General features: G+C 37.6%; 41 protein-coding genes and 2 tRNA genes (2 of these 43 running past the window's edge). 14 read left to right on the top strand and 29 right to left on the bottom strand.

Going from position 1 to position 57,671, the window contains the following annotated elements; translation table 11 throughout:
• Nucleotides 1–848: the 5' portion of a [FeFe] hydrogenase H-cluster radical SAM maturase HydE gene (hydE, locus tag B9O19_RS10290; protein ID WP_102366325.1), read on the bottom strand. 160 nt of this gene lie to the left of the window's left edge; 848 of the gene's 1,008 nt are visible here — the first part of the coding sequence; the start codon lies at nt 846–848; its stop codon lies beyond the left edge, outside the window.
• A gap of 6 nt (nt 849–854) precedes the next feature.
• Nucleotides 855–2,042, bottom strand: a complete 1,188-nt coding sequence (gene hydF / locus B9O19_RS10285; RefSeq protein WP_102366324.1) for a [FeFe] hydrogenase H-cluster maturation GTPase HydF — start codon at nt 2,040–2,042, stop codon at nt 855–857.
• Nucleotides 2,043–2,197: 155 nt separating this feature from the next.
• On the opposite strand from hydF, the gene B9O19_RS10280 reads away from it, so the two are divergent.
• The 5 genes from B9O19_RS10280 (at nt 2,198) to B9O19_RS12305 (ending at nt 5,039) form a co-directional block, all read left to right on the top strand.
• Nucleotides 2,198–2,431, top strand: a complete 234-nt coding sequence (locus B9O19_RS10280) for a hypothetical protein (protein WP_245862928.1) — start codon at nt 2,198–2,200, stop codon at nt 2,429–2,431.
• Nucleotides 2,428–2,694: a phage holin gene (locus B9O19_RS10275; protein ID WP_102366323.1), complete on the top strand. Its 267-nt coding sequence runs from the start codon at nt 2,428–2,430 to the stop codon at nt 2,692–2,694. The genes B9O19_RS10280 and B9O19_RS10275 overlap by 4 nt, the downstream gene beginning before the upstream one ends.
• On the top strand, nt 2,691–3,572 hold the full coding sequence (locus tag B9O19_RS10270) for an N-acetylmuramoyl-L-alanine amidase family protein (RefSeq protein ID WP_102366322.1): 882 nt from the start codon (nt 2,691–2,693) through the stop codon (nt 3,570–3,572). The genes B9O19_RS10275 and B9O19_RS10270 overlap by 4 nt, the downstream gene beginning before the upstream one ends.
• A gap of 935 nt (nt 3,573–4,507) precedes the next feature.
• Nucleotides 4,508–4,786 (top strand): helix-turn-helix domain-containing protein, encoded by a 279-nt coding sequence (locus B9O19_RS10265; protein ID WP_102366321.1) that lies wholly within the window; start codon nt 4,508–4,510, stop codon nt 4,784–4,786.
• Nucleotides 4,773–5,039 carry a helix-turn-helix domain-containing protein gene (locus B9O19_RS12305; protein WP_306559995.1) on the top strand — a complete coding sequence of 89 codons (267 nt, stop codon included), beginning with the start codon at nt 4,773–4,775 and terminating at the stop codon, nt 5,037–5,039. Before B9O19_RS10265 ends, B9O19_RS12305 begins: the two co-directional genes overlap by 14 nt.
• 385 nt (nt 5,040–5,424) lie before the next feature.
• On the opposite strand, the gene nth is transcribed toward B9O19_RS12305, so the two are convergent.
• Nucleotides 5,425–6,069: an endonuclease III gene (gene nth, locus B9O19_RS10255; protein WP_102366319.1), complete on the bottom strand. Its 645-nt coding sequence runs from the start codon at nt 6,067–6,069 to the stop codon at nt 5,425–5,427.
• Between the two features lie 111 nt (nt 6,070–6,180).
• Between nth and B9O19_RS10250 the strand changes: the two genes are divergently transcribed.
• From B9O19_RS10250 to B9O19_RS10235, 4 genes are all read left to right on the top strand, one after another.
• On the top strand, nt 6,181–7,419 hold the full coding sequence (locus B9O19_RS10250; RefSeq protein ID WP_102366318.1) for a serine hydroxymethyltransferase: 1,239 nt from the start codon (nt 6,181–6,183) through the stop codon (nt 7,417–7,419).
• Nucleotides 7,412–8,698 (top strand): replication-associated recombination protein A, encoded by a 1,287-nt coding sequence (locus B9O19_RS10245; RefSeq protein ID WP_102366666.1) that lies wholly within the window; start codon nt 7,412–7,414, stop codon nt 8,696–8,698. Before B9O19_RS10250 ends, B9O19_RS10245 begins: the two co-directional genes overlap by 8 nt.
• Before the next feature lie 1,194 nt (nt 8,699–9,892).
• Complete coding sequence (locus tag B9O19_RS10240) at nt 9,893–10,153, top strand: hypothetical protein (protein ID WP_102366317.1); 261 nt, start codon at nt 9,893–9,895, stop codon at nt 10,151–10,153.
• Nucleotides 10,154–10,389: 236 nt separating this feature from the next.
• A tRNA-Gly gene (locus tag B9O19_RS10235) sits at nt 10,390–10,464 on the top strand.
• Nucleotides 10,465–11,799: 1,335 nt separating this feature from the next.
• Here the strand turns inward: B9O19_RS10235 and B9O19_RS10230 are convergent.
• The 12 genes from B9O19_RS10230 to B9O19_RS11865 all read right to left on the bottom strand — a co-directional run bounded on the left by B9O19_RS10230 (nt 11,800) and on the right by B9O19_RS11865 (nt 22,583).
• Nucleotides 11,800–13,401, bottom strand: a complete 1,602-nt coding sequence (locus B9O19_RS10230; RefSeq protein ID WP_102366316.1) for a xylulokinase — start codon at nt 13,399–13,401, stop codon at nt 11,800–11,802.
• A 462-nt stretch (nt 13,402–13,863) separates the two neighbouring features.
• Complete coding sequence (locus B9O19_RS10225) at nt 13,864–14,049, bottom strand: hypothetical protein (protein WP_102366315.1); 186 nt, start codon at nt 14,047–14,049, stop codon at nt 13,864–13,866.
• 176 nt (nt 14,050–14,225) lie between these two features.
• Nucleotides 14,226–14,414 carry a hypothetical protein gene (locus B9O19_RS10220; RefSeq protein ID WP_102366314.1) on the bottom strand — a complete coding sequence of 63 codons (189 nt, stop codon included), beginning with the start codon at nt 14,412–14,414 and terminating at the stop codon, nt 14,226–14,228.
• 147 nt (nt 14,415–14,561) lie between these two features.
• Complete coding sequence (gene queF, locus B9O19_RS10215; protein WP_102366665.1) at nt 14,562–15,026, bottom strand: preQ(1) synthase; 465 nt, start codon at nt 15,024–15,026, stop codon at nt 14,562–14,564.
• A gap of 20 nt (nt 15,027–15,046) precedes the next feature.
• Entirely contained in the window at nt 15,047–15,730 is a 684-nt protein-coding gene (gene queC, locus B9O19_RS10210; RefSeq protein ID WP_102366313.1) for a 7-cyano-7-deazaguanine synthase QueC, read from the bottom strand.
• 16 nt (nt 15,731–15,746) lie between these two features.
• Nucleotides 15,747–16,340 carry a GTP cyclohydrolase I FolE gene (gene folE / locus B9O19_RS10205; RefSeq protein ID WP_102366312.1) on the bottom strand — a complete coding sequence of 198 codons (594 nt, stop codon included), beginning with the start codon at nt 16,338–16,340 and terminating at the stop codon, nt 15,747–15,749.
• A gap of 2 nt (nt 16,341–16,342) precedes the next feature.
• Nucleotides 16,343–17,023 (bottom strand): putative 7-carboxy-7-deazaguanine synthase QueE, encoded by a 681-nt coding sequence (gene queE / locus B9O19_RS10200; protein ID WP_102366311.1) that lies wholly within the window; start codon nt 17,021–17,023, stop codon nt 16,343–16,345.
• Between the two features lies 1 nt (nt 17,024).
• On the bottom strand, nt 17,025–17,447 hold the full coding sequence (locus tag B9O19_RS10195; protein ID WP_102366310.1) for a 6-pyruvoyl trahydropterin synthase family protein: 423 nt from the start codon (nt 17,445–17,447) through the stop codon (nt 17,025–17,027).
• A 271-nt stretch (nt 17,448–17,718) separates the two neighbouring features.
• Complete coding sequence (locus B9O19_RS10190) at nt 17,719–19,542, bottom strand: ribonuclease J (protein WP_102366664.1); 1,824 nt, start codon at nt 19,540–19,542, stop codon at nt 17,719–17,721.
• Nucleotides 19,543–20,170: 628 nt separating this feature from the next.
• Nucleotides 20,171–21,436, bottom strand: a complete 1,266-nt coding sequence (locus B9O19_RS10185) for a phosphohexomutase domain-containing protein (protein WP_102366309.1) — start codon at nt 21,434–21,436, stop codon at nt 20,171–20,173.
• 582 nt (nt 21,437–22,018) lie between these two features.
• A complete protein-coding gene (locus tag B9O19_RS10180; protein ID WP_102366308.1) occupies nt 22,019–22,198 on the bottom strand; it encodes a ribbon-helix-helix domain-containing protein in 180 nt (59 codons plus the stop codon).
• Between the two features lie 217 nt (nt 22,199–22,415).
• Complete coding sequence (locus B9O19_RS11865) at nt 22,416–22,583, bottom strand: hypothetical protein (protein WP_169925274.1); 168 nt, start codon at nt 22,581–22,583, stop codon at nt 22,416–22,418.
• A gap of 668 nt (nt 22,584–23,251) precedes the next feature.
• Here B9O19_RS11865 and B9O19_RS10175 point away from each other — a divergent pair.
• The 3 genes from B9O19_RS10175 (at nt 23,252) to B9O19_RS10165 (ending at nt 28,992) form a co-directional block, all read left to right on the top strand.
• The gene (locus B9O19_RS10175) at nt 23,252–24,670 is read left to right on the top strand and encodes a DHHW family protein (RefSeq protein WP_102366307.1); all 1,419 of its coding nucleotides are present in this window, start codon (nt 23,252–23,254) and stop codon (nt 24,668–24,670) included.
• A 132-nt stretch (nt 24,671–24,802) separates the two neighbouring features.
• On the top strand, nt 24,803–26,782 hold the full coding sequence (locus B9O19_RS10170; protein ID WP_102366306.1) for a DNA gyrase/topoisomerase IV subunit B: 1,980 nt from the start codon (nt 24,803–24,805) through the stop codon (nt 26,780–26,782).
• 20 nt (nt 26,783–26,802) lie between these two features.
• Nucleotides 26,803–28,992, top strand: coding sequence for a DNA gyrase/topoisomerase IV subunit A (locus B9O19_RS10165; RefSeq protein ID WP_102366305.1), 2,190 nt, complete (start codon nt 26,803–26,805; stop codon nt 28,990–28,992).
• A gap of 492 nt (nt 28,993–29,484) precedes the next feature.
• On the opposite strand, the gene B9O19_RS10160 is transcribed toward B9O19_RS10165, so the two are convergent.
• The 9 genes from B9O19_RS10160 to efp all read right to left on the bottom strand — a co-directional run bounded on the left by B9O19_RS10160 (nt 29,485) and on the right by efp (nt 43,600).
• Entirely contained in the window at nt 29,485–30,792 is a 1,308-nt protein-coding gene (locus tag B9O19_RS10160) for a copper amine oxidase N-terminal domain-containing protein (RefSeq protein ID WP_102366304.1), read from the bottom strand.
• Between the two features lie 67 nt (nt 30,793–30,859).
• Complete coding sequence (locus tag B9O19_RS10155) at nt 30,860–35,527, bottom strand: EAL domain-containing protein (protein WP_102366303.1); 4,668 nt, start codon at nt 35,525–35,527, stop codon at nt 30,860–30,862.
• A 265-nt stretch (nt 35,528–35,792) separates the two neighbouring features.
• A complete protein-coding gene (locus B9O19_RS10150) occupies nt 35,793–36,236 on the bottom strand; it encodes a hypothetical protein (protein ID WP_102366302.1) in 444 nt (147 codons plus the stop codon).
• Nucleotides 36,237–36,499: 263 nt separating this feature from the next.
• Entirely contained in the window at nt 36,500–37,981 is a 1,482-nt protein-coding gene (locus B9O19_RS10145; RefSeq protein ID WP_158648983.1) for a glycoside hydrolase family 3 N-terminal domain-containing protein, read from the bottom strand.
• Between the two features lie 349 nt (nt 37,982–38,330).
• Nucleotides 38,331–39,275, bottom strand: coding sequence for a peptidase G2 autoproteolytic cleavage domain-containing protein (locus tag B9O19_RS10140; RefSeq protein WP_102366300.1), 945 nt, complete (start codon nt 39,273–39,275; stop codon nt 38,331–38,333).
• A 16-nt stretch (nt 39,276–39,291) separates the two neighbouring features.
• Entirely contained in the window at nt 39,292–40,005 is a 714-nt protein-coding gene (locus B9O19_RS10135) for a hypothetical protein (protein ID WP_102366299.1), read from the bottom strand.
• 139 nt (nt 40,006–40,144) lie between these two features.
• Nucleotides 40,145–42,391, bottom strand: coding sequence for a hypothetical protein (locus B9O19_RS10130; RefSeq protein WP_102366298.1), 2,247 nt, complete (start codon nt 42,389–42,391; stop codon nt 40,145–40,147).
• 203 nt (nt 42,392–42,594) lie between these two features.
• On the bottom strand, nt 42,595–43,017 hold the full coding sequence (locus B9O19_RS10125) for a CD1247 N-terminal domain-containing protein (protein WP_102366297.1): 423 nt from the start codon (nt 43,015–43,017) through the stop codon (nt 42,595–42,597).
• Nucleotides 43,018–43,042: 25 nt separating this feature from the next.
• Nucleotides 43,043–43,600 (bottom strand): elongation factor P, encoded by a 558-nt coding sequence (efp, locus tag B9O19_RS10120; protein ID WP_102366296.1) that lies wholly within the window; start codon nt 43,598–43,600, stop codon nt 43,043–43,045.
• A 215-nt stretch (nt 43,601–43,815) separates the two neighbouring features.
• Between efp and B9O19_RS10115 the strand changes: the two genes are divergently transcribed.
• Nucleotides 43,816–43,892: transfer RNA gene (locus tag B9O19_RS10115), tRNA-Ile, on the top strand.
• A gap of 346 nt (nt 43,893–44,238) precedes the next feature.
• Here B9O19_RS10115 and B9O19_RS10110 read toward each other — a convergent pair.
• Both B9O19_RS10110 and B9O19_RS10105 read right to left on the bottom strand, forming a co-directional pair.
• Nucleotides 44,239–46,173 (bottom strand): pectinesterase family protein, encoded by a 1,935-nt coding sequence (locus B9O19_RS10110; RefSeq protein WP_102366663.1) that lies wholly within the window; start codon nt 46,171–46,173, stop codon nt 44,239–44,241.
• Nucleotides 46,155–50,312 (bottom strand): glycosyl hydrolase family 95 catalytic domain-containing protein, encoded by a 4,158-nt coding sequence (locus B9O19_RS10105; RefSeq protein WP_102366295.1) that lies wholly within the window; start codon nt 50,310–50,312, stop codon nt 46,155–46,157. Before B9O19_RS10105 ends, B9O19_RS10110 begins: the two co-directional genes overlap by 19 nt.
• A gap of 169 nt (nt 50,313–50,481) precedes the next feature.
• Here B9O19_RS10105 and pdxR point away from each other — a divergent pair, with 169 nt between their 5' ends.
• The gene (gene pdxR / locus B9O19_RS10100; protein WP_102366294.1) at nt 50,482–51,846 is read left to right on the top strand and encodes a MocR-like pyridoxine biosynthesis transcription factor PdxR; all 1,365 of its coding nucleotides are present in this window, start codon (nt 50,482–50,484) and stop codon (nt 51,844–51,846) included.
• Nucleotides 51,847–51,921: 75 nt separating this feature from the next.
• Here pdxR and B9O19_RS10095 read toward each other — a convergent pair whose 3' ends face one another.
• The 3 genes from B9O19_RS10095 to B9O19_RS10085 form a co-directional block, all read right to left on the bottom strand.
• Nucleotides 51,922–55,017 carry a glycosyl hydrolase gene (locus tag B9O19_RS10095; protein ID WP_102366293.1) on the bottom strand — a complete coding sequence of 1,032 codons (3,096 nt, stop codon included), beginning with the start codon at nt 55,015–55,017 and terminating at the stop codon, nt 51,922–51,924.
• A gap of 12 nt (nt 55,018–55,029) precedes the next feature.
• Nucleotides 55,030–56,073, bottom strand: coding sequence for a sialidase family protein (locus B9O19_RS10090; RefSeq protein ID WP_102366292.1), 1,044 nt, complete (start codon nt 56,071–56,073; stop codon nt 55,030–55,032).
• A gap of 678 nt (nt 56,074–56,751) precedes the next feature.
• On the bottom strand, nt 56,752–57,671 hold the 3' portion of the coding sequence (locus tag B9O19_RS10085; RefSeq protein ID WP_102366291.1) for an alpha-L-arabinofuranosidase C-terminal domain-containing protein. It continues 1,051 nt past the right edge of the window; the window shows 920 of its 1,971 coding nt (coding positions 1,052–1,971); its start codon lies off the right edge, out of view — the gene reads right to left on this strand; its stop codon occupies nt 56,752–56,754.

The following is a 57,671-nucleotide window of genomic DNA, read 5'->3' as shown; positions in this document are numbered from 1 at the left end:
GGCATAACAACGTTAGCGCCGCAGCGCAGACCGTCTTCTCTGCCGGTCGGAGAAATTGTCCCCAGCGCAGTAGTAGACGGCAGCAGCACTTTCGGCAGAGCTAATCTTGTAATACACAGCATTACTAAGGTCATATTTAATGTTCCCTGAGGGAAATCTTTAAATTCCGTATCCTTATGTGGTATAAACGGACCTATCCCCACCATATGCGGCTCAAGTTCCTGCAAAAACATAATATCCTCAGCCAAATATTCGTCTTTCTGAAACGGCGAGCCTACCATAAACCCTGCCCCAACCTGAAACCCTATATCTTTTAAATCATAAAGGCATCTTTTTCTGTTTTTTAAACTTAAATCAGACGGATGGAGCAGACTGTAATGCTCTTCAACCGAAGTTTCATGCCTCAGTAAAAACCTGTCCGCCCCGGCCTTAAAAAACTCCCTATATACATCTTTCGAACGCTCGCCAACTGATAGAGTAACCGCCGATTCAGGAAACTCCGTCTTGATTTCCGAAACAATTGAACAAAGCTCATTATCCGAAAATCCTGGATCCTCTCCTCCCTGAAGAACATATGTCTTAAACCCTAAACCTGCGCCGACACGGCAGCAATCCAAAATTTCCTCTCTTGTGAGCCTATAACGATGAACATTTCTGTTGCCGGCTCTAATGCCGCAATACTTGCAGTTATTCCTGCAATAATTAGTAAACTCTATAAGCCCTCTGACATATACCGAGTTACCGAAATTCTCCCTGCACACGGCGAGGGATTTTTCTCTGAGTTCCTCCGATAAGACTTCTTTATTCTGTTTTATAATCTCAAGAGCTTCGCTTTTTGTAAATTTCATAACACATTAATCTTCCTCTGCAAAAATTTCACATGCCCTATCCAAAATACCGCTTAGCTTAGCCAGCGCAATCCCATAGTTGGTCACCGGGACGCTTGCTTCCTCCGCCTCTTTTAATCGGCTGACAACTTCCTTTTTGTTTACCATACACATTCCGCACTGGATAATAAGGTCATAATCCGAAAAACTTCCCGGCAGGTTATAACCGGTGTAAAACTCATATTCGGGCGTTTCACCGCCTAGATAATTCTTTATCAGGGCAGGTATCTTAACCTTTCCTATATCCTCATGCGAAGTATTGTGAGTACAGCCCTCAAGCACCAGCACCTTTGAATCAGCGCTAAGTTTGTCAATCGCCGCCGCGCCGTCTAAAAGCTGCCTGAAATTACCTTTCTGATACGCCAAAAGCATAGAAAACGATGTTAGTTTTATTTCTTTAGGAACAATTTTATCAACCGTCTTAAACGCCTGTGAATCTGTGACAACCAAATCTACACGCTTTAAATCTTCAAGAGCGGCAGACAGCGTAACCTCATTGGTTACATATGCTTTCATATTGTGGTCAAGACAATCCCTGATAAGCTGAACCTGAGGCTGTATCAGCCTGCCCTTAGGAGCCTCGCTGTCTATAGGGCAGACCAAAACAAGACTGCTGTCCTTAGGCAGAAGCTTTCCGATAAGCGTCTCATCGTCCCTTTCCTGCTTTGTCAGTTCCTCAACCATCTTATTTCTCAAACTATCCATGCTCTTCTCGTTATAGTCAAAAATCAGCACTGAATCCGGATATTTAGCGCTGGCACTGTTCAGCGTCTTAGCATTTGCCAAGTCGCATTTTGTAAAAACAAATATAGTCGGAATATTTTTGTCAATCGGGCGTGGATTTAAAACGTTCTCACAACTGACGTCTTGAACATATAATATTAGGTCAGTACGTTTAATAATTTCCAGGGTTTTGGCTTCTCTCTGTTCTCCAAGAACCGACTTGTCCCCCAAACCTGCCGTGTCAATAAGTGCGATAGGTCCGTAAGGGATAAGCTCCATCGCCTTGGTCACAGGGTCGGTGGTTGTTCCGCTGACATCGGAAACAATAGCCGCCTCCTGTCCTAAAAGTTTATTAAACAATGTGGATTTTCCAACATTAGTATCGCCGAAAATAGCAACATGTTTACGCATTGCCATTGGTGTTTTTTCCATTATAATCACATCCTATGACAGAATTATTTGCAATTTACGATAATTCTACTCTACCGGAAGCCCTTTGTCAAGCGAAAACACATGGCACTTCATGGCAGGCGATATTTGCTATACTATAAATGTATTCGCCAATACATTTGTAAAGGAGCAAAATAATGAGCTTTATCACACCCGAAATAGTTGTTGCGGGCCTGGCTCTGTTTGGAACTATGTTTGGTTCTGTAACAGGAGTTCTTACAGCAAACAGGCTCACAAGCTACAGGATAAGTTTGCTTGAAAAAGAAGTAGAGAAGCACAACGACCTGGTGGAACGCATGACAGCAGTGGAGCAGTCCACAAAGTCTGCGCACAAACGGATTGATGAACTAAACGAGGAGGTGAAACAATGAGCAAAGTAACAGCTGGAGCGGTAGCGCGCACGATTGTTCTGCTGGTAGCGCTGCTGAACCAAATATTGGCCATGAGCGGCAAGCAGGCGGTTAGCATCGCTGATAATGATATCTATCAGACGGTCAGCCTATTATTCACAATTGGCGCGTCTGTTTGGGCTTGGTGGAAGAACAATAGTTTCACCCCAAACGCTGTAAAAGCGGACGAAGTTTTAAAACAGCTCAAAGAGCAGAACAAGAGTGAAGGAGGTGAAGTAATATGACAAAGATTTTTATTGACCCGGGACACAACCCAACCGGAAACGACACAGGAGCCGTAGGTTACGGGCTCAAAGAGCAGGATGTTACTGTAGAAATAGCATTAAAATTAAAACCTTTGCTTGAAAGAAACGGTTTTGAAGTTAAGATGAGCCGAAACAGCTTAAAGGACACGGTAGCGGAGGGCCTAAACGCCAGTCTTGCAGGCAGATACAACGCCGCCAACAGCTGGGACGCTGATATATTTGTTTCTATCCATTGCAACTCAGCAAACACAAAAGCATATGGGTGCGAGACTTACTATTACACCGGCAGCTCTAAGGGCAGAAGATTAGCTGACTGTGTACAGCCGGAGCTTGCAAAAGAGACAGGGCTTTGCAACAGGGGAGTAAAGTCAGCAAACTTTGCGGTTATAAAACACACAAACATGCCGGCGATACTGGTAGAGACTGCATTTATAGACAATTATGACGACAACAGGTTTTTAGCCAGCGACGACGGAAAATATAAATGTGCAGTGGGAATTTATAAAGGTATCTGCAACTATTTTGGAGTAGAATATAAATTAGAAAGCGGTGACGAACTTTTGAGCAGCGAATATGAAGAGTTAAAGAAAAAGGACGAAAGTCAGGATAAAGTTATTGACGCAATCGGCGCTGATATTTTGAACAACACCAAAGAGATAGATTATATCAAAGCACAGCTAGCGACCTATGATTATATTGATGAGAACATGCCTGAATGGGCAGTTCCTACAATAACTAAGCTGGTAGATAAGGGATTTTTAAAAGGTGATGAGGAAGGCAAGCTGGGGCTTACTGAGGATTTGATGAGGTTATTGGTAATCAATGACCGCGCCGGGTTGTATGATAAAAAGAAGTAATTTTTTATGGGAGCCGCTATGGCTCCCTTTTTTGTTTTTTATTTTGTCGTAAGGCTATTTATGACATATAAAAACTATAACATTTCCTTATTTGACATACATTCGTTAATTTACTCCTTTTCATGGAATAAAATTGCCTATTCAATATGATATAATATATTTGCAGTCAATGTATACTTACATTTGACTTTGGGTTCATAATACTCTTTTTTATAACTTAGCTTATAGCTCTTTAAAACTATACTTTGTAATGACCCATATAAAATTTTATTATTACATAATAAAGTGTTTGAACCATTTAATTATTACACTAAAAAAGCGGGTTTTTCAGTGAACATCGGTAGGCTTGCGTTAGCAAGCGCGTTAGGTGAGCTATCATCTGAACACGCAGTGTTCAATATATAAAGAAGATATTTATTATAATTAACTTTGTATATGACCCCATATAAAAAAATTTATTATTACATAATAGGGTGTTTGAACCATTTCTTTTTCTCGCAAGAAAAAGAAACGCTTCACCTGTGACCACACCTGAAAGGTGTGTGTAATAAAAAGTTACTTGTTTTGAATAACCTACGATGTCAATAATATGAATACTCAAATAAAAGAAAAAGTGCTTGCTCGCTTAGGTCGCCTACGGCTCCAATGGGCGCTCGCCCCCGCTAATTTCATCTTGAACCTGCGCTTCAAGATGAAAAAGCCCTGTAACTTTCCCGTTGACTTTGTGTACTACCGTGAATAAAGATTTACCGAGTTCCAATTGATTTAATTATCAAAAAAGCAAGGTTTTCCTTTTAAATTAATTCACAAAAAACTGGTTTTTAAGTGAACATCGGTAGGCTTGCGTTAGCAAGCGCGTTAGGTGAGCAACCATCTGAACACGCAGTGTTCAATATACAAAAACATATTTAATAATTTTTTAGGAGGATATAAAAATGCGTAAAGAAGTTGGTTTTGAAAACAGAGACCGATTCGTTGAATTAGGATTAATGATTTCTGCTTTGAGAAAAGCTAAGGGTTATACTCAACATGAACTTGCTGAGAAAGCACATATTAGCCGTTCACATCTTAGCTCTATTGAAGCTCCTAATATATCTTCTTCCTTCTCTTTAGAAGTTTTCTTTAATATTGCCGATATTTTAGAGGTTAAACCCGGCGACTTGCTTAATCTTAATTTGCCCTCGTCCTATTTTAATATTGATGAACAAGATTAAAACTCAGAAGTTTAATGGAGGATATGTTAAAATGTACTTGAAAAGATTAAAAATTCTGCGCATAAATGCTGGACTAAAACAAACAGATATTGCTGATATTTTAGGAATACAACAAACTGTATACTCTCGTTATGAGCGAGGTTTTCAAACTATACCTCTACATTTTCTAGTGAAACTTGCCGACTTTTACAATACCTCAACCGATTACTTATTAAATCGAACTAATAATATTAACTCATATCCGGATGAATGAGTTTATCGGTCAAAGTGAAGGATATATAAATAAAATTGAATCCGGATACTCTCTACCATCACTAAGTGGATTCTTCTATATTTGTGAATTTTTAGAAGTTACACCATATGAGTTCTTTAATTATTATATTAAAGATGATGATAAAATACAAAAGATATTGAATATATTATTTTCCTTGTCACCACGTCAATTAGATTATTTTTTTGAAATTCTAAATGATATTAAAAAAGACTAAAGCACCTATCATTTGTGTTCACATAATGACAAGTGCTTTTTTATTTTCTTTGTATATGACCCCATATAAAAAATTTTATTATTACATAATAAATTTTTTTATATGGGGTCATATACATAGTATATAAATAGTTTTTTTATAAATAAAAATTTATACACCAACTTTCGGGCACAATTCGCTTATAGGACATATATCACATTTAGGCCTTGCCGCAGGACAATACTCCCGTCCATGATACACTAGCTGGTGACAGAAAGACGTCTGATATTCTTCCGGCACTAGCTTTAATAAATCCATTTCAATCTTCTTCGGGTCCTTGTTTGTCGTCAGCCCTAACCTGTTCGAAAGCCTGGTCGCATGAGTGTCAACAACTATCCCCGGTATCCCGAAATAATCTCCTCTGACTAAGTTCGCCGTTTTTCGACCAACGCCGGGAAGCTTTAGCAAGTCTTCCATTTCACGTGGAACTTCTCCGTTATAATCAGATATCAGCATCTTGCAGCAGCCTATTATATTCTTCGCCTTGTTCCTGAAAAAGCCTGTAGACTTAATATCCTCTCTAAGCTCAAGCTCGTCAGCATTGGCAAAATCATATACATCCCTATACTTCTTATATAAATCCTTTGTTACTATATTGACCCTCTTGTCAGTGCACTGCGCCGCAAGCTGGGTGGATATGAGTAACTGAAGCGGATTGTCATATTCCAGGGTGCAGTCCGCGTCACTGTACACTTTTCCAAATATCTCAATTATTTTTAATATTCTCTCTTTTTTATCAGCAATTTTTTCCCTCATATTTAAAATACCCCTTGCAAAAATCTATTTTTAACATTATAATATGAATGTATGTTTTTTTCAACATTTATTTTGTAAATAATAAAAATTATATATTTGGAGGACTATTTGATGTTTGAATTTGAAAACCTAAAATCGGTTGACCCTGAAGTTACTGAGGCAATCGAAAAAGAAATCAACAGACAACGCAATAAAATCGAGCTTATTGCCTCGGAAAACTTCGTCAGCGAAGCTGTTATCGAAGCAATGGGCACGCCGCTTACAAACAAGTACGCTGAAGGCTATCCAGGCAAGCGTTACTACGGCGGCTGTGAATATGTGGATATAGTTGAAGACCTCGCCAGAGAGCGCGCAAAGGAACTGTTCGGCGCTGAATTTGCCAACGTTCAGCCGCACTCAGGAGCAACCGCAAACCTTGCTGTCTTTTTTGCAGCTATGGAACCCGGAGACACTTATCTCGGCATGAGCCTTGCGGAGGGCGGACACCTCAGCCACGGTTCACCGGTAAATATTTCAGGAAAATATTTTAACGTTGTGCCATACGGAGTTGACCCGGTAACGCACCGCATTGACTATGATAAGGTTCGTGAGCTTGCTTTGGAACACAAGCCCAAACTTATATTGGCAGGCGCAAGCGCATACGCAAGAGAAATAGATTTTAAACGCTTCCGTGAAATCGCCGACGAGGTTGGCGCTTATCTCATGGTTGATATGGCGCATATAGCAGGATTGGTTGCGGCAGGTTTACACCAAAGCCCGGTACCTTATGCGGACTTTGTTACCACCACAACTCACAAGACCCTTAGAGGTCCCAGAGGCGGCATGATTCTTTGCAAAGAAAAATATGGTCCGATGATAAACAAAGCTGTTTTCCCAGGAAATCAAGGCGGACCTCTTATGCACGTGATCGCTGCAAAAGCGGTATGCTTTAAAGAAGCTCTGTCAGACGACTTTAAAGAATATCAAAAGCAGGTTAAGAAAAACGCTTCCGCTCTCGCTGAAGCACTCCAGGAGAGAGGGCTTGAAATCGTTTCAGGCGGAACCGACAATCATCTCATGCTGGTTAGCCTGATAAAACAGGATTTGACCGGTAAAGAAGTTGAAAAGATGCTGGATGAGGTCGGAATAACCTGTAATAAGAACACCATACCAAACGACCCTAAGAGCCCGTTTGTTACAAGCGGAATCAGGCTCGGAACTCCGGCTGTTACTACCCGCGGTTTTAAAGAGGAAGACATGGTTGAAGTTGCAGAACTTATTTCATTGATTATCAAAGATTTTGAAGGAAACAAAGAGGACGTTAAAAAACGTGTTCAGGCTCTTTGTGACAAACACCCACTCTATGCTTAATAATAAACCGTTAGCGGACAGACTCAGACCCACAACCTTAGACGAGGTTGTGGGTCAGCAGCATATACTGGGAAAAAACCGCATACTCAGAAATATTATTGAGAGCGGAAATATCCCCAACATGATATTTTACGGACTGTCCGGCACAGGCAAGACTACAGTTGCCAATATAGCCGCTAAATCATCAAATAAGGCGCTGTATCGCCTTAACGCAACAAACGCGTCCGTGTCGGATATAAAAAATATTGTTAGAGAGAGCGACGGGCTGTTTGGACAGAACGGAATACTTTTGTATCTTGATGAGATACAGAACTTTAATAAAAAACAACAGCAATCTTTGCTTGAATACACCGAAAACGGAAAAATCACCTTGATAGCCAGCACAACCGAAAATCCTTATTTCTATATTTATAACGCGATACTCAGCCGCTCTACAGTGTTTGAGTTTAAGCCTTTGACCCCTGATGATATTTCTGTGGCTTTAGAACGCGGGCTTGAAAAAATTCAAACCGATGATTTCCCGGATACAAAAATAATATGCGAAGACGGCGTTATGCGTCACCTAGCCGAAAAAGCCGGCGGAGATGTTCGCAAAGCGCTGAACTCTCTGGAGCTGGCGGTTATGTATACGCCTCCCGACAGCGAGGGCAACCTGAAAATAACCATGGAGCTGGCTGAACAGTGCACTCAAAAAAAGTCATTTAAGTTTGACAAAAAAGGCGACAGTCAATATGATGTCATGAGCGCACTGCAAAAATCTATCAGAGGAAGCGACCCTGACGCAGCGGTACACTATCTCGCGCGGCTGGTTGAGGCCGATGATATCCAGTCGATTTGCCGCCGTCTTATGGTTATAGCCTGTGAAGACATAGGACTGGCCTATCCGCAGGCGATTACGATTGTAAAGGCTTGTGTAGACAGCGCGCTCATGCTGGGCTTTCCTGAGGCAAGAATTCCTTTGGCAGAAGCCGCTGTACTGCTGGCGACCGCCCCCAAATCCAACTCGGCCTATATGGCAATCAACAACGCTATTCGTGATATAGAAACAATAGACACCGGCTCAATACCAAGACAGCTGCAAAACAAGCATTATGACGGTGAGGGGAATGCTGAAAAGGGACAGAATTATCTGTATCCGCATGATTATCCAAACCATTATGTTGTTCAGCAGTATTTACCTGACAATATAAAAGATAAAAAGTATTATGAATACGCAAATAATAAAAACGAACAGGCCGCAAAAGAATATTGGGACAAAATTAAAAAGAATGCAAAATAAAATAATATTACAGAACAGGATTCAATTTGAAATGAACCCAAAAGTTTAGATAAATTTTTATTAGCTTTCCAGGGAATGAATTAGGTACAATACCTAATTCATTTCTTTTATTTATTATGTAGTTTTATCATTGTTATAAGAATTAATATCATGAAATCTTCAATGAAATTGCTTTTTAATCTTAATCAATAAATTTTCAATCTTTACTATATAAAAGGAATTTACCTCCTCAATGTAATCCATACAGGTTCACTTCATTTACATATTTTAAACCATGTTCCGCAATAATCAGTTAATATTATGCGAGTTAGAACTGCCGGTCATATTCTGAATAAACTGAAAAGTAAACAGAAAACTATACAGAAACGTTAAGTGTGTTTACAATATAAAGAAATTAAAAATTGAATAAAAATGCAGTATAGCAAGCTTCGGTAGGTGTGACTCCACCAGAAAAGGTGGATGTAATACAAAATAACTTGTTTTGATTTACCTACAATGTCAATAATATGAATACTCAATGCAGATGAAATCTGCCGCGTAAGGCGCGCAGCTGCGGAAAAGTTTGTAATCGAAAAAAGTATAACAAACTTTTCTAAGTATGTACAGCAGATGTAATGGAATTTTGTGTATTCAAGTATAATAATTTACTTATTAATTTTTATTATACGGCGACAGTATTTTTAGTGAATATCGGCAGGTGTACTATGCCCCTACCTGTGGGTAGGTGTGAGCCAACGTATCTCTGATCCTTAAGCCTTCAATGTCTGTGACTACACTTTTAAACAAAAATGTATATTATATAAACTATAAACGCCAATAATTAACTTAGTTGTCATATAATAAGACTTAGTTTGATGTATTGCGTGTTTACACAACCCGCTGAGTGACCGGTCATATTCCGCGCAGCGTGACATTTCATAATGTTTCAATTCATATATTCTATAATTTTTAAAAATCTTTAATATAACATATATTAAAAAAATACTGTATTAAAATCCAAATCTTTATATAAAGGCCATTTATACTATTAAAAATAAATCCTTATTTTTATCCTAATAAATCAATATCGCTGCAATAGTTTTTGAATATATTAAAAATATTTAATTAAATATACAATTTTATATTGACATTTTCATACATTTTATTTAAAATATATTTAAAAGCAGTTTATTTAAATTTTAAGGAGGTTTAATTATGGAAATCGCAGAAATTATGGACAAAGTCAAAGAAGCCGTTGAAAAACTTCAATCTGATGATGGATTGATGGACAACTTTAAATCCGACCCAATCAAAACAATAGAAGGTCTTATCGGAATTGATTTGCCGGACGAACAATTAAAAAATATAGCTGACATGGTGAAGGCAAAGCTTGACCCTAACGGAAGCGTTGTAGAAAATTTGGAAAATCAAGCTGAAGGCATAATTGATAAGGTAAAAGGATTGTTCGGCGGTTAAAATTACTATTCACATCCAACGGCTCTTTACGGAGCCGCTGATTTTTTACTGACTTGTTTTCAATAGACTTTTTAATAAAATTTTAATTAAAATATTTATAATCAGTTTCATCGTTAGAACTATAATTTTAGTATAAAATAATTTTACGTAAATAAAATATAATAAAAAATTGTAAAAGGTATTGACAGATAACTGACTTCATGTTATAATATTTAAGCATTAAAAAGTGTATATATGCGGGAGTGGCTCAGTGGTAGAGCGTCACCTTGCCAAGGTGAACGTCGCGAGTTCGAATCTCGTCTTCCGCTCCAAATTTTAAAAATAAGCTGTCCATTTAGGACAGCTTATTTTATTTAAATAAAATATAACAAAAACTACTTGAACGTAATTATTCAGCTTTTCCAAAAGGGTCTTCCATTTATAAAAAATGCAACAGAATAAGACTCTGTCTGCTAATATACAGTGACTTGTTTTGATTATCCTTCTATGTCTGTGACTCCTACCTTCAGTGGGGTCACAGATACACCTACCGAAGTTCACTGAAAAACGCGCTTTTTTAGTGTAATAATTAAATGATTCAAATACATTATTATATAATAAAAAATTTTTTTATATGGGGGCATATACAAAGTAAATTTTAATAAATATTTACTTTATATATTGAACACTGCGTGTTCAGATGGTAGCTCACCTAACGCGCTTGTTAACACACATCACAACTAAGTAATTTAATGACATTGTAGGTTAATCAAAACAAACTAATTTTGCTCACACGCACCCTACAGGTGCGGTCACAATAAGCCTACCGAAGCTCACTAAAACCCTGTTTTTTTGTGTTAAATTAAATTGAAAAACCAACTTTTTTAATTAATTAAAATAAGAACTCGGAATATCTTTTTTCACGGAAGTTCACAAAGTCAACGGGAAAGTAGTAGGGCTTTTTTCACCATGAAGCGTGGCTTCATGATGAAATGAGCGGGGGCGAGCGCCCTTTGGAGCCGTTAGGCGACCTAAGCGAGCAAGCACTTTTTCTTTTATTTGAGTATTCATATTATTGACATCGTAGGTTATTCAAAACAAGTAACTTTGTATTACACACACCTTTCAGGTGTGGTCACAGGTGAAGCGTCTCTTTTTCTTGCGAGTGTGACCACACTTTCAAAGAAAGTGTGTGTTATACATATGGTCATATTTTGCTATAACCTGCAATGTCATTATTATGAATACTCAAATAAAAAGAAATGGTTCAAACACCATTATTATGTAATAATAAATTTTTTATATGGGGTCATATACAAAGTAAATAGATAGTGTTTTTAATAAGTAAAAAAATATATAATATTTATATATTGAACACTGCGTGTTCAGATGGTAGCTCACCTAACGCGCTTGTTAACACAAGCCTACCGATGTTCACTAAAAACACCTTTAATTTTTCCGTCCGGTTTTCAGCTGACTTTCCGCTATTATTTACTTTATATATTAATAAAAATAAGCTGTCAAATATTAGCCGGCCTATCAATTATCAGACTTTTAATCTAACTTTTTGAGGTTGGTCCAATAATAGACAGCTTATTTCTATATTTATAAAACAAATCAAAATATTTAGTATATTATTTTTACTAAAAATGTATTTATATCAATATTTAATTTAAACTTTCAACTGCTGTTTTCTCAATAGATATACCTTTTTTATATCGGTCAATAAATTTATTAAACCCTAAAACATCTTCTTCTCGTGGTTCAATGGTAGTGCCGGCATCTGTCCCGAATACCTTTTCATCCAAGTACATATCAAGACTTTCGTTATCTTTTCTCTCTATTACATACGCTGCAAGCAAAGCTATCCCCCATGCTCCTCCTTCTCCCGCTGTCGACATTACTGTTACAGGCACATCAATCGCAGCACCCATAATTCTCTGTCCTACCTCAGGAGTTTTAAAGAATCCGCCATGACCAAGCATTTTTTCAAGCTTCACGCCCTCTCCGTTCAGCATTATATCCAATCCAATTTTTAATGTAGCTAACGCAGAATATAAACAAACCCGAGCAAAATTGTTAAAACTGAATTTACTTTCAGGAGTTCTGGCAAGAATAGGTCTACCCTCTTCAAATCCTGTTATATGCTCGCCCGAAAAATAGTTATACGCAAGCAGTCCGCCGCAATCCGGCTCTCCCTTTAAAGCCGCCTCAAAGAACGTTTTATAAAGCATGGACATATCTGCATTAAATCCCATAGCCGTCAAAAACTCTTTAAACATATTTACCCAGGCGTTTATATCAGAAGTGCAGTTATTGCAGTGAATCATACCGACCGTCTCGCCTGACGGGGTTGTAACAAGGTCAATTTCAGAATATACTTTAGACAATTCTTTCTCAAGAACAACCATCGCAAACACAGATGTTCCTGCGGAAACATTTCCGGTACGTTTCGCAACACTGTTTGTCGCAGTCATCCCGGTTCCTGCGTCACCCTCCGGCGGACAGAATCGAGCTCCGGGTTTCAGAGCACCTGTCGGGTCAAGCATTCCGGCTCCCTTTTCGGTCAATACTCCAGCCTCTTCACCGGCAACCAATACTTTAGGCAAAATATCTGACAGCTTCCAGCTAAAATTATATTCAGAAATCACTTTATCAAAACTATTAATCATGTCTGAATTATAATCCTTAGTTTCAGAATTAACAGGGAAAATTCCCGATGCGTCTCCGATACCAATAACACGTTCACCTGTCAGCGCAAAGTGAACATAACCGGCCAGGGTTGTGAGGTAGTTTATACTATTTACATGTTCCTCTCCATTAAGAATCGCCCGATACAAATGAGCAATACTCCATCTTTGGGGAATATTGAAATTAAACAGTTCTGTCAAACGGCTTGCCGCATCAGCGGTGATAGTGTTTCTCCAGGTACGGAATGGCACCAAAAGTTCATCATTTTTATCAAACGCCATATACCCGTGCATCATGGCGCTTATACCTATAGCAGAAAGATTTTCAACCTTCGCGCCATATTTTTTATAAACATCATCACACATATCAGCATAGCATTTCTGAACCCCGGACCAAATATCATCAAGAGTATACGTCCAAATTCCATTTTCCAATCTGTTTTCCCAGTCATGTGCGCCTGAAGCGATTGGTATATGATTACGGTTAATCAGAACTGCTTTTATTCTTGTCGAACCAAACTCAATTCCAAGAATCGCCTGCCCGGATTCAATAAAATTTTTTGTTTCTACAGTATCCATTTTTATCTCCTTATTAATAATTATTAGGATAATTATACCATTGATATAAAATTTAAACAATAGTGATGTTATGGTTTTTGACTTTAATTTTCAAAATTTTTGACTATAAGTTAAGCACAATAAAAACGGCTTTAAAAAGCCGTCATAATATTCATATATGCAATAATATAATCTATTCTTAAAAATCAAAAGTTCTGAAACTTGATTTTTTCATTGTTATACATATAACTGCCGATTTCAATACGTAAAGACTAAGTATAATTATATTTTATTAAAACGCACGCTAGTTAAGACATTTGACACTTCAATATTATTAGTATATTTTAACTCTTTTACTAATAATAAAAAATCCGGATTCGCTATCAAATAATAACGATATTATTCTTATATACCTATCATCAAACTAAAAAAGCTTGGAAAATTTTTTATTAACGGAAACTATGGCTCCGCTTTAAACTATAATTATACATTTGCATTTATTTCTCTTATAATTTCAATAACCTTAATATCACCATTTACTAATATTTCCTTTACTGAAGGAACACCATCCTCATTAGGACAGTTGTTCCAGTACCGTTTTGCAAGCAATAAATTTTTGTCTTTATATAAAGTTGCTTCAAAACAATTATTGGCATCGCCTACAAACATGTTTCCTATTATTTTCAGTTTAACAATAAAATAAGTTGGTATATTTAAGTCAATAAACAGCTCCGCTCATTTTTCAAATTCTTCTATACTGTTCGAAACATATTAACAGCTCAACCTGGATGGATAATCAGAATAAAGATCTTTACGCACTTTTTCTAATGCTAATTCTCTCATTGCTATTTTCTTATGATATTCAAGAATATCCGCATCATATTTTCAGGATGTAAATAAATATCATTCACAATTTGAATTTTATCATTTACTCTTTTATAAACGCCGCTATAATTAACATCATTGAAAATAATATGCTGACCTTTCTCCATAGGTCTATCTGTAACAATATGATAAGCATATATTTCATTCATATTGTAACCTCATAAACTTTTATTCTCATATCAAATATCCCGCATAACAAGAAAAAATCTTTTTAAAAACGGTATCTAATAAACTCTTATACTATTATACATTATAATACTGAATTCAATTTCCACAACAGAAAATTAAAAACTTTCTTATACTATTTCTCTGTGTGTAAGCCGTTCAAAAGCCACTTGTTCCCATTTTGTTCCGGGTCTACCGTAGTTTGCATATGGATGAATTGAGATTCCGCCTCTCGGCGTGAACCTGCCAAATACTTCTATATATTTAGGGTCCATCAGCTCAATCAAATCCTTCATTATTTTGTTAACGCAGTCCTCATGAAAATCACCGTGGTTACGAAAACTAAACAAATATAATTTAAGAGACTTGCTTTCAACCATTCTTACATCAGGAACATAGGAAATAATAATTTCCGCAAAATCCGGCTGACCTGTTATAGGGCAAAGCGAAGTAAACTCGGGGCAGTTGAATCTTACCCAATAATCATTATCTCTATGCTTGTTCTCGAATGTTTCAAGAACCTCAGGAGCATAATCTGCTTTATATACCGTTTTCTGATTTCCCAGCAAAGTCAAACCTTCCTGCTCTCTTTGAATATTCTCCAAATCTATCACCTCTATTTTATATCAAGACCGTTAGCCAAAAATGCTTCTCTTCTGTCACGGCAGGTTCCGCACTCACCGCACGGCTCATCTCCGCCCTCGTAACAGCTCCACGTCATTTCGTACGGCACTCCCAATTTCACGCCCTCAGCAACAACTTGCTTCTTATTCCATTCCACAAAAGGCGCCAATATCTTTATTTTATGTCCGCTGCCTTCATATATTGCAGTATTCATAGCGTCATTAAACACTTTACTGCAGTCCGGATAAGCGCTTCCCGCCGCGTCGTCGCTATGCGCTCCATAATAAATTATCTCAGCCTCCAGCGATAGCGCTATGCTTGCAGCAGACGCTAAAAAAAGACCGTTTCTAAACGGTACATATGTTGATACCGGCTCGCCGTCAGTATCTTTCAGCTGTTCTTCGTAACTTTCTTTAGGAATATCAGCATCCTCATTCTGCTTTAGAAGCGAACAGCTGCTGTATTCAAACATTTTTGAAAGGTCCAGCTCTAGTAATTCTGTACCATAATAATCGGCAATTTTACGCGCCGCTTCTATTTCTTTTGAATGCTTTTGCCCATACGAAATAGAAAGCGCCGCAGTCTTATCAGCGCCATACTTTTTCACAGCCATTGCAAGCGCTGTAGTGCTGTCAACCCCTCCGCTGAAAAGCACCAAAGCTTTTTTGTTATCCATTTTATCGTCTCCTACTCTACTCTCCCATAAGCTGAGTGACTAAACTCGTGTCACTCTCAAACTTTCCTCTCATAGTACGTGTTCTGGTTTTTGCCGAAGGCTTTTGAATTCCGCGCGCTGTCATACAGCTATGGCTGGCTTCAATTATTACAGCCACATCGTCACTGCCTGTAATCTCCTGCATAATTTCAGCGATATCAGAACCTATACGCTCCTGCAGCTGCAGTCTTTTTGCCACCATATCAGCTATCCTGGCTATTTTGCTCAGACCTATAACTCTGCCGTTTGGAATATACGCCACCGACACATTCATGTCATACATAAGCGCCATATGATGCTCGCAAAAACTAAAAACCTCAATATTTTTAACCACAACAATATCGTTTGAGTTATGATATGAATCCGGATCATCCTCAAATGTTTTATTAAACATCTGTGCTATCTCATGGTTAGTATAATTCATACCGTCAAAAACTTCGGCATACATTTTAGCCACACGCTTTGGAGTATCAGCAAGACCTTCACGGTTTGGGTCGTCTCCCAAAGCCGTCAAAATTCCTCTGATATGCTCCTCAATGGCTTTTGTGTCAATTTTCTTATTCTCAGCCAAATTTATACTCCCCTTTCTTCCGGATTCCAGATAACCTTATGCATCTGAATCTGCAAATTTACATTATTTAAAACATTTTCTATCATAAACTCAACAATCCTGACAGGTTCTATACTCCCAAATACAGGACTGATATAAACATGACAGCGGTTTGTCAAATCATATTCATGTATAATTTTGAGAGCTTTTTCTAAATCATTTTCAGAACCGGCCACAAACTTAACACAGTCACTGTCTTTCAAATAAAAAAAATTATCAGTCAGCATACTGTCTTCCATACCGCTCGAGGGGAGTTTATAATCCATTGTAAAACAATCGGGACGCGTTTCGTCAGAACAAAACGGCTTCAAGTTAACCGCGCCGTTTGTTTCAATCTCAACATTAAGATCGTTTTCCTTCAAGTTTTTTATCAGCCCGGATATACCGGGCTGTATAAGAGGCTCGCCGCCTGTCAATGTAACGTTCTGTACAGAGGTTTCAACAACATACTTAACTATCTCGTCTGTAGACATAGACTCAAAATCCGCGTCTTTTTCATTTGCCCACTTAGTATCACAATACGAACAGTCAAGATTGCAGCCCTTAAACCTTACAAAAACAGAAAGCTGTCCGGCTTTAATTCCCTCACCGTTTATACTTACAAACTTCTCGCATACTTTAAACGCCTGGCTGTCATGATTCATACTAGTCCTCACAGTATTCGGCATAAGATTCCGGAGTTTCATAAACTCTTACTTTGGATACAGGAACGCCGCGCTTTTTTAATTCATCATAAAAATACTTAGAAAAATTTTCAACCGTAGGTCTGAAATCAACCTCTGCAACCTCAAACTCTTCTTCCTCAAGCATAAGCATAGTCGTACTGCGAAGCGTATCTCTCTCAACAACAAGTCTGTGGTCAAAACATTCTACGAGTTCATTTAAAACAGGCTTTACTTCATTAAAGTCTATAACCATGCCTCGGTTTCCGCCTTCCTCTATCAGGGTTTCACTGCTGACAGACGCGCTGACAACCCATCTGTGGCCATGAATGTTTTTACACCCGCCTTTATAACCTAATAGAAAATGTGCTGAATCAAAATGCGTTTCACACGAAACTGTATACATATCCGAATCTCCTTTTTTATTTAAATAATTTATAATAATAAAAGACGCTCTGACAGAGCGTCTTTTGTTTATTGACGAAACAATGCAATTAAAATTTTATGTTAATATGCACAGATTTACGTAATATTCAAAACTCGCCCTAGTTTTATTTTTAGACAGGATGGTACTAATGAACTGTCTGACATATAGTTCTTATACATCAATTTTCATTGTACTATATGAGTCCAAATAAGTCAAGGGCTAATACGCAAAACTTTACATATCAAATATTCTATACTTCCATAATTATCGGAAGAATCATCGGTCTGCGTTTTGTTTTGACATATAGATAGTTGCCGACATCATTTTTTACTCTTGTTTTCAGAGTAGTCCAGTCAAAACTGTGGCCTGATAAACAATTTTCAACAACAGAAGTTGTCTGTTTCTTAATCTCTTCCATTAAGTCTTCAGATTCCCGAACATAAACAAAACCTCTTGATATTATATCAGGTCCTGAAACACACTCGCCGCTCTCTTTTTCTATTGTCATTACCACTATAATTATACCGTCTTCAGCCAAATGCTTTCTGTCACGAAGAACGATATTGCCAACGTCGCCCACACCCAATCCGTCAACCAAAACTTTGCCTGACGGCACAGAACCCACTATCTTTGCAGATGAGCGCGACAATTCTAAAACATTACCCAAGTCCATAACAAATATATTTTTAGGGTCTATACCCGTGTGAACAGCAAGACCTTTATGCTTGCAAAGATGACGGTACTCTCCGTGAACAGGAATAAAATATTTCGGCTTAACCAAAGACAATATCATTTTGAGCTCTTCCTGGCAAGCGTGCCCAGAAACATGGACGTCAGCCTGTTTTTCATATATAACCTCTGCTCCCTGCTTTAAAAGCTCGTTCACAACATTGGCTACAGACTTTTCATTTCCAGGTATAGGACTTGCAGAAATGATAACTAAATCATTCGGTTCAATATTAATCTTTTTGTGACTGGTAAACGCCATTCTTGTCAGAGCAGCCATTGACTCTCCCTGACTACCTGTCGTTATAACAACAAGCTGTTCTTTAGGATACTTGTTTATCTCGTCTAAACCAATCAGTGTATTTTCAGGCACGTGCATATATTCAAGCTCTATTGCCGCCGATATTACGTTTTCCATGCTCCGTCCTGACACAGCGACCTTACGGTTATACTTGACCGCGGAATTAATAATCTGCTGCACCCTATGTACATTGGATGCAAACGTGGCTACGATTATCCTCTGCTTGTTCTGCTCGCCTTTTTCAAACAGATTGTCAAAGGTTTTTCCGATTGACTTTTCACTAAATGTTACTCCGGGCCTGTCAGCATTTGTGCTGTCAGACAATAACGCTAACACACCTTCCTTACCCAGCTCGCCGAAACGTGCCAAGTCAATCATATCGCTGTCTATAGGAGTTGAATCTATTTTAAAATCGCCGGTGTGGAGTATTATACCTGTAGGCGTATGAAGCGCGATTGCTACCGCGTCGGCTATTGAGTGGTTTGTATGAATAAATTCAGCCGTAAATGCTCCAAGCTTCACTTTGTCTCCTGCATTAATCGTGTTAAGCTTTACCTGATTCAGTATACCATGTTCTTTGAGCTTATTTTTTAAAATACCGAGAGTAAGCCTGGTTCCGTAAACCGGAACTGAAAATTCTTTTAAAACATAAGGCAAAGCTCCGATATGGTCCTCATGACCATGCGTCAAAACTATGCCGCGAATCCTATCCGCGATTTTATGAAGATATGTTATGTCAGGAATAACAATATCAACACCAAGCATATCATCGTCAGGAAACGCCATACCGCAGTCCAGTATCAAAGCGTCGTCCTCATACTCAAAAACAGTTAAGTTTTTGCCGATTTCATTCAGTCCGCCGAGAGGTATAATACGGATTGGTTTATCTGTATGTTTCGGCGTATTATTCTTTCTGTTTCCTCCATTGCTGTTTCTGTTTCCGTTTTTACCGTTACTATTATTATTTTTATTTCGATTATTATTGTTGTTTGTTTTCTCATTAACACCGCTGATTTTAGCTATCTTATCCACGACCTTATGCGCCATCTTGTTAGCGACGTTCTGAGCTTGCTTATTGTTGTTCTGTCGTGTATCATTATTATTCTTCAAAATTTTCCTCCTGTAATAACTTTTATTCGATTCGTTCCGGATAATATAACAACAAATTCCTGCACAGACAAAGGTTTTAACACACATTACGCCCTACAGAAAATCTAAAGCCAAAACAGCTGTTACAAACTAAAATACAATACAAAAAATATACCCTATATATTTTATCAAAACTAAAAAATTCTCAGTATAAAATACTCAAGACATAAACCAAGTCCCTGAAACACTACTATTTCAGTCATTTGTATTCAAATCTGCAATCAAAACCATTCCGAATCAAAACTTTTCCGCTGCAATGCAACCATATCCGTTCCGCCTGCAGGCTTAATGAAAAGATTTTGACTTTTTAAAATTGACCCGATTCGGCGTAATCCAAGATACAAACGCCTTAAACTTATTCGCAGCCATTAAATATCGACCGTTGACAGCGAAACACAGACGCGGAATCTTAGGACATGCAAAAATCTGTCATATAATAAAGCGCCCGGCAATAACCGGGCAAGGTTCCGTACGGTGAAACAAGCAAGCGCCTGTCTCACAAATCGTGTTCATTATAACATACCGTTCAGCTCTTTGCAAGTGTTTTTATTTTATTTTTAAACAGCGTTGATATTTCTTCCGCCGTTTCCATAGATTCGGACTCGGAAATAATTTTTAATATATTATTTCCGCTTCCCGGGAAAACAATAGTTACAGTTCCATTGCTTTCAATCTTAATTCCTTCACTTTTTTTGTTATTATCACTTCCTTTTTCATCGTCTGTGTCACTATCGCCCAATATAGTTGCATTATTCTTAAACTGTCTTTTTAAAGATTTTATTATATTTTCCATTTGTTTTTCGTCGCCGCAGGCAACCTCTGCCTCGGCTTTAAAAATCTGCGGCAAATGCATTGTCAGACTGTCAAAACTAATATCGTATCTATTCAGAAAATCCAAAATTTTTACTGCCGCATATATTCCGTCAAACTGCATCAGCATTTGTTCGCTGCTGCCGCTGGAAATTATTTTTTCCATTATCTCCGAGTCGCCGCCCGACACCCTTATCACATTTCCGCCAAGCCTCAGAATCGCCGTTTCGGTATACTCTGATATACTGTCCGGCACCACAAAGGTTCTTATCGAACTGTCTCTGAGCAAAACATAAATCATTACAGATAGAATTTGCTCTCTGGAAAGTTCTGTGCCATCTGATTTATATAAATTAATCTGCTCCCCGTTTTCACTTATTATACCGCTGAACTCATACTTTTCCAGCGCCTCAGGCTCTATTTTTGAGTATAGGTCATCAAGAACGACCTTCAAAATTTCTGAAATAGTCTTTGATTTTGTTGAAAGACATATATTCATATTAAACGTACCACTTTTTATACTGTTGATAATATGTCTCATATAATGCGTTTTAAACTCAAATAAGGTTACCTCTTGCCCAACCGTTCCCATAGTAATATCAGAAGTGACAAGACTTTCAGCTTTGGCTAACTCTTCACGCTTAACTAAATTTTCGAGCGGCACTTTAATACCGCGGTTATCTAACAAATCCACGTTTAACACATTTCCGTTATCGCCCTTAATTGTATTGACAAAAATTCCTAAGCCGGTCTTATAAAACCTGACGGCATGGCGCATTATAGGCAAATTTTGTTCCCCAAAATTATACACTTTTGAGCCTGCGTATTTAACGCCTATTTTGATTGTGTCTGCGGCAAGTTTAGATAAATCCTCCTCGTCGCTGCTTATGCTTATTCTTCCGCCGTTTTCTGACGCGCCCAAAATATATCCAAGCCTGAGCCACCTCTCAGGAGATACTGTCCATTCGCTTAAATATTCCATGTATCTCATTCCTTCCTAAATTAATCACGCTTCATATTTGTTAATAATATTATTCTGCATAAATTAGGTAACTATACCATAAATATTTTTGTTTTAAACACAAAAACGCCGCGTCTTTTTATTCAGACGCGGCGAGTTATAATATTATTTCTAAATTCTAAAACATACCTAAAGCTGCCAATATTTTGAGGAAGTCTATATATTTTAAAGTAAATATCTGCGCCGCCCGGGCCCGGCGGGCGGAACCGGACCTGGCTCAGCAAACTAACTGCTAGAATTATAGTTGCCGGAATGTTTAATATACAAAATATTTACATTTTAAATTGTCTTCTTTTCCATATCAGTTGATACTTTCATTGGTATGCAGCCTAGCCCAATTGCGCTCGCCAGACCCGAGCGCTCAAACCATTTTTTTGACTTACTGTTTATAAACAGAATAACCAAAACATCAACTTTATATGGAATCAGCAGCCCTTGAAAAACCTTGACATAAATGTTATAATATTTTTGTGTAACTGTCTTTCAGACAGCTGCGCGCTTTGGGGGCGGTGTATGTTTTCACGATGCTGCGCCGCTTCCGATTTAATTTTTATCAAGGTCATCATACATTTTATCAATCCCTCTTCTAACTATATCAGACTTACTTGTATTCAATCTTTTACTGCACTCTTCAAGCTTTCTGATTGTTTCAGGATTAGCCCGAACTCTTATTTCCTTATCCTTTAGGCTGTCAGTAGGACGACCCAGTTTCTTAGCAGCCATAATTCACCTCCTCTTTATTAATGTAAAACTATTCTACATTATGTGGCTACAAAAATCAAGAAAAAACCTATCTACTTAATAAAAGTATCAACTAAACACCTTTTAATAATTTTCTTGAAAAACTTCAACATAAATGCTATAATTATTTATGTCTCTATTTTTGATAGCTGGCATTTTGGAAGCGGCAGTCTTTTTGAATTTGGGTGTCGCTTCCACCTTATTTTTCGTCATCTAACTTATAAATCCCTTGCCGAATTCCTTCCATACGAGTAATATTATTTTTTCTGCAATAGTTATCTAGAATCTCAAGACCTCTATCATCAAGACGCACGGTTAGTTTATGCGGCTTTGGATTATCAGTGGGACGACCCAGCTTTTTGGTCAAACAATTCACCTCCTTTTATGACCGTCAAATATATTATATATTATAGACCGTCAAAAGTCAAGTTATTTTTCTTATATTTCAAGAAATTTTCTTAACTGCTGAAATTTGGCTATAAAGCAGGCACAATTATATAATTCGGATTTTTCTAACCCCATACAAATAACTCTTCTTTATCTAATAAAATTGGATTTGACAGATTAATTTTAGCATAAAATTAAAATATTTATATTTTAAATTGTCTTCTTTTCCCTTTTAAATTGATACTTTCATTGGTATGCGGCCTAGCCCAGTTGCGCTCGCCAGACCCGAGCGCTAAAACCATTTTTTAACTTACTGTTTATAAACTGAATAACCAATAACATCAACTTTATATGGAATCAGCTGCTAAAGTAAATATCTGCGCCGCCCGGGCTCGGCGGGCGGAACCGGGTCTGGCTCAGCAAACTAACTCTTAAAATTATAGTTACCGGAATGTTTAATATACAAAATATTTATATTTTAATTTGTCTTCTTTTCCATATCAATTGATGCTTTCATTGGTATTCAGCCTAGCCCAATTGCGCTCGCCGGACCCGAGCGCTAAAACCAATTCTAATAATCTTAATCCGCCTTGTATTTTCAATTCAAATATGATAAAATATCTTCAATAATTAATTGGAGGACTACATATGAGATTTATAAAACATATCATAGGGGCTGTTTTAACCACCGCGTTAATAGGCGTACCTCTTACACTCACACAAATAGTTTACGCTGATATTTCTGATATCTCCGTATATGTAAACGGAATAAAAACCGAATTTGATGAGCCGCCGGCAAGCGAAAACGACCGTACATTGGTACCTATGAGAGGGATTTTTGAGGCTCTCGGCGCCGAAGTCTATTGGGATGAAAAGTCCGAAACAGCCAGTGCTTTTCTGAATGAGGATACAATGTCAATAACAATAGATAACAATATCATGTTAAAAAACAATGATGAAATTATTTTGGACGTGCCTGCGCGCATGTATGGTGACAGAACTTTGGTGCCGGTAAGAGCAATATCAGAAGCGTTCGGAAGCTATGTCGGCTGGGACGAAAATACTCAAACCGGTTTTGTTGACTCGAAGGAAAACCCAATGAATGAAACTATAATAAGCGATGAGTACAGATATCCTAATTATAATGGAAACTTTAACGATGTAGACATCTTTGACAAAAACAATGAGGACTATTTTGGTATGGAACTCTTACACATTTCCGATGAACAAGGGTCAGCGTACGCTAAAACAATAAATGCTTTTGCAAATTCTGCACCAAACGCCAATGTATACAATATTGTTGTACCAACCGCCGCTGAATTTTACGCAAGTGATGAGTACAAAACATCTTATACGCCGGCAATCAGAAAAATATATTCACAGCTGAATGATAATGTTAAAGGAATCAACGCAGTATCGCCTCTTATGAATCATGCCGACGAAAATATTTATTTCCATACCGACCACCACTGGACCCAGCTTGGAGCCTACTATGTATATGAAGCATTTATAAATGAGCTTGGTGACGACATAGACCCATATTATACGTTTGACAAACAAACAATAAGTAATTATTATGGTTCGCTCACCCGTTTTACAGCAGACACTGACGGTTATGATATGCTGATGTCAAGCCCGAACGCTCTCCAATTATTCAGTCCGAAAGTCAGCTATGAAGGTTATTCTTTCAATGATATGGAAATGAATGATTTTATTTCTAATGTTGAACCTATTGTTCCCGGATTTAAAAATTACAACTGTTTTCTGGGCGGCGACTATCCGCTTCAAGTGTATAACACTGATGTGAACAACGGACGTTCTCTAGTGATTATCAAGGAATCATACGGCAACGCATTTTCTACCTGGGCGCTCAATAATTTTGAAACTGTGTACATAGTAGATTACAGAAAATTCAACAATTACGGCGGAACAAACGAGTATGAAAATGTATTTAAAATCAATGAGTTTTATGAACTGACTAACTTTACCGACCTGCTTATAATAAGCTATCCCGTATCTGTAACAAATGCCCCTGAAGCAGCCGCTCTCAGAACTATGACTGAATAAAATAAACTGAATTTTATTAAATAGAACGCTCTGCCGGCGTTCTATTTTTGTGTCGGATTTTTGGATATTTGACCGCTTTACAATAATTTCGTTTTATGGTATAATAACTCGAATTGTTTGGAGGAATATAATATGTGCGCTAAAAAATATGACAACGAGAGCATCAGGGCCCTAAAAGGCGCTGCCAGAGTTAGAAAACGCCCGGCTGTAATATTCGGTTCAGACGGAATTGACGGCTGTGAACATTCAATGTTTGAGATTTTGTCTAACTCTATAGACGAAGCCCGTGAAGGCTTTGGTGATACAATAATAATTACCAGATTTTTAGATAACTCAATTGAAGTTGAGGATTTCGGCCGCGGAATCCCGGTCGACTACAATGAACATGAGAAAAAATATAACTGGGAACTTGTTTTCTGTGAACTTTATGCCGGCGGAAAATACAAAAACAATACCGGCGGCGACTATGAGTATAGTTTGGGTCTTAACGGGCTGGGCGCCTGTGCTACCCAATACAGCTCCGAATATATGGATGTGGAGGTTCTCAGAGACGGATATAAATATGAGCTTCATTTTGAAGCCGGAGAAAATATCGACGGAATGAAAAAGACAAAATTCAGACACCGCCACACAGGAACTACAATCCGCTGGAAGCCGGACATAAAGGTATTTACTGATATTGATATACCATTGGACTTTTATAAAGAAACGCTGAGACGTCAGGCGGTTGTAAATTCAGGCGTTAAATTTGTTTTAAAAAACGAGATTTCCAAAGAAGAATTTGAAGAGTTTGAGTTTCTATACGAAAACGGTATAGTGGATTATATAAAAGAGCTGACTGAAGAAAAAGAGTTCACCGGCGTTCATTATATAGAAACCGAACGCAGCGGAAGAGACAGGGAGGACCTCCCTGAGTATAAGTTAAAAATGAGCTTTGCATTCTGTTTTGACAACGAGTTCAGCACAACCGAATACTATCATAATTCCAGCTTTCTTGAATACGGCGGCTCGCCGGACAAGGCTGTTAGAAACGCTTTTGTATATGCTATTGACCAGTATCTCAAAGCCAACAACAAATACAATAAAAGCGAGGGCAAAATTCAATACAGCGATGTTCAGGACAGTTTGGTATTGGTATCTAACTCTTACTCCACTATGACTAGTTACGAAAACCAAACTAAAAAAGCTATAAACAACAAGTTTATTCAGGACGCAATGACAGAATTTTTGAGGGAACAGCTGGCTATTTATTTTATAGAGAATAAGATGGACGCTGACAAAATATGCAATCAGGTTCTTGTTAATAAACGAAGCCGTGAAACCGCAGAAAAAACAAGAATAAACGTAAAAAAGAAGCTAGGCGGCAATCTTGACGTAGCTAACCGCGTTAAAAAATTTGTTGACTGCAGGAGCAAAGATCCTGAAAAACGTGAAGTCTATATAGTTGAGGGAGACTCAGCTCTCGGCGCCTGTAAGCTTGGCAGAGACAGCGAATTTCAGGCAATAATTCCTCTTCGAGGAAAGATACTTAACTGTCTTAAAGCGGAGTATGACAGAATATTTAACAGCGATGTTATTGTTGACCTGCTCAGGGTATTGGGCTGCGGAGTGGAGATAAAATCAAAACATAATAAGGATTTAAGTTCTTTTGATTTAAACAATCTTAGATGGAACAAAGTAATAATCTGTACCGACGCCGACGTTGACGGCTATCAGATAAGAACATTGGTTCTGACCATGATTTACCGGTTAGTACCTACGCTTATTGAAAAAGGTTTCGTTTATATAGCTGAATCCCCTTTGTATGAGATAACTTCAAAAAAGAAAACATATTTTGCTTACAACGAGCAGGAAAAATCAGAGATTCTTTCAAAACTTGAAGGACAAAAATATTCTATTCAAAGAAGCAAAGGTCTTGGTGAAAACCAACCGGATATGATGTGGCTGACCACCATGAATCCTGAAACCCGCCGGTTAATCAAAGTCACCCCATGCGATGTTATAAAAACTCAGGAAACATTTGACCTTCTTCTCGGAGATAATCTTGCCGGCAGAAAAGAACACATTGCCGAAAACGGACACCAATACATCGAAATGGCTGATGTATCATAATACTGGAGTGAATATATTAAATGAAAAAACCCATAATCCAAGAACAGCAAATAATAGATACGCTGGAAGAAAACTATATGCCTTATGCAATGAGCGTAATAATTTCACGTGCTATTCCGGAAATTGACGGTCTTAAACCGTCTCACAGAAAACTCCTTTATACTATGTATAAAATGGGGCTTTTAAACGGCAATCTTACCAAGTCCGCAAACGTAGTCGGACAAACCATGAAGCTGAATCCGCATGGTGATTCGGCTATTTATGAAACCATGGTCCGTCTTACTGACGGCAACGGCGCTTTACTGCTGCCGCTTGTCAAATCAAAAGGAAACTTCGGACGTGTTTACTCGAGAGATATGGCCTACGCCGCTTCGAGATATACCGAGGTAAAGTTAAATCCTGTATGCAGTGAATTATTTGGCGATTTAGACAAAAATACCGTCGACTTTTTTGATAACTACGACGGCACTATGAAAGAACCTACCCTGCTTCCGGCCACATTTCCAAGCATTTTGGCAAATCCAAATCAGGGAATTGCAGTGGGCATGGCTTCAAATATTTGCAGTTTTAATCTGCGTGAGCTTTGCGAGGCTACTATTATGCTTATGCATGACCCGGACGCGGATATACTTGACACACTGCTGGCTCCCGACTTCCCGACAGGCGGAGAACTGATTTATAACCGCTCAGAACTCAAGGAAATTTACCGCACCGGTCGAGGTTCTTTTAAAGTCAGAGCAAAATATGAGTATGACAAGAGCCAAAATTGCATTGATATAAAAGAAATACCTTATACAACCACAGTTGAGGTAATCATAGACAAAATAGTTGATTTAGTTAAGTCAGGGAAAGTCAAAGAAATCTCTGATATCCGTGACGAAACCGACCTCAAAGGTCTGAAAATAACTATTGACTTAAAACGTGGAGTAGACCCTGACAAATTAATGCTGAAGCTCTTTAAAATGACGCCTTTACAGGATAGTTTTGGCTGTAACTTTAACATTCTTGTTGAAGGTTCTCCTATTGTTTTGGGTGTTAACGATATGATTTGCGAATGGCTTAGATTCAGAAGAAGCTGTATCAAAAGAGCCATAGCGTTTGATATTCAAAAGAAAAGTGAAAAACTGCACCTGCTTGAAGGTCTTTCGCTGATACTTTTGGATATAGACAAGGCAATAAAAATTGTCCGTGAGACAGAAGACGACAGCATGGTAATCCCTAACCTCATGAAGGGTTTTAAAATAACTGAGGTTCAGGCAGAATATGTGGCTGAAATCAAACTCAGGAATTTGAATAAAGATTATATTCTAAAAAGGATAGCAGAGATAGAAACCCTAAAAAAAGAACTTGAGGAACTGAAATCCACCCTTGAAAGTAAAACAAAAATAAACAAACTGATTGAAAAACAGCTGAAACAAATAGCGAAAAAATATGGAAGCGACAGAAAAACTGAAATTATAACTGCTGATGAGATTAAAGACATAGTCGAAGAAGAAATAATTGATAATTACAGCGTCAAACTTTTCAGAACACAGCACGGCTATTTAAAGAAAATCTCACTCGTATCACTCCGCACCAGCGGTGAACAGCGGCTCAAGGACGATGATACTATGATTCAGGAGATTGAAGCTCAGAACAGCAGTGAAATTATATTCTTTGCAAGATCAGGAGACGTTTATAAAATCAAAGCCTACGACGTCCCCGACAGCAAAGCAAGTTTGCTGGGAGAGTTTATACCCAATCTTGTCGGACTAACTGAAAAGGAAGAGATTGTGGGCATGTCCGCAACCGATGATTTTTCAGGAGATTTGGTATTCTTCTTTGAAAACGGAAAGGCGGCCAGAGTTCCGCTGAAGTCATATCAAACAAAAACTAACCGAAAAAAACTTGCCAACGGATTTTCTTCAAAATCGCCTCTTGTTGAGATGTTTTATCTTCCGGCCGAAACCGAAATGGACATTGTTTTATTTTCAGACAAAGACAGGGCGATTACCGTAAATACAGAAAGGATACCCTTAAAAACTACGCGAACAACTCAAGGCGTTAACATAATGAGTTCCAGAAAGGGCAGTATAGTGTCAAAGGCCGTTCCCGCTTCAGATTCAGGACTGAAAAATATAGAAAGATTCAGAACCAAGACAGTTCCGGCTGTAGGAGCAACTGTCCGTGAGCAAGACCGGGGAATTGAACAAATCAGTTTTGATGTATAGCTTTGAAATATAAAGTCACAAAAAACCTCTTATAATATGGATACTAAGATTATAAAAAACTTAGCAGTTCATACTATAAGAGGTTTTATTTTTGTCAATTATATTATTTATTTTAATCAAAATGATTTAAAATAAATCTTATTTCTTATCTGGTTTGTCTTCAATAAATATATTATCTAAATTAATGAAAGATTTAGCCATCAGATGCTTATTTCATACTTAAACCCTTAATTTAATAATTTTACCGCTCATTTACTTATAGCTGTATATTATTAAAGTATAAAAACAAACTAAATACTTAACATTCTATCTATTTATCAAATTCATTATAATGAACGTGATTATTCAATGCAGTAATTAATATATTTATCAAAAATATATAATAGTTTCTCATAAAATCATGGTATATAAGTAAATTACCAAACAGCTTTATCTCTTTATTGTCTGATTTTTTATTTGATATCATAAAATTAAAATATACTTATTTTTACTTTATTCAGGAAATTTTTCTTTTACCAAATTTTCAAAATATTTTTCAATGTAAAAAGCTGAATCGTTTTCCATTGGGCACCACCTGTTTACTATATGATATACACCGTTCTTTACTCCTTCAATTACTACATCATACCCGTCACAGCCTAATCTCTCAACTTCTTTTGGCATATTCCAATAATCCTTATCATTTAATAAATCAAGAAACTCTTTAGTTTCTTCTCTGCTTAATTTGGCACTCTCTGATTTTAAAATCCCGCCGCTGTGAGGACCCGCAACGCCGTTGCCGGACTTATAGCACACATCTGCTGTTCCATCATCGTTTATTTCTATCCGAACAACAAACGGATTCCAAAATGAAGGAATATATGAAAAACGATATATTTGACCGATTGAATCATACAGCGCCGGTTCTCCTAAAGCGGAAAGCTCCTCTGAATACCATTCATTTGTAAAATCACCCAAACTATTAATAATCGGTGGAATCTCATCGAGACAATATGTACTATATCCGCCCTTATAGCCTCCATTAAACACAGCATTTGTTATTCCATTATATATATCATATGGGACTTTATATCCATCAAGCCCATAAATCGCTGTAGTTAAAACTGTTGCTCCTTGAGGAAGTCTTTTAATAACAGCAAATACATCTTCAAAATCTGACGTAGCATTTGCCTTGATTTCAGACATATCATCAGACCGTTCGCCAATTGTATATGAATACCTTAATCCGTTTGGTGAAGAATCCTTATCCTCATTCCAGACATAAACAAAGATGGATGTCAATTGTCCAAATTCAACCATTCCTCCAGGCCACCATTTACTTTGATAATCCCTCCATAAAACGCCATATCCAAGAGAATCAGCAACCCACCACAGCGGAATATAAATCGTTTCTCCTATTCTGATTGGCACGGTATCCATAACGATTTCTTCACCGTTTCTAATTAAAACATTACTATCTATAGTAACACTGACAGTCGTTATAACATCAAGAATATTTCTTGTTATCGTTATAGTATTATCATTAATATCATAACTTAAACCATCCCTAAAAATCTCATCAAAATAAAGAATAGGAAACATCGTTCTGCCGTTTTCATTAACAAACGGCTGGGGATACTGTTGAAGCCTGCTAAAATTAAACTGCCCGCCGGAGTATCCGTCAACCATGCTCACCCATCCATCCCTGTCACAAAAAGACACCTCCGCAGAGGAACTTTCTTCAGCAAAAACAGGAATAAAAATATTTATGACATTAGTGAATAAAAATAATATCAAAATTATGTACAATAATTTTTTCATATACTAATCCCCACTCGACAACTCTTAATCAATTATTTAATCAAAATCACTAAAAATTTCAGCTCATTTAAACTTCACTATAAATTGTATAAGAATTGCCTCCTGATTTTTTAGCTTTGCACAAAGCCATATTAGCTTTTTTATAAAGAGTCATAAAGTCCACGCCATTATCCGGAGAAAATGCTATTCCTGCGCTTACTGTGCCCATTTTGCCAAATCCAAACTCCTCAGAAACTAAGCAAATTTTTGCCATTGTTTTGCCGACCTTATTATAGACTCCATCCTTTGCTTTAACATCAGTTAAAAATGCTACAAACACATCCGAATCCATTCTGCCGATAATATCTCCATGTCTAAAACTGTCCTCAAACACTGAAGCAACTTTTTTCAAATAATCTTCTGCTTTTATATGTCCCAGGTCTGCGTTTATATCTTCGTAGTTATCTATATCATAAACCACAAACGCACTCTCAGATTTTATTTTGGACAATTTATTTTCAATACACTCCTCTGTAGTTAATCTGTTGAGAAGTCCCGTAACACTGTCTATCTCGGCTTTTTCCAACAATTTTTCTCTTTCGTTTAAAGCGTTGCTCAAGGCAAGTTCTCTCTCTTTTTTAATTTGTATATCAGAAATTCTGCCGATAACTCTAACTATTTTATTCTCACTGTCAGGAACATAATGAAAAACAGCTTGGTGCCATCTGTATCCGCATCCTCCTATATTCGCTAAAAGTTCTATGCTGTCATCCTTTTTGTCTTCAGAATAATTTTCCCTAAACAGCAATTCATCAATTGATTCCAAATATTCAGGATACACCCACCCTACCGAACTGAGAGAGTTAATATCTTTGTATTCGTATTCTTTTCTTTTTCCATCACGCACCGGCATGGATATAGTAAGACTTTTAGTTACAGCATTATAATCTAATATTATATACTCAGACGTCTCAACCAAAATTGAGTTTACATATCCTTGCTCTTTAAATTTGTTTTCCGCCTCAATTCTATTTGTTATATCATCTATAACACAATAAACTACCATTTTATTTTTGCTGAAACTAATTATAGTTATACTAAGATTTGCATAAGCTTTTGAACCGTCTCTACATTTATATTCATGTTCCTCTGACAAATTTATATTAACACCATTTTTATCATTAACATATTTGCCGCATACATTAGAAATATAAACCAGTAAATCATTAACATAAGGAGACGACGTATAAACACTGCCGTCAAAAATTTCAAGCAATTCTCTCAGACGGTTATTATAAAATTTCGGTACCAAACTATCAGAATCATACTCAAAAATTCCAACTCCAAACTGCATAGAATTCAGCATACTTACAAGCTGTTCTTTTTCTCTTATGATTCCTATATCGTCTGTCAGACTTTCATCTACCTTTTGTATCGTGCCGATAATCTTTTTAACTTCGCCTTTTTCGGTTTGGCGCACAGTATCTAATTTAAACCAGCCATATTCACCTGAGTTCATTAAAATTCTCACAGTTATTCCTGAATCAAATATGCCGTTTTTAACTTTTGACAAATAGCTATCAAAAGCATTTTTGTCTTCTCCAAAAGTCTTATTAACAAATCCGCTTATACTGCAAATATCACCGAAAAAGTTATTAAATTCATATTCCGTCTGTTCATCCATAATAAAAACGTCATTTTTCAAATCTAACTCGAAAACACATATATTAAGCCTGCTCAAAACCGCAAACAAACGCTTCTTTTCCTCATTTACATGCTCGGCTATTCTCATATTTTCTTTTGATAAAGCAATATTTTTCTCTTCAGTAATATCTGCTGAACAACAAAGGTATATGCCTAAATCTGAACCGTTAACCTTCAGCACCCTGCATTCATACCATCTAGCATTACCATCAATATCTAAAACCTTATATGTATCGACAAAAACAGGTGCATTTTCAAAAGACTGCTTTATATTTTTATCAAGTGAACTATAATCTTTAGGATCAGCCAAATTAGACCTGCAGAAATTCATAAATGTATCAATATCAAACTTCATACCTGTCTCAAAACCAATTCTGCCATCAGTATACATAACCGTTACGGTTTTATTAATTGTATTTATTTCAAAAATTTCATTAAAAAATGATTTAAACATATCCGCATAAACAGAAATTTGCCGTGAAGTATCACGCATCTTTTGTTCTGTTATATCATTTATCAATATATAAAACAAGTCTCTGTTGTCGCTTTTTCCAATATGTTTTACCCTGCATGACAGCCACATTAAATGACCGTCTTCATGATACTTTTTAAGCTCAACATTTATTATTTGGTTTTCATATTTTGCTCTGCTGCAAGCGTTCAGCAACAAGTCTTTGCTTTCATCCTCAAGTCTGCTGAAACTTAGACCCAAATCAGAATACACACTGCCTGGCGACGAGCCAAACAAATCATAATATCCGTCATTAACCCGTATTATTTCAAGAACTCCATTTGGATTAAGTTCATACATTCCCATAGCGCCGATGAGTCCGCCAAACAAAGCGTCCACTTCTTTATTTCCGCTCCAAATACTCTCAACATTCAAATCATTGGCTCTAATATCAGATACACATTTATCAATTGGCAGCTTACTATATTTATCTATAACCTCATTAAATTCATTCTCAAACAAAGGCTTAGAATAAAAATATCCCTGTATGGTATCACATCCGATACCTCTAAGAAAGTCTTTCTGATACTGAGTCTCCACACCCTCTGCAATAATATCCATGCCAATCAATCTTGCCATTCGAACAACACTCGAAACAATAGCACCGGCCTTATCTGAATCTTCAATATCATCAATAAATCTTTTATCAATTTTCAAAATATCTATGTTAACATCTTTTAAAGTGTTAAGCGATGAATACCCACTTCCAAAATCGTCCATAAGGACTTGAAACCCATAACTCCTAAACTTATTGGTAACATCTATTATCTGTTCCTTATCCATTGTATAGGCGGTTTCTGTAATCTCTATCTTTATCATATCGGGACTTAGTCCATATTGTTCAATTAACCCCAAAACATTTTCACATATCATAGGTTTGTAACAATCAAGCCTGGAAAAGTTAACCGAAATAGGCAGCATAACTTTTCCGGCGTCGAGACGCTTTTTTTGAAATTTGCAAACCTCTTCAAGAACACACCAGTCCAATTTTGTAATGAACTTATTATTTTCAAAAACTGTTATAAACTTCTGCGGTGATATAACGCCCCTATCAGGATGCATCCACCTAACCAAAGCTTCCGCAGCTATTGGCTTTCCGCTGGTGACGCTGAAAATCGGCTGATAGCATACCTTAAACTGTTGATTTTGAAGAGCAGTATCCATATCGTTCAATATCAGTTCTTCTTCCATAACCATTTTACGCATTTCAGAATCATAATAAGAATATCTGTTCACGTAATCACGCTTAGCGCTTTTAAGCGCCATATTGGCACGGTCGCACATCTGGTCTATTGGTATTTTCTCATCATTGATGATATTATATATCCCAGCAAAAATTTTCAAATTATAATCAACAATATTGGCGCTATTGAGCGTCATATCCATTTTATTAATTATTGAATTTATATCACATAGGCTTGCAGGAATACAAACAACAAATTTATCAGACTCCATTCTTCCGTAAATTCCATTGTTTCCTACCAAACTTTTTAAAGTATCAGCTATTAATATAAGAATTTTATCGCCCTTATCGCTGCCAAACAACTCATTAATTACTTTAAAGTTTTTTATATCCCACATAATAATTGAGTATTTTACAGAAGGATTGACACTGAGCAGCTTATCTGTGGAAGCGCAGAAAGTTTCTCTATTATAAATCTGAGTTAATTTATCGTGTCTCGTTACATATCTAAGCTTATTAAGCGCGTCGGTTATCTGTTCTTCTCTATCCTTTTCAGAAGAAATATCAGAGAATAAAACATGACAGCGGCAAACTCCATTACTACCCAAAAATGTAATCATAGACATACGAACCCAGCTAAACGCTCCATTCCTTTTAATTCTAAACTGACATGTAAGAGTTCCGCTATCATCAATACATTTTTTAACCTTTTCTTCAAGATGACTCCTGTCGCCCGGATAAATTAAGTCCAATTCAAATAATTGATTTAAACTTTCAAAAGATATTTTCTCCGTATCAGCTATACTGCGCGTAATATTAAATATATTTGCAAAATATTCATTATAATATCCTAAATCCACCCTGCCCGACTCATAGTAATCAAATATAGCTATGCCGTCAGGTATAAGATCTACCATTGCAGCCAAACGCTCATTGGCTAAATCAAGCTTTTCTTCAAGAATTTCGCTTTCCAAAACTATACGAGTCACGATATTATCCACTCTGCATTTTACTATATCAGAATTATAAGGCTTTTCAAGAAAATCCACAGCTCCATCACGCAAGGCTCTTATTTCAGCATCTATGGCCCTGTCTGCCGTTGTAATAATTACGGATTTGTGCTGTAGTTCTTTATCTTTAGACATCTCTCTTAAAACCTGAAATCCGTCCATTTTTGGCATTACAATATCAAGCAACACTAAGATTATATCTTTATCTTCACGCAATTTTTTAAGGCAAACATCACCGTCATCAGCCTCAATAACAGTATAGTCATCTTTTAAAATTTCAGATAATATCATACGGTTCTGCTCAACGTCATCAACTACAAGAATCTTTCGTTTTTTATTACTTGTCACCTTTAAGTCACCTTCTTAGTTCATATCAATATAGAACTGTAACTCTTTCTATTTTAGTAATTATATCATAAAACAAAACAACTGCACAAGACTTTTTTAGAATTTGTTGGGTTATTTTGTTAATTTTCATCTGACTAACGAATAAAAACCCTCAAAATTCTTTTATAAAAAGAAATAATGAGGGTTTTATAAAATTTTGTTTTGATTATTTGGTTTGGAGTTTTATTTTCAATTTTATACTTTGATAAATATAACCAGATACAGATTATCCGACAGCTTCAGCACTTTCCGTACGTGGTTTCAAAAGTCTGACTATATTATTAAAACTTTCAATACTCTTTTGAATATTTCTCATATCAAGTTTATCTTTTTCAGGTATCTGGCTAGTCACAAAATCAACTTTCCAAATGATATCAAAATGAATTTGTGACAAACCGGAGTTTTGCTTAATAATGCTATCATTAAATCTATCAATAAGGGCAGCGAGTTCGTCAATATCAGATTGGCAAACAACTTCAGAATTCTCATTTTTATCCATAATCATATTAAGATTTTCATCTATTTTAACAACTGTCTCAAACGTAGATTGGTCAATATCATCCGGTTTGTCTGAACCGGCATCTGATAAAGCAAAACAACTTAATCCGCTGCATGATACAAACATAACCGCAAGAGTAACCGCTCCGACTATCACCTTTCTGAATTTCATTTTTGCTCCCCCTTTCAGAATTTTTATAAATTAACTTTCTTATAGTTAAATTATAACCTTATCTAAATACTTTTACAAGAGGGAATAAACACTAAATTATCATACATTTTTTGTGCAACATGTATAAATTATTTTTTATTTTAGTCAATTAGCTTGTCTTATTTCAACAATATTACAAATGTGTTACAACCGTGTTACAAACACCGTTTTGATATTTATTAATACTCAATTCTATAGCAATAAACTCTTATTAAAAAACATATTTAATAATTAATTAACCCCCTAGACATTTTTTTATCTAAGATTCTCATAACACTGGAATTAATCCTGTCTTCTGTTAAAATACCTTCCTTAGCAGCATTCGCTAAGGCAAAATGAGCTTCATCTATATCAGAGGGCATAAGCAAAATATCGTCTCCTGCATTTACTGCTGCTATACACGCTTCCGACGTCGTATAAGTCTTAATTATTGCTCCCATGTCTAAGGCGTCAGTTATTACAACGCCGCTGAAACCAATATCGTTTCTAAGCATAGCTATCACTCTTGAAGACATAGATGACGGAACATCACTTTCAGTAATCTTTCGGGCTGATATATGACCTACCATAACAAAATCACAGTCTGCTGCGGCTCCGTATGAAAACGGTACAAACTCACATAAATTCATTTCTTCTAAAGACCTGTCAGTTGCAACAAAACCGTTATGAGTATCTCCTTCAGCCGCACCAAGCCCGGGAAAATGCTTCATACAGGAACTAACCCCTTTTGACTGCATGGCTCTGATTTCGGCTGACGCCATTTGTCCAACAAGCTGAGGGTCACTGCCAAACGAACGGTCGCCTATTGAGGAATTAGAATTGATTTCAACATCCGCGTCCGGAGCAAAATTAAGATTAAAACCATATTCTTTCAGCGCTGTTCCAAGCGTTTCACCTGCCTCTGAAGCTTTTCCAACATCCTTAGAATCGCCAATCTCTTTCATAGGTGGAATTTTAGGAAAACCAATACCGGCATTCCCGAGCCTTGCTACTCTTCCACCCTCCTCATCAACAGATATAAATAAGGGGATTTTAGAATAGGACTGAGAATTATTAATCATATTTTTTATTTGATTCTCGCTGACAATATTTTTAGAAAAATATACCAAACCTCCAACGGGATATTTTTCTATTGCCGCCTTTGTTGCCTCACCGGCTTTAGTAGCTTTTTCAACCCCGGTTATTGATTCAGGAGTTACAATCATCATTTGATATATCTTATCATCAATACCCATTTCTGAAACCTTCTGCTTTAAACTGTCAAGCCTGTTATGGCTTCCTATATAAGCAGATTTAGTTGGTTCGTCCCAGTTCACTTCAAATCCAAAAGCTTCTGAAACAGCTCTGACCGGCATTAATGTTCTATCAGAAACTATCAAAGGCGGACTATCTAATTTTTTAACGCTGTCACCGACATACATTGTTCTGCTTCCTATTGTCAGACTTATTGTAACGCCATCTTTTGTGCCGACTGCAGTTTGATTTTCCTCATTCCAGTTTACCTCAGCTCCTAGAGCTTCAAAAATAGCGCGCATTGGAACCATTGTTATGCTGTTAATTATTTGCGCATTAACATCAGCGTCCAATATTGAATCATTTACATAAACAGTAATGTGGTTGTTATCAGCTGCTAGTACATTTACCGTTCCTATAAATATAACTACCGCAATTAAAACCATGGTTTTTTCTAATATTTTCTTTATCATAACGCTCATCCCTTTCTGTATTAATACAATATTACAACATTGTTTATCCTATGTCAAATTATTCTATGGAACAATTTAGTAATATTTGGTCTAATAAACCGCTTGAGATTGTTGACAATGGTGTATAAATTAGTTCAGTTGACTGCTCTAAGCGTCTTGTACAGCTAGTAATCGTCCCACTGAGATAATTTTCATTACATCACAGTGTAATTGCTGAAATATTTGTAACACCGTTAAAAGTCTTCTTTAACTTTATATTTTTATTTTGCTATTATCATATAAAAAAGGTCAGCAAACGCTGACCTTTTTAAAATTTTAACCGAACTAATTTTGACAGAATATAACCGTTTTATCTCATAAATATTTTAATATGCTTATCATCTATCCTTTCAAGCACATAAAATCCATCTTCTGCCGCCGTTGCTTTTGCCTCGTTATTCGGCTTGCATCGGCCTTGTGCTTCACATGTGCCGTCGTCTATAACAACCAATTCTCCGTGCGTTCCCATATATCCCCATTCCGGGCGGTCTTTTCTCGGTATGTAACTTTGTGAAGGGTCATAATCTTCAGATAAAATATATACATCTCCCTCACCTGCAGGTGTTATAATATTGCCTTCATTATCTGTTTCTTCTTTCCACGTTATATGTTCGGTAAGCAACCGGCCAAATACATCCTTCTTATATTTACCGCTCCACTGGTCGTCATAGTTGTTTCCAACTATACATGGATTTCCTGAAATTACTCCAAGTAAGTCTTTTGGGTCTTCTGAATTTGCAAGCCGTATCTTCTCACCGTCAAAGCATACAAATAGTCCGCACCTGTCCTCATTATTGGGATTTCCGTCTGACCATTCTCTAAGTTCCGCATAGTCGGCTCCGGTTCCGTTTATTGACTTCATAGCATACACATCACCGCTGTACGCCGCACGGAAGGCGTTGGAACGGGAACTTAAAGTCCCGTTTCCAACTATAAATCCGTCGCCGTTATTATGAGAATAATATCCGGCTGTTGGTTCTAAATTATTTTTACCGCACACAGTATTATAACCGTTGCAGAGCAAAGACCAGCCGCCTATTGCTACTGCCCTTTCTCCATTCACAGCATTAGAATAACCGCCCAATGAAACCGAACAAACTCCGGGCACCGTCCCCTGCCCTCCTAAAACAACAGAGTAGTTTCCACTTGCACTTGAATCATTCATTACATTTATCATCTTTTTATCGTTTACATATTTTTTCGTCTTATCAACTAACTTTGTCAATGCTGTCATTCCTAAAATTTTTGTTGCCATCTATATCCCTCCAGGTTTATTTAAATAAAGCTTCTACCTCTGTCGCTGTAATTTCCTGCAGTGCGTCATTCTTCATATATCCGCTTAAGTCTATAGTCTCACCAAGAGCGTCCCACGCTGAGCCTGTCCACGCAAAATTCTGTCCGTTCTTATCAACAACGTTCCATACATCTCCAACTGCATTTCCTGTTGTCGGCAAGGACCCATATGTATCCTTACTGCCCTTATACTTGTATACGCTTGACACTTTGTTGTTTACATATGTTTCTGTTGCTAGTCCTGCTTTAGACTCTGCTATTTTTGTATCCACTGTAGCCTTTGTATAATATCCTGTCATCATAGTTTCCTGTAAATTATCTACATTGCTGTCTACCTCATTTATAGCTGATACAAGGTCTGTTTTAGCAGTCGTTGTTAAATTTGCTCTTGTTCCTATATTGTCCCTTATTTCCTCACAATTTGTCCATGCGTCATTGATTCCATTAACTATACTCGTATTGTCTGTATCCAAATCAGCTAAATCTCCGATTTTATTGTCTACAGCTGTTACCTCAGTCTTTAAAGCTAAAGTTTTTGTCGCATTCGTAACTGTAGTAGATACCTGTGAACTTGTCTGATAACCGCTGTCGTTTGTAAGCTGACTTAACTTTATCGGTATTGCTGTTGATACCGCCTTAATCTTTTCTACTAATTTTGTTAATGCCGCCGTTCCTAAAAATTTTGTTGCCATAATATTTCCTCCTTAATTAATATGCAAGCATTGCCTGCTAATTTTATAAAACTCTCACTCTAAAAACATGAGCCGAACTAATAATTATATTAACATGACTTATTTTCACTGCTATTTTTCAAAATATAATTTTTTATAATTAAAATAATGCACTTACCTCATCTGCTGTAATTTCTACTAACTCTCCTGATACATCGGTTGACTCTGTAAATATTCTGAATAAATCAATAGTCATTTCCGTATTTGTTGTTTCACTGCCTGAATATATAGTACTCGAGGTTCCATCAGGCGTCATGTAATCTTCTGCATTTAATATAATAGTTCCGAGATATATATTTATAGTTGCTAACTTCGTTTCATCTTCTATCTCTATATAGCTGTTTGGTTTTCCCTTTGCCTCTTTTAATCCGCATGTCACCGTCATATCAGAACCGCTTATTTCACCTGATAAGTTATCAGTGTCAAGCACGTAAGAAGCATAACAATATTTTTTCTCTTCGCCTGCTTCCTCTTTAACTCCCGCCGCTTCCAACATTTGAGACGGCAGTGTAAAGCTTCCGTATGTCTCGTCTGTAATTTTTATGGGCGGTATATTATATCCCACTATCCAATTACCGTTTTGCCAAATGTTAAATTCCTCCGTCTTATCAAGTTTCTGTAATAATACAGCTGTATTCTTTTTGGCCGTATCTCTTTGCAGTTCATAACATTTATAATCCAGTCTTGACAGATAGTTTCCTATCATCGGTATAAGATTTACAGAAATTTTCTCCTGCTCATCGTAATAATCAACTGTTTTATCATCCACTATAGTAAACGTACCTATATAAAACTGCAAACATTCAGTATTAAGGTTAGTTCCAAAATTATCGGCTGTACTAAACATTGTAAATTCATCCAGAATCAAATCCCATTCAAGATATAAATAATATGGTTTATTAAACTCTGGCGCATCTAACATATTTATTTCAAACGTGTTATTAATCTGACTTTTAAAATCATTATCAAATAATCTGTTTGACGTAATATACGCATTATTGAAAGTAAAAGAAAATTTGTACTTTCCGTCAGAATCTTTTGTCATTATAACGCTCTGTGAAATGGCGTTAGGAACTATCAGACTAAATTCAAGATTCTTATAAATCTCATTGACCGCTCCCACAATGCTGTTTTTATCTTTTGTCTCAAGATTTATTATCCTTCCTATATCTTTTAAATAATGCGCATTAGAGTTACTCTCGCATTCAACTATTTTATAATCCCGAAATTTCAATGTTTCTTTATCAGAATTACTTCCGTCCCCGATTTGTACGGCATTATCTGCCAAACATTCCGCACCGTATCCTATCGCGACAGCATTAGCCGCTGCCGCCGTAGACGCACTTCCGACTGCAACGCAGCGACCGGCTCCCTCTGCTCCCGCTCCAATTACTACTCCGCGTTCGCCGGTAGAAGCTATACCGTCGCCTATTGATATATTTTGAGCTCCGCCTGCTTGTGCTCCGCCGGCTATAAAGCCCCCGTTTGTAACCTTATCTGCCTTTTGAGCTAAGCCGTCAGTAATATTTTTTATCTCCTCAGAGCTTTCAATCAAATTATTTACGGCATTCTTAACCATAAGCGGTGTAACATAGCTGCTGTTATCTGTAGTCTCTGACGTTATGTTCTCTATTGTTTTGACCGGTATTTCCTTTTTAATATTTTTATCCGCCTCAATTCGGGCGCTGACTTCATTGGTTATTAAATTTACAGTATCTTCATCTGTATCAATTAAAGTATTGATAGCGTCAGCAACATTAACTATATTTAAATTAATATCTGCCAGTCTTCCAATATCTTTTATATATGATTGTCCGGTTTCAGAATCAATATCTGTTATCTGATAGTCATATACTTTTAATGTTTTTTCTTTTATATTTTCTCCTGCGCCAAGCTGTACGCCATTACTTGAAGACACTTTAGCATCTCTTCCAATAGCTATACCACCTTTGCTTAAGGCTCCGCCGCCTATAGATATACCATTGGACGACTCGGCCTTGTTTCCAATAACAACCGCTCCTTCTTCTTCGCTTACTACTCCTCCGCCTGCCACAAAACCGCCGTTTGTTATACTGTCAGCTTTTTTATTAATTTTGCTCTCAAGCTCAGTCTTTAATCTGTTATCTGCCGCATTGCTTTCATCTTCAATTATTTTCAGCTTGTCTTCAACTGTCATATTGCTGTCAAAATCCAAATCACATGCCATATGGCGATTAGACTGCCCCTTAAAATGTGCTGACATTAAATTATTAAATTCAGACAAAGCTTTATCACAATACGATTTTATCCAGCCTTTTTTGCCATCTGAAGCATACTCATTATTCTTAGAATCATACCATAAAGCCATTAACTAACCTTCTTTCTATAATATTTTCTGTGGTATCCTATTTCATTTTAGGTTATTTAGAATGACAGCGCGTGCCACTTTACCAATAAGCTAAAACTATAACCGAGAGAAAACAAAATTATAGAAATAAATTTCATATCAAATTAAACATAACAAAAAAACAGACTGAAATTTCAGTCTGTTTTAAATATTATTCAAAAATACTATTCTTCGCTGTGGTCATGACTGCATCCGCAGTCACATCCGTCTTCCATACCGCTCAAGTCCAACTGTACAGTTTCACCGCAATATGGACAGTCGAAATTACCTTCAACCAAATCATCAATGTCGTCGCCGGTAAAATGAACATTGTTTCCACAATTGTCACACTTAATTTGATATTCATCAGCGTCATCGTCATACTCATCGCTGATTTCCTCTGCTAAAACATCAATAACTTCTTCAACATCGTCAATTTGGTCTGCAAGAAATCCCTGCTCTTGGTCAAGCATATCTATCTCATCAGCAGTTTTCTCTAAAAAACTAATTATAGATGATAAAATTTTCGTTTCATCCTTCTGTGAATCCAGCTTCATACCATCGAACAAACCTTTGATATATGCCGCTTCTTTTGTCAAATCAGACATAATAATGCCTCCTATTATATTATAATTATACTCTTTCCATATACTCTCCGGTACGCGTATCCACTCTTATCATATCCCCGTCATTAATAAACATCGGGACAGTCACAGTAGCACCTGTTTCAAGAGTAGCCGGCTTTGTTACGTTTGTAGCGGTATTGCCTTTAACTCCGGGTTCAGTATGCGTAACAGCAAGCTCAACAAATGTCGGAGGCTCAACTGAAAAAACTTTCCCTTTGAAAGAACAAAACTTAACCTGCATATTCTCTTTAACAAATTTAAGAGCGTCGCCTAACTGGTCAGCGCTGAGAGGAGCCTGTTCATATGTTTCAGGATCCATAAAATAATATAAATCTCCATCCTGATAAAGATATTCCATATCTTTTCTTTCAACCATAGCCTTTTCAAACTTCTCAGTCGGGTTAAAAGATTTTTCAACAACCGCGCCAGTTATTACATTTTTAAATTTAGTTCTGACAAAAGCAGCGCCTTTTCCAGGTTTAACATGTTGGAATTCAACAACCTGACATACGCTTCCGTCATATTCAAATGTCATTCCATTTCTAAAATCACCAGCAGTTATCATTGGTGTGTACCTCCTAAAAAATAATATCAGTTTTTTTACATTCTATACTAAAACTCTATATTTTGCAAGTACTTTTTGCAATTTTAACAATTTTTTAGAGAATTTTTTCTTATAAGTTTAAAAATTTTTTATAAAAATAGTATTGACAAATAGAATAATATGGATTATAATATAAAAGTTCTTGTTCGAGACTATAAATTAGTCAGAACAAATGAGGATCTTTAGCTCAGTTGGTTAGAGCAACCGGCTCATAACCGGTAGGTCCGGGGTTCGAGTCCCTGAAGATCCACCAAGCATTTTTACAAAAGTGGTCAAATTCTTTTTTCTAAAGGATTTGTCCGCTTTTATTTTTTCTTTAAATTGTTAATCAAAGAATACAGTGTGCTGTGAACTATGCCTATGTCCGCAGTTATAGATTCAATCAATACGCCTGATAAATAACGGTTAATGAATATCTGCTTTTCTTTCTTATTAAATTTTATATTCATTATAGGTATTCCAAATAATAATACTATTTTATAGAATTTAAAATAAACACATAAGAAAGACCTTAATCTTAAAAAAGAATCATCTTTTTGATAGATTAAGATCTTAATATTAATTGGGAAGAAATTATTGTTTTTTCAATTTATTATTTTCTACTTTCCGTCTGTCTCGGAAACCGGAAGGAATCTCAAAGCAAAGAAATCTGAAGCGACTTTTGTGCCTCCGTCTGCCGTTCTCACCGGATACCACTTGAATTCATATGTGCCCGCTTTAAACTCAGGAAGCTCAATTACATGTACTCCTGTGCCGTCGGTATCTGTTGACATATTTACAAAATCAGCCGAAAGATTTTCAACAAATCCAACTTTCGGCGTCTCAATAGATATGCGTGAATCATTACGCTTTCTGTTGGTAAGCACATAAACCTTGTACGGTCCCTTTGCAGCCTGCTCCTCTGATACTGAGAAGTAAACCGAAATATATGTATCAATTGAAGGGGTGCTTTCCTCACTTTCGGCGCAGAAGTTTATATAGCCCAGCTTCTTGGTGAAATTCGTACGCAAACTATCTGCAGGGCCAAACGCTTTTTCATACTCCGCTGTATAGTTTTCAGGAGTTTTTACCAAAAGGTTGGTTGCGCTTGCGCTTGAAGCCGTTTTAAGAGGCTTTGTGCTGTCAGACGAAGTTGTGACATCTACGCCGTTGCTCCAGCGCATCATATCTTCTGTTTTGATTAAATCGTCAACAGTGAATTTTGCAGGGTAAGGCGTAGCCATTGACTCGCTCAGTGAGATATTTAATTCCTTTGTCTCGCCAGATCTACCTGAAAGCTCAACGCTTGAATCTGTCATCAAAGTATATTCACGCGTATCGGTCGATATTTGAGCTGTATAACTGCCCTCGGGAAGATTATTTATCGCATAGTCTGCACTCTCCTGACCGGCAGGAACTGTTACATCCAGAGTTTTAACTGGGCAGCCGCCCTGCATAAGTGTAACTGTAACCTTCACTTCCTCCTTGGAAGCAGAAGACAAGCTCACGGTTCCGTTTACACTGAATGTATTTTCCGCACTGCTGTGCGGCTGAATTGTAAGCGGAATAACTTTTTTCGCGCCATACTGCGTTCCGTTTTTGCGTATATATACCGAAATATTGGTTTCTACCGGCTCGTCTCCATATAATGGCCGAATAATAGAAATTGTGTTCTTATCTTTGTCAACACTTGCGTATGTGCTGTCTGATTCCCACTGATAACCATAACCATCTGCCGCTTCAGGTAGAATAATATCGCCTTCACCTGAAGTGTCAATGTTAATTGAAGAGGCATTCTCATCAAACTCCGAATAATACCGGTTCATACCGGATGGATCCCAGTTATCGCTGCCTCTGAGATAATTATATGGGTTATACTCAAGCATTGACCATTCGTTCAGCATAAACTTTTTACGTATTGACACACTGCTTGTAATGGCCTTACCGGTTTCAGCGTCCACAGAACCATATTCACCAAAGCGGGCGTCTTCCGCTTTATTATCGCCCATATCTGTCCAGCCCTTATCTGAAATCAAATACTTATTCGTATATCCGCTGCGCTTACATTTATTAATTTTTGTATTTATATATGTGACCTCCGCATTTGCATTCCATGGTCTTCCTAACTCGCTCGGTGTGGCCCAATCTGTTCCGGTAACCTCGCAGTTATAGAATAAATATCCATTGCCTGACGACTGCCCTGCCGCTGTTATGCAGGCAGAATCGGTTGCGCCTGTATTTGAATCCATAGGCTTGGCCGAACCGACATTGAGGGTGCAGTTGTTCATAACGGCTACTGCACCTCCGCAAATATAATCGGTTGTTCCTTCTAAGAAGCAATTTTCAAAATATATACGGTTTTTATTTATTCCAATTGTGTCCTGCTTTGAAACCACTCTGCAATCGCGTATTATAACTCTGTCAGAAGCGGTATACAATGCGCAGGCACGCTCTCTTGGTGAATCTTTTCTCCCATTCTTCTCCGGGTCGAGGTTATATTCATTTCCTATATACGTTCTAGACTGAAGCCAGCTATTTATCTCATTATCAGACATTCCTTTGGCAGACTTTTTTCTGCCGCTGAGGCAAGCGCCTCGCGAATAGTCTTGTATTGATTCTTTGAAATATCCGTCTCACCGCTTTTGTCAACAGTAAATACTGTTCCGCTCTCTTGAGCAGGAGTAGATGTAGGCTCAGTTGTCACTTCCGGCAATGCAGGCGTTGCTGTAGGCGACGGAGTTACGGTAACAATAGGGGTTACAGAAGGCTCAGGATCCTTTGTGGGAGCAGGAGGGTCAGTTGGTTCAGGTGTTGGAACGTCCGGCACCGAAGTGCCGGACGTTTCTAATATACGCATCATTGACAGCGGCTGCATACCGTCCGTGCTGTCCCAATACATTACTTTCATCGTTATTCCGCTTTCTACATCTGAAATATTCATTTCAGCGCTTCTGTTTTCGGAATTTATCTCTTGTGTTACTGTGTCTATAAGTTCGTCACCGCGATATTTTGCAATAATCAAAGTGCCGTCCGGTGCATCGTTTGAAATAGTAGCCGTATAGGTTCCGTTGAGAAGAAGAGTTGTATAATAATCGTCTCCATTATGCTTTAAGTTTATATACTGCTTCTCTCCGGTCTCTACCAATACGGTACCCGAAACACCCTCAACATTGGCAATATACTTATTATTTGTACCATCATTTTTTAAATCAGTCTTAAATAAGAAGCACAACGTTTTTTTGCCTTCAAGCAGAGAACGGTCAACATCCTCATTGAGCGGTATGTCTATCCATGCAAAGCTCTTATTTCCTCCGGTCGCAGTGTCAAAAACCTTGTGCGCAATTTCAGTACCGCTTGAAGAGCCAACTCTAACTGAAACCTCTGAATTGTCAATCATTGAGGAATAAAGCGCTATCTTAACACCTAATGTTTTTAAATTTTGCACATCACAGTCTTTAACAGCAAAACCGATATAAGAATTATCATTGGCCAAATTTCCAATATACAAGTTGTCTGAATAATATTTCGGAGCGCTGCCGGACTTGTTTTTAATTGCCCAGCTGGAATTTGATGAAATTTCCGCACCATACTTTTCCCATGTGCTCTCGCCTGTGGTCTGTACATAATCAGCAGGATAAATTGAATATGTCTCTCCTGCCGCAGCGTCAAATGCTATAACAGTTCCGTCCTCTTCAGTTGTGAACGGCACCTTGTTATACTTGCTGTCAACAACAACCGCATTTTTATCAAGCGAGCTGTTGCGTGCTTTTAATATTCCGCTGTTTGCGGCCTTTAATGTTGCCTTAGTAAGGCTTCCTTCTTTCCAGTCTGCTCCGGCTTCAATATTACCAATTATTTTAAATCCGCTGAAGCTTCCGCTCTGCCATTTGTCAGAAATTGCCGGCAGGAACTCAACCGAATCTCCCTGCTTCTGTACAAGCATTTCGGTTATGCCTGCTGTAAGACCATAGTTTCCGTCAATTTGGAAGTTAGGATGCTGGTCAAATAGATTTGGCGAAACTCTTGTTCTGATAAGCTGTTCAATACGCGTATCAGCTGTCGCCGGGTCATGCGCTCTTGCGCTCAGCGCAACTCTCCACGCAACTCCCCAGCCCTGTCCGCTGCCGGCGCCTCTTGCAAGAACGCTCTGACGGAACGCTTTGTAAATTTCCTGTTCATGCTTGTCGGTGCTGTAAGCGTTTATATGTGTTCCCGGGAACAGTTCCCAAAGATGAGATGTGTGCCTGTGCCCGCACTCTGAGCCATTCGCAGCAGTATGCTTTCTATACATACCGGACTTATATTTAGCCCTGCTCTCCTTTGCCGTGTCTTCAGCAGCGTTGCCCGTTACAAATGGGTATGTATAAGTCCATAACTTATTGCTTGAATCTGCTGTTGAGAAGTCAAATTTAACGTCTCCTCTGGCCCATTCTCTGATAAGCCCATAGCCGCTATGGCTCTTATCGGTTTCGATAATATCCGGTGCAAGTTTACCCTGCTCATATGAGAAATAACCGTTTTCAGGCATTTGCTCTTTGATTTTTGCAATAAGCTCAGCTTCCTCGGTCTCCTTGCCAAGTATCTGTGCGGATTTCAGAACCATATCATATAGGTTTCTTATAAGCTGTGTATCTATTGCTGAACCCGGCTGAACACTTCCCTGCTCAGGTGATGATGAAGCAGCAGTTATAAGATAACCGGTCTTGGGGTCAACAACCAGGAACTGAGTATAAAAATCTGCAAGGCCGCGCATAATCGGGAATAATTCCGCAAGATACTGCTCATCAAGATTATACTGATAATACTTCCAAACGCAGTCCATAAGCCATGCTCCGCCCATAGGCCAAAGCACGTCAGAATTATCAACAAACTGTGTGCCGCGCCAAAGGTCTGTATTATTGTGCATTACCCACGGATCGCCCGGAATATATTTATCGTCATTTCTGTGATTCTTTATACCATACTGATAATCTGCTGTTATGCTTCCATTTTCAGCCAACTGCTGCAGCATTTCTGTAAGCGGAAATACGCATTCAGAAAGGTTAAGAGGCTGTGACGGCCAATAATTCATTTCAGTATTAATATTAATTGTATATTTTCCTGCCCATGACGGATTGTTTGTTCCATTCCACTTACCGGTCAGATTAAGCGGCTGGCTTATAGGAATATCGTTCTCAGTATCTCCGGGACGTGAGCCGGAAATCATAAGATACTTTCCGTAGTTAAACATCATTGTAACCAGCTTATTATCACCGTCATTATAAGTTGAATCAACAGGGGTTTTAGCTTCAAGCTTATTACCTGCCCCGATTTCATAACCGGATTTGCCTTTAACATCCTTACGCACACGTTTCTCTGTCGGAGTGCCGCTTTCGTCCGTGCCGTCATTGTTTCCAAGAGTAAGCTCAGAACGCTCGTAAAGTTCTTTGTAATCAGCAATATGCGCCTCTTTAATTTCCTCATATGACTTGTTTTTTATCTTTGAAATATATTTATCACAGTCACGAGCAGGCTTACTGTCATCAAGAGTTAAGTAATCAACATAGTTAGAAGCGCTTACTATGTAGATAACGGCCTCATTGCCGCCGCTGATGTTTATGGTTGAACAATCATCAGAAACGCTGAGTTTCGCCCCGTTTCCTGCGTCAATATACATTCTTGCCTCGCCCACAATTTTCGACATATTCCCCAAACCATTACTCTCTGATAAGTTTGCAGGTCTGGCAATTATCTTAATCTCATTATCGGAAATTTTCTCAAATTGCTGTCCTCCTTTCAGCCAAGTGTGAAGCTGTGCGGAAAAGTCTAAAATTCCGCCTTCCGACTTCACTTTTGTCACAATTGCCTGATCCGGATAACTCGCAAAACTCTCTCTCGTGTAGTGAGTTCCCTCATAATCATACTCAACAGTCGCAACCGCATTGCTCATATCAAGACGTTTAGTATAATTTGACGCTTTTCCGCTCTCCTGATTAAAGTCCAAGAAAAGCTCAACAAATTCTGAATATGCTCTCTGTTTTATTGGATTTCCGAGGAAGTTGTCATTTGTAAGATTTGCAAGGTCAAGTCTGTTTGAAACAGCTTCCTGTGTATCGCTGTTATCTATATTAAGCGCCATATTTGTAATAGTCTTATGTGCAAATGCAGGGAATTTCTGACGGAACTCCTCATCGCCCGTGAGAACCTGGTCGCCCTCCTCACCGAAGGCGGCAGGCGTGCCGTCCGCTTTGGCGCCTCTGTAATACTTCCATGTATCCTTTACACTTCCGGCGGTTGATTTGCCGTCCTCGCCAACATATGGCGAACCATTCCAAATGGTATCCTCATTAATCTGGATAACCTCTTTGTCAATCGCACCCATAACCATAGCCGCCATACGTCCGTTTCCTATTGGATAACCGTGCGTCCACAAAAATTCATAATACGCATGTGCGTCATACATGTCGCCGATGTTACCATACGGATTTTGAATATCTGTTTTAGTTTTGTTACTTACATCTGGATCCATTTCCCAAAATCCATCAATTATTTTTTGGTCTGTCCACATAACGTTTTCTGAATCAAACAGATTGCTTGTCTCCGCTGTGCTGACGGTTTCCGATTTTGCGTTTACTGTAATACCGGTAAACATCCCGGCAAAAACAGTCACAGCCGCAGCAAGACTTGCCAGTCTTTTAAACTGTTTTTTCATCATAATTAACCCTCCTTAAAGTTGTTTTTTCTCTTTGTTTAAATATAACAAAAAACAATAACAAATTACAGTACCAGAGTTTATATTTTTTACAGTACCAAAGTATTGTCAAAAATCAATTGTAATGATATAATAAATTTAAGTATAAATATATTTTATTGGGGGATTCTGAATGAAAAATATTTCTTTGGACAAATCATTGTCAAAGCCCCTGTATATCCAGCTTTATGACGCTATAGTAAGAGATATTTCCGATGGTTTTCTGCCTGACAAATTTAAACTTCCGGCAAGACGTATATTAGCCAAGCAGCTCTCTGTATCACAAAACACCGTCAATGAAGCATATAATATGCTGGCAGACACAGGATATATAATTTCAATACCAAAAAAAGGGCATTTTGTCTCATTTAACTCCGGTGAGTTTGAGGATATTCCATGGGATATTGACGCAGGCGAAACCTATGTTTTTACGCCTAACGCTGTTGATATTACTTATTTCAAACGCAGCAGTTATGCTAAAATTGTCCGCAATATTGTCTATAATGACGGAATTGACATTTTTAATCATCCCGAAAAGAACGGCGAACATTCTCTGCGCGCCGCTGTCGCAAAATACTTATATTCCTTCCGCGATATTAAATGTTCTCCGCGTCAGATAATCATAGGTGCAGGCTCGGAGTATCTGTTGACGCAGCTTGCCGATGTTCTGATAGATTTTGGGAAAATTGGAATGGAGGTCCCGGGATTTTCACGCTCGTACTGCGCCTTCACTGACAGCGGCACGGACGTTATTAATATACCTATATCTATGTCAGGATTAAATATAGACGATTTATATAAATCAAATTGCAGTATATTTTATTGTATGCCCCACTGCCATTATCCGACCTGTTATAAAATGAGCGAAGAGCTTAAAATGGATTTGCTTAAATGGGCGTCTGAATCTCCCGGCAGATATATAATAGAGGATAGCTATGATTCCGAACTCACGTGGGATTCATCTGACACTCTCTACAGCATGGATAAAAACGGAAAGGTGATTTTTTTAAACACATTTTCCAGAGCGCTGTGTCCCGGTTTGAAAACCGCATATATGATACTGCCGGACGAACTGCTTTCAAAATGGAGAAAAAAACACAAGTTTTATTCTTCTTTTGCGTCAAAAACAGACCAATACGCTTTGGCTGAATTTATTGAAAAGGGATACTATACTAAGCATTATAAAACCATGCGACGGGTATACCGAGACAAGCGCGAACTATTAAAACGTGAACTTATCGAATCGTTAGGCAAAAAAATAACAATATCCCCAAAATCAGACAGCACAAACGTAATCGTAACCTTTAATCTTGACATGTCATCCTCTGAAATAAAAAGCAAAATCAGTGCGGCCGGAGTAAAAATCATGTCTATTAAAGAATACAGCATTCTGCCGTCGCCTCTGATTCCAAAACGCACATTTTTACTTGGTACCGGAAGATTATCCACAGCTCAAATAAAGGAAGCCTGTCAAAGAATTGCACAGGCACTAAGCTAAAGCAGCATAAAAAACGCAGCAGTCATCAAACTGCTGCGCTATATAGTCTAACTTTTTGGGATCACATCAAAGAAACTAATCTTTAAAATAAATCAATCTCGGCGGTTTCATTAATCCTACGCTTACCACATTATAATCTTGTGAATAGTTATCACCCATAGGACAGAAACAGCTGTCCTTTGTAACCAGCGGTTTATTTGTTATATGCAATGGTCCCAGCATATTCCTAGGACTTCCGTACACGTTTATAACTATCTCATTTTCTCCCTCATGTAAAAACTTTCCGACAGCCACAATCCCGGCTTCTTTCCACGGAATTTTAATCTCCCTGCCGTTTATCACAGCTGACGAAGATACTCCGTCAAAATCCTTTGAGATTAAATATATTTCTTTATTGGGCAATTCGGGCAAACAGCATTTAAACTTATACGCTATACCTCCGCAATAATGAAAATATCCCTGCCCCGTTATATCGCCCAAACTAATAGATTCCGGTTTTTTAATGATTTCACGATTTGCGCATACCCCAAAATCACCTAATATATAACAGCATTCAAGCTCCATATCGTTTGTGTAATTACATTGCAGTCTCAGTTTATGAACGCCTTCAGTTATTTTCGGAAGCTGAATACATTTAAAAGATTTATCCAAAAAACAGCCGACCGAATTATTATCAATTATTTTTCCGTCCAGTTCAATTTTAAAGCATTCCGATCTTTCAATAACCAACTCTGCATCATCCACGCCGGTTAAAGATTTAAACTCAAATTCCAGCCAAACATCTTTTCCATCGTTTTTATGACGCGTGTTTACCCAGCGGTATCTTTGTTCAAGTCCATTATGATAAATTTGGCGCATTTCAAGATTCTCTCTGATTTCTTTTTGTGCTTTCCAAACATCTATGTTTTCCGACCACTTTTCATCCATACAATATCTGCACATATCAAGAGCTAAAATATTTTTTGTATCGGCTTCATATGCGATATATTCGACTGGAATTTCTTCAGTTTTAATCCGGTTGTCTTCTGCATTCCATATCTGAACATCTCTGCTGCCGCATTCAACATATTTATTGGTAATATAAAACATTGAGCTTTGGCAGCCTTGCATATATTCATCAAAACATACCCTGCCTTTTGCATATTTGAAATCACAGGACGTTAAAGTTCCTGTTAAAAGATTTAAAGAATATACATATAAATTATTCTGTTCCAAGTTCTCTAAAACATCTAACTTTATATTGACCTCATGAGCGCTTTCCCTGTCATTATTAGATAAAAAGAGGATATATCCGTTTCCGTCATATCTCAGCTGATATAAAATATTTTCTTCCTCTTTATCATTCTCATAAATTATTGAAACTTCGCGTTTAACATTTTTATCCAAATAATTAATAAGCTCATTTTCTGAAAACAGTTTCACAAAATTATGATGATTTATAAGCAAAGATAATTTTTCAGATACTTCTCCCTCAATTAATCTCGGAAACGGAGCAAGTCCAAGCACAGTTCCGCCGTTTTCCATAAACTCCATAACTTTTGTGTAAGTTTCTGAAAGCAAGTTTTCACAAAACGGCATTATCACAGTATTGTACTCACATTTCCCAATAACAAATTTATCATCGCTGCAGCTTCCGTATTCGCTTATTATAACCTCATCACCGAGGTCACAGTCATAATGCTTATTACAAAGATTTTTTACGAGTGAATTAAAGGTATCTCCGAGTTCATTAAGCTTAGGTATATCACGCTCCTGATTCCTCTTTGGATTGCCATAAGGACTGCATCCCAGCCGGCTCCACACCGTTGTCATTGGATGAACAACCAGAACCGTTCTTATCGGCTCTCCGCATCTTAACATATATGACAGACGAGCAAAATAATCCTCTACCGTTTTATATTCCTTCCACCAGCTGGTGTTACAGTTTATACTCGGCGGATAATCCCGCTTGCGGCAGCCTCTAAGCGAATAAAGCGCCAAGTGCTGACACCTCTGATTAACTCCAAGCGCATACTGCCAGTCTCCTACCCATTTCTGTCCCTCAAAACTAAAGTCCCAGCCGGTACAGCCATACATTTCCGATAACACTATCCCATGTCCCAACTGATTAGAGACGCTCGAACACTGCTTAACCGTTATATATTCCTCTGCACGTTCAGTGAGCATATCAATCGCCTGAATATCCTCAGCGGCATAATGGGGCATGACAGAACCGTTCACACGGCAGGACAAACCCAGCTTATCTTCCTGCAAAAAATGACCGGTGAATAATAGATTATTTTCTCTGCACCAATCTCCAATCTGAACCGAATAGGCTTCCTTAAACCGTTCCGAGACCGTTCGCCAGTAATCATGTCTTATTTTTTCACTCTTTTCACCATTAAAATAAAAATATGGTATCATATCTAAAACATCATAACCGCGTTTTTCAAAAAAGTATTTCTCAAATTCCTCAGTCCACGGTATCCAGCTTCGATTTGGATTAAACGATGCGTGCCTGTCCGCAAGGCTGGGCTCATCTGTAAATATTCCGGGAATCGTAACGCCAAACTCACTGCCTACCGCCTTTTTATATTTCTTATGTGTATTGTTTATAAAATCACTTACTGTATCAAAACTCAAGTTATCAGGAGGAGCGGAGTTGTTGAACCATTCAGACTTTCCGCTGACTTCAAGTCTCGCAATCAGCAAAGCCTCTTCATCACTAAGTATTAAACCTTCAGCATAACGTATTCTTTCAAGACTGTAAATTTCCATTTCATAAACTTTTGTTTTATATAATGCAAGTACATTTCCTTCTATTTTCTCAGGAACAGAAAAATATACTTCAAGAGTAAGCCCCTTACAGCTGTTTTTATCAGTTGCAGTTATACTTCCGCCGCAGGTTCCTGACGGCCATCTGTCTTCATCATAAAGCCATGAAAACATACCATTCTTTTTTGCCTCATCAACAGCCGCAGACACACATTCAAACCACTTATCACTTAAATATTCAGTCTCCAAACCGTCCCGCGAATGAATAAAAAATCCGCCTATACCGCAGGACTTCATTTCACGTATCTGTCTTCTGATTTCATCAGTATCAAGCTCATCATTCCAAGCCCAGAATGGAATTGAACGATACTCTGAACCGGGATTTTTAAATTCATTATCAAAATCAACCTTTTTCATAGCTGCCTCCGATTAGTTGACTGTCTCTTCGTATTCAATATTCCAAAAAATAATCTTCTCCCGGTTTTCACTATATACAACATAGATTTTATCATTTCCATCGCAAACAATTGACGGATACGCAAATGCACCGTCGCAATTTTCAAGAATATAAAGTTCTTTCCAGCTGCTTCCGTTATCGTCTGAATATGATAATATAATAGGCGTTCTTGCGCCTTTTGTCATTCCCGGTATATTTTCCCTAGGGTTATATGCAAGAACTAAAGTTCCATTCGGAAGTTTAACAGCGTCAATACCGCTATTGTTGTTAGGAAGCCCCGTGTCATAAGCTAAGTTCCATGTTCTCCCCATATCATACGAATCGCTTTTAAAAATCCTTGAACTTGTGCTCCTAAAGAGCATATGTACAATATTTTCGTCATCTTCCCAAATGGTTGGCTGAATAATACCTTTTCCAAAACAAAAAGTCTTGTTATATACCCTGTCACGAATTCTCCGCTCATTTGGATTTATTCTGCGGATAGGAACAAACTCGCTCATTTCCCATGTTTCACCATTATCATCCGAAATGTCTGCAAACGAGTTCCAAGAATCCCCCTCAAGCGAAGCAGGCGCAAGAATAGTCTTGTTATCTGACAAATATATAGGCTTATTTTTAACAGGACCTCGTCCGCCTATATCTCCTTTTACGAGTTCTTTCGGGCTGCTCCAAGTCTTGCCCTCATCATCTGAATATACGTATTCAGTGTGCCATTTTGGGATTTCAGGACCTAATTTAAAATATAAAATAATTCTATCATTATTGAGTCTAAAAAGCACAGGATTCCAAGCAGCAATATTCATAACATCCACAGTCTTTTTAGGTTTCTGCCACACGCCGTTTAATCTCTTTGCAGTCCAAATAGCAGTATCCGGGTCCTTTTCAAACCTGCCTCCAAACCATGCCGCAAGCACGTCGTTATTTTTAAGCGGCAGTACCGTCGGCGCATGCGGGCTGTCAAACTCACGGTCATCACCGAAAATCTCTTCTCTAACAGCTTTTTTAACTTTAAACATTTTATTTTCTCCTTATTTTATATATACTCAATAATTTATTAAACCTATTATATATGGCTTTCAAATTAAATTGCTATAACTTTATGATTGAATTAATTAATGTCATTATTTTAGAAACTTTGACTAAGCTGTAACTATTCTCCAACCTATAAGATGGGTATTATACAGATCAGCTCATTTTATCATTACTAATAATGTCATTATTTGGGATGCTCATAATGCGGTCAAACTTTATAAATACATATTACAATTTTATACTAGTTATATATAATGCAATATACATAACCGGTACATATTTCAGTTAAAAGTCACAGAATCAAATCATTATTTGTACAACAAATTTAAATTAGTATAAAAAATATTTTTAATTATAAACCTGTGACTTTATTTACTATTTAAATATTGCATCAGTGAACTTCGGCAGGGCGCGTAAAACGCGCCGCGTTAGGTGAGCTCTCGTCTGAACACGCACTGATTAAATCTAATATACATATTAATCAGAAATCAAATAAATTATTTTATTAAAAGTTATAGAATATTCAGATTTTTCATAATCCAATTCTCTATACGTTGATAAAACACCTGTAGAATATTTTAATCTTAAAACATCCATATTTTTTCAGTCTAAAATTTTTATTATCTTTTCAGCATAAAACGAAACAGTTAAAAAACTTTTTATTATAAATATTGATTTAAAATATGTATTCGTATTACTGCAAATGACAAAGATGGAATTTTTATATTATCATTCAATATTATTTCTGAACGCTTTGGAGCTATATTTTGGGGATTATCAATTGAGTTTTCGGAACCGACGCTTTCTCCGGTGAGAATTTCAATATGAGCGTAGTTTTCAAATTCTGTAGTTTCGGTGAAAGAACTTAAATCCAAAACCACACTAATATCCCTTTCAGCCGGATTTGCAATTTTTACTATTATATCATTACTATTTTTATCATAACATACAGATAAATAATTTTTATCATTACTGCCGGTTATACTGTATTTCAAAGTATAATCTCCGCTGTTGTTCATATACATGCTTTGAACATAATAATTGGGGGTTCCATAACAAGTCATGTCATTAAACCAAATCATATTTGTTTCCCACTGCATATAATTTATGCGGCAAAACAGCGGCGCATAGCTTGCCATATATACAACGTCTGCATTTCTCTCCAGACCTGTCATAAACGCCGCTTCCGTCACAGCAGAATATAGTGTGTTCCCATCTTGCTTTGCCGCATACTCTCCGGCAAAAACTTTTATTGACCTATCATAACCATCGTATCTTAAATCATTATTTAAAAACCATTCCCCGGGTTTGTAAAAGTGTTCGTCAACCGCATATGTGAATCCGGTATTTTCAGCCATATTCATTTTTATACGTTTCCATGCGCTGTCAAAATTATCTCCATCCGGGCTTGGTCCTGCACTTGATATAATTTTTATATCCGGATACACGGAATGTATAACTTTCTCAAACTCCTCATATCTCTCATACCACTGATTCCCGTCAGCTTCCCACTGTTCATTTCCCACACCCAGCAATGTAAGGTTAAACGGTTTAATGTGTCCCATTGAACTTCGCAATCCGC

This window comes from Monoglobus pectinilyticus, assembly GCF_002874775.1.
Taxonomy (GTDB): Bacteria; Bacillota; Clostridia; order Monoglobales; family Monoglobaceae; genus Monoglobus; species Monoglobus pectinilyticus.
The sequence above is the reverse complement of the archived record's forward strand: the minus strand, read 5'-3'. Positions and strand labels throughout refer to the sequence as shown.

Coding starts and splice junctions, on each gene's coding strand:
- hydF (WP_102366324.1), bottom strand. CDS start 2,042: ATGGAAAAAACACCAATGGCAATGCGTAAACATGTTGCTATTTTCGGC.
- B9O19_RS10280 (WP_245862928.1), top strand. CDS start 2,198: ATGAGCTTTATCACACCCGAAATAGTTGTTGCGGGCCTGGCTCTGTTT.
- B9O19_RS10275 (WP_102366323.1), top strand. CDS start 2,428: ATGAGCAAAGTAACAGCTGGAGCGGTAGCGCGCACGATTGTTCTGCTG.
- B9O19_RS10270 (WP_102366322.1), top strand. CDS start 2,691: ATGACAAAGATTTTTATTGACCCGGGACACAACCCAACCGGAAACGAC.
- B9O19_RS10265 (WP_102366321.1), top strand. CDS start 4,508: ATGCGTAAAGAAGTTGGTTTTGAAAACAGAGACCGATTCGTTGAATTA.
- B9O19_RS12305 (WP_306559995.1), top strand. CDS start 4,773: ATGAACAAGATTAAAACTCAGAAGTTTAATGGAGGATATGTTAAAATG.
- nth (WP_102366319.1), bottom strand. CDS start 6,069: ATGAGGGAAAAAATTGCTGATAAAAAAGAGAGAATATTAAAAATAATT.
- B9O19_RS10250 (WP_102366318.1), top strand. CDS start 6,181: ATGTTTGAATTTGAAAACCTAAAATCGGTTGACCCTGAAGTTACTGAG.
- B9O19_RS10245 (WP_102366666.1), top strand. CDS start 7,412: ATGCTTAATAATAAACCGTTAGCGGACAGACTCAGACCCACAACCTTA.
- B9O19_RS10240 (WP_102366317.1), top strand. CDS start 9,893: ATGGAAATCGCAGAAATTATGGACAAAGTCAAAGAAGCCGTTGAAAAA.
- B9O19_RS10230 (WP_102366316.1), bottom strand. CDS start 13,401: ATGGATACTGTAGAAACAAAAAATTTTATTGAATCCGGGCAGGCGATT.
- B9O19_RS10225 (WP_102366315.1), bottom strand. CDS start 14,049: ATGTTTGTAGGCGATGCCAATAATTGTTTTGAAGCAACTTTATATAAA.
- B9O19_RS10220 (WP_102366314.1), bottom strand. CDS start 14,414: ATGAATGAAATATATGCTTATCATATTGTTACAGATAGACCTATGGAG.
- queC (WP_102366313.1), bottom strand. CDS start 15,730: ATGGATAACAAAAAAGCTTTGGTGCTTTTCAGCGGAGGGGTTGACAGC.
- queE (WP_102366311.1), bottom strand. CDS start 17,023: ATGAATCATGACAGCCAGGCGTTTAAAGTATGCGAGAAGTTTGTAAGT.
- B9O19_RS10195 (WP_102366310.1), bottom strand. CDS start 17,447: ATGTATACAGTTTCGTGTGAAACGCATTTTGATTCAGCACATTTTCTA.
- B9O19_RS10190 (WP_102366664.1), bottom strand. CDS start 19,542: ATGGCGCATAAGGTCGTGGATAAGATAGCTAAAATCAGCGGTGTTAAT.
- B9O19_RS10185 (WP_102366309.1), bottom strand. CDS start 21,436: ATGGAATATTTAAGCGAATGGACAGTATCTCCTGAGAGGTGGCTCAGG.
- B9O19_RS10180 (WP_102366308.1), bottom strand. CDS start 22,198: ATGGCTGCTAAGAAACTGGGTCGTCCTACTGACAGCCTAAAGGATAAG.
- B9O19_RS10175 (WP_102366307.1), top strand. CDS start 23,252: ATGAGATTTATAAAACATATCATAGGGGCTGTTTTAACCACCGCGTTA.
- B9O19_RS10170 (WP_102366306.1), top strand. CDS start 24,803: ATGTGCGCTAAAAAATATGACAACGAGAGCATCAGGGCCCTAAAAGGC.
- B9O19_RS10165 (WP_102366305.1), top strand. CDS start 26,803: ATGAAAAAACCCATAATCCAAGAACAGCAAATAATAGATACGCTGGAA.
- B9O19_RS10160 (WP_102366304.1), bottom strand. CDS start 30,792: ATGAAAAAATTATTGTACATAATTTTGATATTATTTTTATTCACTAAT.
- B9O19_RS10150 (WP_102366302.1), bottom strand. CDS start 36,236: ATGAAATTCAGAAAGGTGATAGTCGGAGCGGTTACTCTTGCGGTTATG.
- B9O19_RS10145 (WP_158648983.1), bottom strand. CDS start 37,981: ATGATAAAGAAAATATTAGAAAAAACCATGGTTTTAATTGCGGTAGTT.
- B9O19_RS10140 (WP_102366300.1), bottom strand. CDS start 39,275: ATGGCAACAAAAATTTTAGGAATGACAGCATTGACAAAGTTAGTTGAT.
- B9O19_RS10135 (WP_102366299.1), bottom strand. CDS start 40,005: ATGGCAACAAAATTTTTAGGAACGGCGGCATTAACAAAATTAGTAGAA.
- B9O19_RS10130 (WP_102366298.1), bottom strand. CDS start 42,391: ATGGCTTTATGGTATGATTCTAAGAATAATGAGTATGCTTCAGATGGC.
- B9O19_RS10125 (WP_102366297.1), bottom strand. CDS start 43,017: ATGTCTGATTTGACAAAAGAAGCGGCATATATCAAAGGTTTGTTCGAT.
- efp (WP_102366296.1), bottom strand. CDS start 43,600: ATGATAACTGCTGGTGATTTTAGAAATGGAATGACATTTGAATATGAC.
- B9O19_RS10110 (WP_102366663.1), bottom strand. CDS start 46,173: ATGTCTGATAATGAGATAAATAGCTGGCTTCAGTCTAGAACGTATATA.
- B9O19_RS10105 (WP_102366295.1), bottom strand. CDS start 50,312: ATGATGAAAAAACAGTTTAAAAGACTGGCAAGTCTTGCTGCGGCTGTG.
- pdxR (WP_102366294.1), top strand. CDS start 50,482: ATGAAAAATATTTCTTTGGACAAATCATTGTCAAAGCCCCTGTATATC.
- B9O19_RS10095 (WP_102366293.1), bottom strand. CDS start 55,017: ATGAAAAAGGTTGATTTTGATAATGAATTTAAAAATCCCGGTTCAGAG.
- B9O19_RS10090 (WP_102366292.1), bottom strand. CDS start 56,073: ATGTTTAAAGTTAAAAAAGCTGTTAGAGAAGAGATTTTCGGTGATGAC.